Origin of the sequence: Algibacter luteus (genome assembly GCF_900141715.1) — a bacterium.
GTDB lineage: Bacteria > Bacteroidota > Bacteroidia > Flavobacteriales > Flavobacteriaceae > Arenitalea > Arenitalea lutea.
The window spans coordinates 399,523-457,193 of record NZ_FQYK01000002.1; the positions used below are offsets into that span (position 1 = coordinate 399,523).

62 protein-coding genes (2 of these 62 only partly in view) are annotated in these 57,671 nt (G+C 34.6%); 49 read left to right on the forward strand and 13 right to left on the reverse strand.

Annotated features, from left to right (window positions below):
• On the forward strand, nt 1-831 hold the 3' end of the coding sequence (locus BUA46_RS05305; RefSeq protein ID WP_019387260.1) for an SLC13 family permease. Its footprint begins 999 nt before the window's first position; the window shows 831 of its 1,830 coding nt (coding positions 1,000-1,830); its start codon lies beyond the left edge, outside the window; its stop codon occupies nt 829-831.
• A 28-nt stretch (nt 832-859) separates the two neighbouring features.
• Nucleotides 860-1,537, forward strand: coding sequence for a DUF2490 domain-containing protein (locus BUA46_RS05310; RefSeq protein WP_019387261.1), 678 nt, complete (start codon nt 860-862; stop codon nt 1,535-1,537).
• Nucleotides 1,538-1,607: 70 nt separating this feature from the next.
• Here BUA46_RS05310 and rlmF read toward each other — a convergent pair whose 3' ends face one another.
• A complete protein-coding gene (gene rlmF, locus BUA46_RS05315) occupies nt 1,608-2,492 on the reverse strand; it encodes a 23S rRNA (adenine(1618)-N(6))-methyltransferase RlmF (protein ID WP_349267053.1) in 885 nt (294 codons plus the stop codon).
• A gap of 11 nt (nt 2,493-2,503) precedes the next feature.
• Nucleotides 2,504-3,910: an MATE family efflux transporter gene (locus BUA46_RS05320; protein ID WP_019387263.1), complete on the reverse strand. Its 1,407-nt coding sequence runs from the start codon at nt 3,908-3,910 to the stop codon at nt 2,504-2,506.
• 199 nt (nt 3,911-4,109) lie between these two features.
• Between BUA46_RS05320 and BUA46_RS05325 the strand changes: the two genes are divergently transcribed.
• Nucleotides 4,110-4,769 (forward strand): HAD family hydrolase, encoded by a 660-nt coding sequence (locus tag BUA46_RS05325; protein WP_026010012.1) that lies wholly within the window; start codon nt 4,110-4,112, stop codon nt 4,767-4,769.
• 19 nt (nt 4,770-4,788) lie between these two features.
• On the opposite strand, the gene BUA46_RS15085 is transcribed toward BUA46_RS05325, so the two are convergent.
• Together BUA46_RS15085 and mscL are read right to left on the reverse strand one after the other, a co-directional pair.
• Entirely contained in the window at nt 4,789-4,944 is a 156-nt protein-coding gene (locus BUA46_RS15085; RefSeq protein WP_019387265.1) for a hypothetical protein, read from the reverse strand.
• A gap of 2 nt (nt 4,945-4,946) precedes the next feature.
• Nucleotides 4,947-5,390, reverse strand: coding sequence for a large conductance mechanosensitive channel protein MscL (mscL, locus tag BUA46_RS05330; RefSeq protein WP_019387266.1), 444 nt, complete (start codon nt 5,388-5,390; stop codon nt 4,947-4,949).
• A 248-nt stretch (nt 5,391-5,638) separates the two neighbouring features.
• On the opposite strand from mscL, the gene BUA46_RS05335 reads away from it, so the two are divergent.
• Complete coding sequence (locus BUA46_RS05335) at nt 5,639-6,241, forward strand: hypothetical protein (RefSeq protein ID WP_019387267.1); 603 nt, start codon at nt 5,639-5,641, stop codon at nt 6,239-6,241.
• A complete protein-coding gene (locus BUA46_RS05340) occupies nt 6,235-6,957 on the forward strand; it encodes a DUF3307 domain-containing protein (RefSeq protein WP_019387268.1) in 723 nt (240 codons plus the stop codon). The genes BUA46_RS05335 and BUA46_RS05340 overlap by 7 nt, the downstream gene beginning before the upstream one ends.
• A 380-nt stretch (nt 6,958-7,337) precedes the next feature.
• Here the strand turns inward: BUA46_RS05340 and BUA46_RS05345 are convergent, their stop codons facing one another.
• Nucleotides 7,338-10,523 carry a cytochrome c biogenesis protein CcsA gene (locus BUA46_RS05345; protein ID WP_019387269.1) on the reverse strand — a complete coding sequence of 1,062 codons (3,186 nt, stop codon included), beginning with the start codon at nt 10,521-10,523 and terminating at the stop codon, nt 7,338-7,340.
• Nucleotides 10,524-10,652: 129 nt separating this feature from the next.
• Nucleotides 10,653-11,057 carry a group III truncated hemoglobin gene (locus BUA46_RS05350; protein WP_019387270.1) on the reverse strand — a complete coding sequence of 135 codons (405 nt, stop codon included), beginning with the start codon at nt 11,055-11,057 and terminating at the stop codon, nt 10,653-10,655.
• A gap of 255 nt (nt 11,058-11,312) precedes the next feature.
• On the opposite strand from BUA46_RS05350, the gene BUA46_RS05355 reads away from it, so the two are divergent.
• The 14 genes from BUA46_RS05355 (at nt 11,313) to BUA46_RS05420 (ending at nt 25,349) form a co-directional block, all read left to right on the forward strand.
• Nucleotides 11,313-12,080, forward strand: a complete 768-nt coding sequence (locus BUA46_RS05355) for a Rossmann-like and DUF2520 domain-containing protein (RefSeq protein ID WP_019387271.1) — start codon at nt 11,313-11,315, stop codon at nt 12,078-12,080.
• A complete protein-coding gene (locus tag BUA46_RS05360) occupies nt 12,061-12,591 on the forward strand; it encodes a KdsC family phosphatase (RefSeq protein ID WP_019387272.1) in 531 nt (176 codons plus the stop codon). Before BUA46_RS05355 ends, BUA46_RS05360 begins: the two co-directional genes overlap by 20 nt.
• A gap of 8 nt (nt 12,592-12,599) precedes the next feature.
• Nucleotides 12,600-12,917 carry a hypothetical protein gene (locus tag BUA46_RS05365; RefSeq protein ID WP_019387273.1) on the forward strand — a complete coding sequence of 106 codons (318 nt, stop codon included), beginning with the start codon at nt 12,600-12,602 and terminating at the stop codon, nt 12,915-12,917.
• 3 nt (nt 12,918-12,920) lie between these two features.
• Entirely contained in the window at nt 12,921-13,829 is a 909-nt protein-coding gene (locus BUA46_RS05370; RefSeq protein ID WP_072794732.1) for a geranylgeranylglycerol-phosphate geranylgeranyltransferase, read from the forward strand.
• Between the two features lie 62 nt (nt 13,830-13,891).
• The gene (locus BUA46_RS05375; protein ID WP_019387275.1) at nt 13,892-14,485 is read left to right on the forward strand and encodes a Maf-like protein; all 594 of its coding nucleotides are present in this window, start codon (nt 13,892-13,894) and stop codon (nt 14,483-14,485) included.
• Nucleotides 14,486-14,502: 17 nt separating this feature from the next.
• Nucleotides 14,503-15,465, forward strand: coding sequence for a hypothetical protein (locus BUA46_RS05380; RefSeq protein ID WP_019387276.1), 963 nt, complete (start codon nt 14,503-14,505; stop codon nt 15,463-15,465).
• A gap of 69 nt (nt 15,466-15,534) precedes the next feature.
• Complete coding sequence (locus BUA46_RS05385) at nt 15,535-16,077, forward strand: mechanosensitive ion channel domain-containing protein (protein ID WP_019387277.1); 543 nt, start codon at nt 15,535-15,537, stop codon at nt 16,075-16,077.
• A 35-nt stretch (nt 16,078-16,112) separates the two neighbouring features.
• Nucleotides 16,113-17,180 (forward strand): magnesium/cobalt transporter CorA, encoded by a 1,068-nt coding sequence (gene corA / locus BUA46_RS05390; RefSeq protein WP_019387278.1) that lies wholly within the window; start codon nt 16,113-16,115, stop codon nt 17,178-17,180.
• Between the two features lie 392 nt (nt 17,181-17,572).
• Nucleotides 17,573-19,285 carry a DNA cytosine methyltransferase gene (locus BUA46_RS05395; protein WP_143148076.1) on the forward strand — a complete coding sequence of 571 codons (1,713 nt, stop codon included), beginning with the start codon at nt 17,573-17,575 and terminating at the stop codon, nt 19,283-19,285.
• Complete coding sequence (locus tag BUA46_RS05400; RefSeq protein WP_019387280.1) at nt 19,282-20,700, forward strand: hypothetical protein; 1,419 nt, start codon at nt 19,282-19,284, stop codon at nt 20,698-20,700. Before BUA46_RS05395 ends, BUA46_RS05400 begins: the two co-directional genes overlap by 4 nt.
• Nucleotides 20,700-22,682 carry a DEAD/DEAH box helicase gene (locus BUA46_RS05405; protein WP_019387281.1) on the forward strand — a complete coding sequence of 661 codons (1,983 nt, stop codon included), beginning with the start codon at nt 20,700-20,702 and terminating at the stop codon, nt 22,680-22,682. Before BUA46_RS05400 ends, BUA46_RS05405 begins: the two co-directional genes overlap by 1 nt.
• Nucleotides 22,666-23,646, forward strand: coding sequence for a protein NO VEIN domain-containing protein (locus BUA46_RS05410; RefSeq protein WP_019387282.1), 981 nt, complete (start codon nt 22,666-22,668; stop codon nt 23,644-23,646). Before BUA46_RS05405 ends, BUA46_RS05410 begins: the two co-directional genes overlap by 17 nt.
• A gap of 200 nt (nt 23,647-23,846) precedes the next feature.
• Complete coding sequence (locus BUA46_RS05415; RefSeq protein ID WP_019387283.1) at nt 23,847-24,584, forward strand: phospholipase D family protein; 738 nt, start codon at nt 23,847-23,849, stop codon at nt 24,582-24,584.
• 279 nt (nt 24,585-24,863) lie between these two features.
• Nucleotides 24,864-25,349, forward strand: coding sequence for a hypothetical protein (locus tag BUA46_RS05420; protein ID WP_019387284.1), 486 nt, complete (start codon nt 24,864-24,866; stop codon nt 25,347-25,349).
• A gap of 111 nt (nt 25,350-25,460) precedes the next feature.
• Here BUA46_RS05420 and BUA46_RS05425 read toward each other — a convergent pair whose 3' ends face one another.
• Entirely contained in the window at nt 25,461-26,528 is a 1,068-nt protein-coding gene (locus tag BUA46_RS05425) for a methyltransferase (protein WP_019387285.1), read from the reverse strand.
• Between the two features lie 145 nt (nt 26,529-26,673).
• Nucleotides 26,674-27,819, reverse strand: a complete 1,146-nt coding sequence (locus BUA46_RS05430; RefSeq protein ID WP_019387286.1) for a N(5)-(carboxyethyl)ornithine synthase — start codon at nt 27,817-27,819, stop codon at nt 26,674-26,676.
• A 440-nt stretch (nt 27,820-28,259) separates the two neighbouring features.
• Here BUA46_RS05430 and BUA46_RS05435 point away from each other — a divergent pair, with 440 nt between their 5' ends.
• From BUA46_RS05435 to BUA46_RS15090, 6 genes are all read left to right on the forward strand, one after another.
• On the forward strand, nt 28,260-30,785 hold the full coding sequence (locus BUA46_RS05435) for a PIG-L family deacetylase (RefSeq protein WP_019387287.1): 2,526 nt from the start codon (nt 28,260-28,262) through the stop codon (nt 30,783-30,785).
• A 117-nt stretch (nt 30,786-30,902) separates the two neighbouring features.
• Nucleotides 30,903-32,615 (forward strand): sodium:solute symporter family protein, encoded by a 1,713-nt coding sequence (locus tag BUA46_RS05440; protein ID WP_019387288.1) that lies wholly within the window; start codon nt 30,903-30,905, stop codon nt 32,613-32,615.
• Nucleotides 32,608-33,582, forward strand: a complete 975-nt coding sequence (locus tag BUA46_RS05445) for a Gfo/Idh/MocA family protein (RefSeq protein ID WP_019387289.1) — start codon at nt 32,608-32,610, stop codon at nt 33,580-33,582. Before BUA46_RS05440 ends, BUA46_RS05445 begins: the two co-directional genes overlap by 8 nt.
• Nucleotides 33,583-33,692: 110 nt before the next feature.
• A complete protein-coding gene (locus BUA46_RS05450; RefSeq protein ID WP_019387290.1) occupies nt 33,693-34,166 on the forward strand; it encodes a hypothetical protein in 474 nt (157 codons plus the stop codon).
• Nucleotides 34,156-34,356 (forward strand): helix-turn-helix transcriptional regulator, encoded by a 201-nt coding sequence (locus BUA46_RS05455; protein ID WP_019387291.1) that lies wholly within the window; start codon nt 34,156-34,158, stop codon nt 34,354-34,356. Before BUA46_RS05450 ends, BUA46_RS05455 begins: the two co-directional genes overlap by 11 nt.
• 83 nt (nt 34,357-34,439) lie before the next feature.
• A complete protein-coding gene (locus tag BUA46_RS15090; protein ID WP_019387292.1) occupies nt 34,440-34,577 on the forward strand; it encodes a hypothetical protein in 138 nt (45 codons plus the stop codon).
• Nucleotides 34,578-34,629: 52 nt separating this feature from the next.
• Here BUA46_RS15090 and BUA46_RS05460 read toward each other — a convergent pair whose 3' ends face one another.
• Entirely contained in the window at nt 34,630-35,484 is an 855-nt protein-coding gene (locus BUA46_RS05460; RefSeq protein WP_019387293.1) for a DUF2911 domain-containing protein, read from the reverse strand.
• A gap of 312 nt (nt 35,485-35,796) precedes the next feature.
• Between BUA46_RS05460 and BUA46_RS05465 the strand changes: the two genes are divergently transcribed.
• The 23 genes from BUA46_RS05465 (at nt 35,797) to BUA46_RS05570 (ending at nt 53,912) form a co-directional block, all read left to right on the forward strand.
• A complete protein-coding gene (locus BUA46_RS05465; protein ID WP_019387294.1) occupies nt 35,797-36,453 on the forward strand; it encodes a TetR family transcriptional regulator C-terminal domain-containing protein in 657 nt (218 codons plus the stop codon).
• A gap of 6 nt (nt 36,454-36,459) precedes the next feature.
• A complete protein-coding gene (locus BUA46_RS05470; RefSeq protein ID WP_019387295.1) occupies nt 36,460-37,773 on the forward strand; it encodes an ABC1 kinase family protein in 1,314 nt (437 codons plus the stop codon).
• Entirely contained in the window at nt 37,770-38,402 is a 633-nt protein-coding gene (locus BUA46_RS05475; RefSeq protein WP_019387296.1) for a flavin reductase family protein, read from the forward strand. The genes BUA46_RS05470 and BUA46_RS05475 overlap by 4 nt, the downstream gene beginning before the upstream one ends.
• Before the next feature lie 50 nt (nt 38,403-38,452).
• The gene (locus tag BUA46_RS05480) at nt 38,453-39,883 is read left to right on the forward strand and encodes an SDR family oxidoreductase (RefSeq protein WP_019387297.1); all 1,431 of its coding nucleotides are present in this window, start codon (nt 38,453-38,455) and stop codon (nt 39,881-39,883) included.
• Nucleotides 39,870-40,013, forward strand: a complete 144-nt coding sequence (locus BUA46_RS05485) for a DUF2256 domain-containing protein (protein WP_072794733.1) — start codon at nt 39,870-39,872, stop codon at nt 40,011-40,013. The genes BUA46_RS05480 and BUA46_RS05485 overlap by 14 nt, the downstream gene beginning before the upstream one ends.
• Entirely contained in the window at nt 39,989-41,299 is a 1,311-nt protein-coding gene (locus BUA46_RS05490) for a DASH family cryptochrome (RefSeq protein ID WP_019387298.1), read from the forward strand. Before BUA46_RS05485 ends, BUA46_RS05490 begins: the two co-directional genes overlap by 25 nt.
• Complete coding sequence (locus BUA46_RS05495; protein ID WP_019387299.1) at nt 41,300-42,832, forward strand: cryptochrome/photolyase family protein; 1,533 nt, start codon at nt 41,300-41,302, stop codon at nt 42,830-42,832.
• Nucleotides 42,822-44,294, forward strand: coding sequence for a cryptochrome/deoxyribodipyrimidine photo-lyase family protein (locus tag BUA46_RS05500; RefSeq protein WP_019387300.1), 1,473 nt, complete (start codon nt 42,822-42,824; stop codon nt 44,292-44,294). Before BUA46_RS05495 ends, BUA46_RS05500 begins: the two co-directional genes overlap by 11 nt.
• 132 nt (nt 44,295-44,426) lie before the next feature.
• Complete coding sequence (locus BUA46_RS05505; protein ID WP_019387301.1) at nt 44,427-44,855, forward strand: hypothetical protein; 429 nt, start codon at nt 44,427-44,429, stop codon at nt 44,853-44,855.
• Nucleotides 44,852-45,124 (forward strand): TIGR03643 family protein, encoded by a 273-nt coding sequence (locus tag BUA46_RS05510; protein WP_019387302.1) that lies wholly within the window; start codon nt 44,852-44,854, stop codon nt 45,122-45,124. The genes BUA46_RS05505 and BUA46_RS05510 overlap by 4 nt, the downstream gene beginning before the upstream one ends.
• Nucleotides 45,125-45,176: 52 nt before the next feature.
• Complete coding sequence (folE, locus tag BUA46_RS05515; RefSeq protein WP_019387303.1) at nt 45,177-45,872, forward strand: GTP cyclohydrolase I FolE; 696 nt, start codon at nt 45,177-45,179, stop codon at nt 45,870-45,872.
• A gap of 4 nt (nt 45,873-45,876) precedes the next feature.
• Entirely contained in the window at nt 45,877-46,101 is a 225-nt protein-coding gene (locus tag BUA46_RS05520; protein ID WP_019387304.1) for a hypothetical protein, read from the forward strand.
• A 142-nt stretch (nt 46,102-46,243) separates the two neighbouring features.
• On the forward strand, nt 46,244-46,459 hold the full coding sequence (locus BUA46_RS05525) for a hypothetical protein (protein WP_019387305.1): 216 nt from the start codon (nt 46,244-46,246) through the stop codon (nt 46,457-46,459).
• Nucleotides 46,460-46,481: 22 nt separating this feature from the next.
• Nucleotides 46,482-47,165 carry an SDR family NAD(P)-dependent oxidoreductase gene (locus BUA46_RS05530; protein WP_019387306.1) on the forward strand — a complete coding sequence of 228 codons (684 nt, stop codon included), beginning with the start codon at nt 46,482-46,484 and terminating at the stop codon, nt 47,163-47,165.
• A 2-nt stretch (nt 47,166-47,167) separates the two neighbouring features.
• A complete protein-coding gene (locus BUA46_RS05535; RefSeq protein WP_019387307.1) occupies nt 47,168-47,707 on the forward strand; it encodes a glutathione peroxidase in 540 nt (179 codons plus the stop codon).
• Nucleotides 47,708-47,712: 5 nt separating this feature from the next.
• Nucleotides 47,713-47,889, forward strand: a complete 177-nt coding sequence (locus tag BUA46_RS15035; protein WP_019387308.1) for a Lacal_2735 family protein — start codon at nt 47,713-47,715, stop codon at nt 47,887-47,889.
• The gene (locus BUA46_RS05540) at nt 47,876-48,337 is read left to right on the forward strand and encodes a TspO/MBR family protein (protein ID WP_019387309.1); all 462 of its coding nucleotides are present in this window, start codon (nt 47,876-47,878) and stop codon (nt 48,335-48,337) included. Before BUA46_RS15035 ends, BUA46_RS05540 begins: the two co-directional genes overlap by 14 nt.
• Nucleotide 48,338: 1 nt before the next feature.
• On the forward strand, nt 48,339-48,803 hold the full coding sequence (locus tag BUA46_RS05545) for an SRPBCC family protein (RefSeq protein WP_019387310.1): 465 nt from the start codon (nt 48,339-48,341) through the stop codon (nt 48,801-48,803).
• Entirely contained in the window at nt 48,803-50,107 is a 1,305-nt protein-coding gene (locus BUA46_RS05550; protein WP_019387311.1) for a cryptochrome/photolyase family protein, read from the forward strand. The genes BUA46_RS05545 and BUA46_RS05550 overlap by 1 nt, the downstream gene beginning before the upstream one ends.
• Nucleotides 50,108-50,377: 270 nt before the next feature.
• Nucleotides 50,378-50,740, forward strand: a complete 363-nt coding sequence (locus BUA46_RS05555; RefSeq protein WP_019387312.1) for a nuclear transport factor 2 family protein — start codon at nt 50,378-50,380, stop codon at nt 50,738-50,740.
• 154 nt (nt 50,741-50,894) lie between these two features.
• Nucleotides 50,895-52,562, forward strand: coding sequence for a formate--tetrahydrofolate ligase (locus BUA46_RS05560; RefSeq protein WP_019387313.1), 1,668 nt, complete (start codon nt 50,895-50,897; stop codon nt 52,560-52,562).
• A gap of 149 nt (nt 52,563-52,711) precedes the next feature.
• The gene (locus BUA46_RS05565) at nt 52,712-53,281 is read left to right on the forward strand and encodes a pentapeptide repeat-containing protein (RefSeq protein ID WP_019387314.1); all 570 of its coding nucleotides are present in this window, start codon (nt 52,712-52,714) and stop codon (nt 53,279-53,281) included.
• A gap of 31 nt (nt 53,282-53,312) precedes the next feature.
• On the forward strand, nt 53,313-53,912 hold the full coding sequence (locus BUA46_RS05570; protein WP_019387315.1) for a YdeI/OmpD-associated family protein: 600 nt from the start codon (nt 53,313-53,315) through the stop codon (nt 53,910-53,912).
• A 7-nt stretch (nt 53,913-53,919) separates the two neighbouring features.
• Here BUA46_RS05570 and BUA46_RS05575 read toward each other — a convergent pair whose 3' ends face one another.
• The 4 genes from BUA46_RS05575 to nusB all read right to left on the reverse strand — a co-directional run bounded on the left by BUA46_RS05575 (nt 53,920) and on the right by nusB (nt 56,474).
• Nucleotides 53,920-54,354 carry a hypothetical protein gene (locus BUA46_RS05575; RefSeq protein ID WP_143148077.1) on the reverse strand — a complete coding sequence of 145 codons (435 nt, stop codon included), beginning with the start codon at nt 54,352-54,354 and terminating at the stop codon, nt 53,920-53,922.
• Between the two features lie 285 nt (nt 54,355-54,639).
• Nucleotides 54,640-54,936: a preprotein translocase subunit YajC gene (yajC, locus tag BUA46_RS05580; RefSeq protein WP_026010015.1), complete on the reverse strand. Its 297-nt coding sequence runs from the start codon at nt 54,934-54,936 to the stop codon at nt 54,640-54,642.
• Between the two features lie 11 nt (nt 54,937-54,947).
• Nucleotides 54,948-55,421 (reverse strand): DUF1573 domain-containing protein, encoded by a 474-nt coding sequence (locus tag BUA46_RS05585; protein WP_019387318.1) that lies wholly within the window; start codon nt 55,419-55,421, stop codon nt 54,948-54,950.
• Nucleotides 55,422-55,526: 105 nt separating this feature from the next.
• A complete protein-coding gene (gene nusB / locus BUA46_RS05590; protein ID WP_019387319.1) occupies nt 55,527-56,474 on the reverse strand; it encodes a transcription antitermination factor NusB in 948 nt (315 codons plus the stop codon).
• A 203-nt stretch (nt 56,475-56,677) separates the two neighbouring features.
• Here nusB and BUA46_RS05595 point away from each other — a divergent pair, with 203 nt between their 5' ends.
• A protein-coding gene (locus tag BUA46_RS05595; protein WP_019387320.1) for an ABC transporter ATP-binding protein crosses the window boundary here: on the forward strand, nt 56,678-57,671 show its 5' portion. 770 nt of this gene lie beyond the right edge of the window; only the first 994 of its 1,764 coding nucleotides appear in the window; it begins with the start codon at nt 56,678-56,680; its stop codon lies beyond the right edge, outside the window.

Consider the following 57,671-nt stretch of genomic DNA (forward strand, 5'->3'; position numbering starts at 1 on the left):
AATTCAATTTTAGTAGGAAGACGTTATAAATTAGGAGACTACTTTAAAAGATTTGGTATCCAACTATTGGGTGCTTCTAGAAACCAAAAACCTTTATTAGATAAAGAAATTACTGTAAAAGCTGGAGATGCCTTTTTAATTAGAGGTACTTGGGAAGATATAGACGGTCTTAAAAAACAACATGAAAATTTAGTAATTATAGGTAGTCCAGAAGGTATGGCTAAAAATGTTGAAAAACTTAATAGCAAATCTTATATAGCTTTAGCAGCATTAATTCTCATGATCATATTCATGGTATTTAAAGTTGTACCTGGCTCTATCGCTGCCTTAATATCAGCTGGTGTTGTATTGTTAACAGGTTGTGTACCCATTTCTAAAGCTTATAAAGGCATTAGTTGGACCAGTGTTGTAATGATTGCTGCTATGATACCCATGGGCATCGCATTACAAAAAACAGGAACCGCTCAAATTATTGCAAACGGGTTAGTAGATTACTTAGGCTCAATACATCCTATAGCACTTTTAGGTGGTGTATTTTTATTAACTACCACATTTAGTCAAGTTATAAATAACTCCGCTACTGCAGTACTTATGGCACCAATTGCCATATTAGCCGCAAGTTCATTAAACCTAAATCCAGAACCATTTATGATAGTTGTGGCGATTAGTGCCTCAACAGCATTTTTAACACCAATAGGCACAACTACAAACGCTATGGTCATGACCGCTGGTGGATATAAATTTATGGATTACCTAAAAGTAGGTGCGCCATTACTCTTTATGTTTTTAATAGTAACTCTAATACTCGTGCCAGTAATTTGGCCATTTTAACACCATATTTCTTATTTAATTATATTAAATGAAATACCTACTAACCGCCATATTACTTACCATCTCAATTTCTAATAGTTATTCGCAAACTAGTCAAGAAGATATGCTAGGTTCTTGGTTCACGTACGCAGGAAACCATAAAATATCTGATAAATTTAGTGCGAGTACCTTGGCTCAATTATGGACCTTTGAAGTTGCAGAAAATTTCAATTTCATTTTAGTTTTTGGCGCTTTAAATTATCAACTAACTCCAAAATTGACTACAACAATAGGCTATGGTTATGGTGATATCGACGGCGGCTTTTATACTGATAAACCACATACTTATGAAAACAGAGTATTCGAGCAATTTGTCTATAAACACAAAATAGGTAATTTGCCTATAGACCACAGATTTAGAGTGGAACAACGCTTTTTCCATAAATTAGATTTTAAATCAACTTCACATCGTTTACGATATAGATTAGGAACAAAAATCAAATTAAATAAAACCTTATTTATAAGAGTTCACGATGAATTTTTAGCAACGATTGACGATGAAATTATAGATGAAAACAGATTGTATGGTGCATTGGGCATTAACTTATCTAAATCAGTAAATGTGCAATTCGGATATTTAAATAGAAAAATCAAAGGATTGAACTTACACCGCCTTCAAGCAGGTATTTTTATAAAAACCGATCATAGAAAGAAACAAGTAGATTAATAGCAAATCCCTTTAGAGTAAAGTTCAACACGCAAGTACCGAGAATTAAGTTTTGATTTTCGGTACTTTTTTATTGATACGTCCAAGCTACAATTCTCGAGATTTTATTCCCCTGCCCCATTGGAATGGTTTTAATATCAGTAGCCCCTAATTTCTTTAACGACACATGCATACCCTTCACTAAGTCTTTTTTAGAAACTAGACTTGTAAACCATTGGCATTTTGTTTTAAACAATGAACTTTCGTAAAGATAATTGTGCAAAAAAGCCTTTTCACCGCCTTTATACCAGAGCTCATTATGTGTCCCAGAAAAGTTTCTAACAACCTGTTCACTATCCCTATTTAAACCTTTTAACTTTCTTGAATTTGCCGCTATAGATTCCTCTTCAGACTTGTGAAACGGCGGATTGCAAATAGCAACCGAAAACGCATCATTCTCATTTAATACTCCTTGCAAAATTTGCGAAGCATCATTTTGCAGCCTAAGTTCAATGGCCTTATTCAATTTATTTTTATCTATAATTTTCTGAGCATTTTTAAGCGCTTGGTTATCAATTTCAGTTCCTACAAATTGCCATTGATATTCAGCATGTCCTAAAAGCGGGTAGATGCATGTAGCTCCTGTGCCAATGTCTAAAACTTTAATGTTATCATCAATTTTTGATGCTTTAAGCAAATCAGCAATATGATGGATATAATCTACTCGTCCTGGTATCGGCGGACATAAATTGGCATCAGGAAATTCCCAAAAGTCAATATTATAATACTTCATTAATAAAGCCGTATTGAGTGCCTTAACCGCTTTAGGATTAGAAAAATCAATTGTTTTGGTCTGATATTTATTGACAAAAACAAAAGGTAATAAAGGATTATATATTTTCGATAGTGCATCCAAATCATAACCAGATTGATGCTTGTTGTTCGGGTGTAAATGTTGTTTCGGTTTGATATTTATATAGTCTTAAATTAAACTTTTACGGTCTTCCAATGGCCTTTTTTAAACCATATAATAGCAATTATAGTCATTAATACTTCTCCTAAAGCTACTGCCCAAAATACACCACTAGGGCCACAATTAAAAGTAATAGCCGCAAAATATGCAAAAGGTAATTGCAGTAACCAATAACATACAAAATTGATATACGTTGGCGTTTTAGTATCTCCAGCCCCATTAAATGCATTGATTACAATCATACCGAAGCCATAAAAAATAAACGGTGCCGTCATAATACGTAAACACAAGCTACCATATTTCACAACATCAGGAGTATCATTAAAAATCTCAATAATTTGTGGTGCAAATAAAAGATATAATACAGAAACAGTACCCATAAAAATTGAGCAATACTTTGAAGTTAACCAAACAGATTGCTCTGCTCGTTCAGGTTTTTTAGCTCCTAAATTTTGACCAACTAATGAAGCCGCTGCACTGCTCATACCCCACGCGGGCATTAAAGAAAATAACATCACACGAATAGCAATGGTATAGCCAGCGAGTACTTCGCTTCCAAATTCACTAACAATTCTCATTAAAAACACCCAAGATGAGGTTCCTATCAAAAACTGACCAATACCTCCTATAGACACTTTAATTAAATTAAGCATAACACCCACACGGATTATCATGTCTTTAATACCAATTTTTATTTTACTGTAACTATAAAACAAAATTGCTAATTGAAATAATACTGCTATTCCACGCCCTATAGTAGTTGCAATTGCAGCTCCTTCAACACCATAAGCAGGAATGGGTCCAAAACCAAAAATAAACATCGGATCTAGGATTATATTTAACCCATTAGATAAAATTAAGACCCACATGGATATAGATGCTTCTCCTGTTCCTCTAAAAATGGCATTAATTAAAAACAACAACATTATAGTAATGTTACCGCCTAAAAGCACTTTAGTATAGCCATAACCCTCTTCTATTAAATCAGGTTCTCCTCCCATTAAACTTAAAAGCTCTTTAGGATAAATAATACCAATTATACTAACAATTGTAGCAACTAAAACACCTAAAAATATAACTTGAACTGCTGCATTTGATGCACCTTTTAAATCTTTTTGCCCTACACGTCTAGCAACAATAGCGGTTGCAGCAATACTTAAACCAATAGCTATGGCATAAATTAAAGTAATTATAGACTCTGTTAATCCAATTGTAGCTACAGCATTTACACTAACTCGAGAAACATACATGATGTCTACTAAAGCGAAAATGGATTCCATGATCATCTCAAGAATCATTGGAACTGCTAACATAAATATGGCGCGCCGAATACTTCCAGAAGTGAAGTCTTTTTGCTTACCTGTAACAGCAATTTTGAAATATTTAATAAATTGTTTTAAGGTGATTTTATTTGATTGCATTAAGAGGGTAATTAAATATAAATCATTACCAAATGCATATAACACTTAGCTTTTGTTTTTCTCGAGTGGAACCTCGATGCTTTAAGGAAGTCAAATTAAACAATCATAGGTAACAAATATTGTGAAAATAATTTAAAACAACAAAATAGATTTCTATGAGTTTCCTATCAATTCTCATATATTCGCAAAAAAATTGATGATGTTAAAAGCGGTTATTTTTGATATGGATGGTGTTATTATTGATAGTGAACCTATGCATAATAAAGCCTATCATGATATGTTTGAAGAAGTTGGAATTACAGTGTCTTCAGAGCTTTACGAATCGTTCACCGGTCAGTCTACCATCAATATTTGTAAACGCTTGTGCGACCATTTTAACTTACAACAATCGCCAGAAAGCTTAGTAGCCTTAAAACGAAAGCACTACAAACACTTCTTTTACAGTAATTCTGATTTAGGACTTATTGATGGTGTTTTTGAATTGATTCAGGATTATTACAATAACGGACTCACTTTAGTTTTAGCCTCTTCTGCTGCTATGACCAGCATCAATCAAATTTTTGACCGTTTTGAATTGAACCCTTACTTTAAAGCGAAATTTAGTGGTGGGGATTTAAAACAATCGAAACCACATCCAGAAATTTTCATCAAAGCAGCCGAGGCTACAGGTTTTAGAAGAGAAGAATGTATCGTTATTGAAGATTCAACTAATGGTGTTCATGCGGCTCATGCAGCAGGTATTTACTGTGTTGGGTATGATAGTTTTCATTCAAAAAACCAAGATTACTCGAAGGCCAACTTAGTGATAAACGATTTTAAGGATATTAGTTATAAAAATATAACTTCTGTTTTTAAATAACTTAGTTTAAATCTGCTTATTATGAGTCGCTATTTTCTTGAGCTTTTTTAATAATATTTTTAAGACGCTCCTTTCTAAGTAACGCTTCGCTTTTCTTTTTGTTTTTCTTTCGAGCCATTAATTTAGAATGCTTCGCTTTATTTTTGGTGTTCTTCTCTCTTCCTGTTTTAGCCATAACTATTGTTTTGTTTTCAACAACTTATTCTGCTCTTCCATCAAGTCGGTGAGCTTCGATAAAAGTTCAATATCCTTTGGAGTAACAACGGTTTTGTCTTTGGTATCTTGAGCTCTATTTTTTAATCGATTTAAAAATTTAACTACAATAAATACGGTAAAACCGATGATCATAAAATCTAACAGAGCTTCTCCTAATGCGCCGTAACCTATAGCAACCACATCGGTTAAAACATTACCTGAATCATCCAATACGGCTTCTTTCAAAATGATTTTTTTATTCTGAAAATTTACACCGTCGGTTAATAAGGATAACGGAGGTAACAATATTTTTTTTACCAAAACATCTATAACTTTATTAAAAGAAGCACCAATTATAATACCAATGGCCATATCCATCATGTTTCCCTTTACTGCAAACTCTTTAAATTCTTTGAATAGTTTCATATGCTTTACTTTTTTATTTATTGCAGTGCAAAGATATTAGTTTGTAATTGGCATTGTAAAATCCTAACATATAAAATTAGGTGTCATGTGTATTACTTCATAAGTTAATATTATAAATTATCATCATATTTACTAATAATTTTATTTATTAGCTTTTTAGATAATATTTACAATTATTAGTTTTTTAGCTAATATTTTTGGTGATTTAAATTATAATAGCTAATTTTGAAACTATCATATACCAAATCATGACCAGTATAATAACAGGCGATATCATCAATTCTAAAGAAAGTTCACCTAAACTTTGGCTAAATGCGCTTAAAACAATTTTAAATAGTTTTGGTAATACGCCACAAACTTGGGAAATTTATAGAGGCGATAGTTTTCAACTCGAAGTTCAACCCCAACACGCCTTAAAAGCCTGTATGCTTATAAAAGCCACCATAAAACAATTTGACAATATTGATGTTCGTCTCGCCATTGGCATCGGCGAAAAAACATACCAATCCAATAATATTACAGAATCTAACGGTAGTGCCTTTGTGTATTCTGGCGAGTGTTTTGAAAGTCTTAAAAAAACAACTTTAGCCATAAAATCAAATAACGAATTGTTTGATACCACCATAAACCTCATGCTCGATCTCGCTCAATTAACCATAAACAATTGGTCTAGCACCTCGGCAATTCTTGTAAAAACCACTTTAGAAAACCCCGATTTAAACCAAAATCAAATCGCCAACATTTTAGAAAAAACACAAGGCAATATTAGTCAAGGCCTTAAACGAGCAGGATTTGATGAGATTTCAAAACTCTTAAAGTATTACCAAAACCAAATACAAACCCTATGTTAACCTTAGCCATCAAACTAATTCTTGCCCACGTTATAGGCGATTTTGTGCTTCAACCCAACACATGGGTACTGCATAAAGAAACCCACAAACACAAATCGAAGTTTTTGTATTGGCATATTTTAATTCATGCCCTAACGCTCATTGTGGTGTTGCAATTTCAATTTAAATATTGGTTAGCCCTCATTATCATCCCTACTTCACATTACATTATCGATGTTATTAAACTCCACCTCAACCCCAAATTCAATAAAAGAATCTTGTTTGGTTTAGATCAACTCGCACACCTCATCATCATTGCGTTAGTCATTCAAATTTACGAATCGTACAACATCAATTTCAATCTACTATTCGCTCCAGAAACCCTATTGTTTCTCACCTGTATCATAGGTGTAACCAAAGTCTCATCAATCATCATGAAAACCATCATTTCCAAATGGGATTTAACCGAATATAACAAAGAAGCTACCCTCGAAGACGCCGGCGCATACATAGGCATCCTCGAGCGCCTTTTAGTCTTCATATTCATCATCACTAACCATTGGGAAGGTGTTGGCTTTCTCATCACCGCCAAATCCGTTTTCCGTTTCAGCGATTTATCAAAAGCCAAAGACCGCAAACTCACCGAGTACATCCTCATTGGCACCCTTATCAGTTTCGGTTTAGCCATCGCCTTCGGTTTGGGTTACGAATATGTTTTAGGAATAATAACAACGTAGATTTGGGCGCTACCGCAAGGGTCGGGCTTTCCGTTACAAGTCCTCGCTCGTACCTCGCTGTGGGCTTTCCTCTGCAATCCCTAACGCGATCTAGCCATTAGCCATAATTTAATTAATATTTATTGCAGCACAAAACATTAAATCCGTAAAAAGTCGACACCCATATCAATTCATAGAATTGAAAGTCAAGGCGCAGAATAGATGAAGAAAAGCTCCGAAAAAAGGAGAACGAACGTTCGACACGGAGTTTTCAAATCGGTTTTCAGTACTCACTGAAAAATTCCTTGGCTTGACCTTGATTTTTTGGTTCGTTTTGTATCAAGACAAAATGAACGCATAGAAGCGTTTATTCAAAATCTACGCGAAGAATTTATATTCTCTTATTTCCTATAAAATTTCGCATAGCCACGATACCCAAAGAATCCTAAAATAGCGACTAGCACACAAGCAATAGTAATAAATTTAACACTCACTATTTGGTCGCCACTCGCATAACTATGCAATCCGGCTAGGTAGAAATTCACACCAAAATAGGTCATTAAAATACTAGCAAACGCCACAATAGACATCAAGTTAAAAAACCATCGTCCGCGTAATCCAGGAACCAAACGCATATGTATAACAAAAGCATAAATCATAATGCTTATAAGTGCCCAAGTTTCTTTTGGATCCCAGCCCCAATAGCGTCCCCAACTTTCATTGGCCCACATACCGCCTAAAAAGTTTCCAATGGTAAGCATCACCAAACCAACCGTTAAAGCCATTTCGTTTATAATTGTTAATTCTTTAATGTTTAAATCCATTTTGGCTTTATTCTTTTTGGTAGTAAATATCATTAAGAATAAGGATACAATGCCTAAAATCATACCTAAGGTAAACGGACCGTAACTTGCAACAATCACCGCTACATGAATCATTAACCAATAACTATTTAAAACCGGTTGCAGATTTGCAATCGCAGGATCCATCCAATTCCAATGTGCAATCATTAAAATCATGGCGGTAACAAATGCGGTTGCGGCAATGGTTAAATCGCTTTTTCGCCCAAAGGCTAATCCAAAAAACATGGTAGCCCAAGCTACGTAAATCATGGACTCGTAGGCATCACTCCAAGGTGCATGTCCTGAAATGTACCAACGTGCAATTAACCCTGCTGTATGCAATACAAACAAGCCTAAAACCACAAATTTTAAAACAGTTACAGACACATTTACAAACTTGCGCTTGTCATTAAATATTTGCATAATTAATAATACAAACAGCAAAGTTCCAGCATATAAATACCAGCTAAAGAGCTTCTTGAAAATATCGTATTTATTATAAAGCACTTCGGCTTTAACTTTTTTGTCGCTCAGCATCACCTCGCTACCATAACGGTGTTGCGTTTTGGTGAAAGCTCCTAAAAGCTTTTCAGCTTCCGAAAAATCGCCCGTTTGTTTGGCCTGATTTAAGGTATATAAATACGCTCTAAAGCCATTTTTTATAAAATTAGAATACAACGAATCCGTAACTTTCGAGGCGTCTCTTTTAAAATCGAAGTTTGAAATCCACTTGTTATTTTCATCATCAGGAATTGGGAAAATCTTCAAGGACATCCCTTCTATCGTATTATATAACAAGTTAACTCGTTGGTCGGTTTCTTTAAATTCCTTTTGAAACCCATTTGGTATTTGCGCTTTATAAGCTTCATCTAAATAAGGCGCTAGTTTATACGCTCCTTGATTTGTAAAGAAATCGGCCAATGGCACATATTTCACTTCTTTATCAACACCAATAAGCTTTCTAATAGAATCACCTTTCTTAGGTTTTAAGTAAATAATAGGCACATTGTACCAAAGCATCGGACTTTCTTGAATGGATAAAAACACTTGGTTTGCATCAAAATCCTCATAAGTGTCATTCTTGCTTAATTTTCTAAGCATTTCTGAGGCGAAAGTATTTACAGGCATCATGCGCCCGCTTAAATCCTGAATCACCAAATGCCCAAATTTATCCGCATGTACTTTTGGTGTGATATTCGCTCTTAAAATAGAATCGATTTGCGCTTTTGTTGGCGCCGTATGGTCGTGACCATCGCCTTCATAATGTTCTTGAGCAAAAGCTCCTAAACTCGTACATAACAAAAAGATGCTCAGTACTTTTGCTTTTTTGTTTTTAACGCTTTCCAAATGACGCTTTAAATCGCCAAAACGTGAATGTTTAGAAAACAAAATAGCCATTAAACCAAAGTACAGCATCATATACCCAATGTAGGTAATTAAGGTACCCCAATAATCATGGTTTACAGAAAGAATAGTTCCTTTTTCATCTGGGTCGAAACTCGATTGAAAAAATCTGTAACCATCATGATCCAGAATATTATTCATATAAATTTTATAGTCGTAGTTTTCAGAGCGCTCATCTAAAACCGTGACTTCACTAGAATATGCCGAATAACCACGTTCGGTTCCTGGGTAACGTTCTGCTTCAAAATCGTTTAATTTTAACGCAAAGGGCAACTCTAAAATTTTCGAGCCATACTTAAATGCCAAATCAAGTCCGCCAACTTGTATCTGTTTAAAATTACCATTAATACCTTTACCTCCTAATAAGCCTACACGTTTGGTTTCACCACCAGTAGTAACGTTTAATACCACACCATCGGCATCGTTTTTAAGGAGTTGTGATTTTTGAACCACATCAAAAACACCTTTAACTACAGGTTTTGGAAACACCATTTGCATATTACCAATAACATATCTAGAACGCAGATAAAGCGGCTGTAAACTATCGGCAACCAATTTACCTTGAGCCCGAGTTGCCATGGTCATATATTCACCCTCGAATGGCGAATTAATACTCAACGAATCACCTTGAAACGTAATATTTATTGCCCCATCGGTTGGTTTGTTTAAAGCAAAAAGCACATTGTGAATACTTTGCACCTGCCCTACTTTTAAGAAGTGATTGTGCGGTCCGTTTTGTCCTGCCTCCACAACTTTTAGATATTCTTCGCCATTGTCGTCTGGGATAATATCTTCTTCAGCCCCAACAATAAATTTATCGAGTTCGATGGTTACGGGTTGCTGATCGTATTTGGTTTCTATTTTAAAATTGTTTTCTAAACGTCCTGAAAAATCAACTTCGCGCTCAATTGGTAAACGCTGCGGTACACCGTCTATCATATAATCGCCATCAATGAAAGCGGTGATGTATGTTTTTTGAGATAAGAACGTGTTTTCTGAAGCGCCCTCGCGAATGGCCATCATGCCTTCAAAACTCGCATAACGTGTAATAAAAGCCCCTAAGAGAATAAAAATAAAGGCTAAATGTAAAATAAAAGTAGCCCATTTTTCTTTTTTGTACAGCCTGAATCTGAAAATATTACCCGTAAAATTAATAACGAAAAACACCATGATAGCTTCGAACCACCACGCGTTATAGATTAAATTTCGAGTGTATGGCGTTGGCGATGTTTCTTGTCCTGCATCTAAAATGGTTCCTGTTGCCATAGCAGCAGCAAACACAATAAATAAAACGGCAGTAAGTTTGGTAGAAAAGAAAATATTGGCGAGCTTTTTTTGCATAATCAGTACCCTTTATTAAGGTTTTGCAAATTTAAGGATTAATGTTTATTAAGAAGTGTTAAAGTATTTAAAAAGTTGATTGAAATTTTGAAGTTTGAAGCCATCACTTGAAACAAAATGACCACTGTTTTACGATTGACTTGTTCTGGCTTCAAAAATTTTTAAATACAAAAAAGTGCCCATTTTTCTGGCGCGACGTTTGGCATTTTCGGCGTTCTCGCCTTCAAAAAGTTCATCGATGGTTTGAAACCATAAGTTTAACCACAAGCCAAAGTGTAATTCGGTGATGCTGTGGTTGTTTTCTTTATCGACTTTTACATGCACCTCTAAAGGGTCGCCTTTATAGCGTTGTTCTAATCTACGAGTCATAAATAAGCTGGATTCCCAAAAGGTGGTTAGTCGGTCTAGATGCGCATCCCAATCTTTGATGACGTCGTTAAAAAACGGACCTAAAACCTGATCTGCTCGCACTTTTACGTAAAAAGAGGAGACTAAAAGATAAACATCGTCGCGGGTTTTGAGATCGTTTTTCATGATACACAAAAGTACGCTATTTTAAAGATTTAAAGTATGAATTGATACGATAAAACTCAAAGTTTTAACCTGAGATAGAGACCAATCGCAGCTGCAAAAATGGCACGCTGCGAACGGTTGCGCAAGGGATAGCAACAAAAAGCCCACAGGGAGGCACGACCGAGGACTTGCAGTGAATAGCCCGACCCGATAGGGATGCGCCCAAAAATTAATAATTCTGCGTTTTATTTGATAATTCATTAGTATTTTAGCGCTATGATTTCAGTAGTAATTCTGGGTGCTGGAAATGTAGCGACCCATTTTTTTAAGGGCTTTGAAAAAGCAAAAGACATTAGCGTTATACAATGGTATAACCGCAGTTTGGCGGCCATAAAACCGTATGCTAACGCTGTAGAAATTACCGACGATATAAGTGCTTTGAAAGCGGCCGACGTTTATATTTTGGCGGTTAGTGATGATGTTATTGCCGAGGTTTCTCACCAAATTCCGTTTGATGATAAATTGGTGGTGCATACCTCTGGTAGTGTGAGTGTTTACGATTTGGATAAAAAACACAAACGCGGGGTGCTGTATCCGCTGCAGAGTTTAAGTAAAAATTCCGATGTCGATTTTGCCAATGTGCCTATTTGTATTGAAACGATTGATAAAAAAAGTTATCCGGTTTTAAAGCACCTGGCGCGGAGTTTAGGCAGCCCAACCAAGCGCATTAATAGCGACCAAAGGCGCGTGTTGCATCTGGCGGCTGTTTTTGTGAATAATTTTACCAATCAGCTTTACCGTATTGGGCACGAAATTACCGAACACGAAGGTGCCGAATTCGATTTATTGAAGCCACTAATTCTGGAAACTGCTAAAAAAGTGCAAGAGATGTCGCCTTACAAAGCACAAACCGGACCCGCAAAACGCAACGATAAAAAAACGATAAAAAAACACCTAAAACTTTTAGAAAACGAGCAACATAAAGCCATTTATAAATTGCTTACCGAATCTATTATACAAACCCATGGAAGAAAAAAGTTATAAAGAATATTTAGAGCACATTACCACATTTATATTTGACGTTGATGGCGTTTTAACCGACGGTTCGGTAACGGTAACTACCACTGGCGAGATGTTACGAACCATGAATATTAAAGATGGTTACGCGCTAAAAACAGCTGTAGATAAAGGTTATCATGTTTGTGTGATTTCTGGCGGCACCAACCCAGGTGTGAAAATCCGATTGCAAAATTTAGGTATTGAAGATATTTACCTCGGCGCTTCGAATAAAATAGAGCAGTTGGATGATTACTTTCAGAAAAAAGGCATCAAATCTGAAAACGTGTTGTATATGGGCGATGATATTCCTGATTATCCTGTAATGAAAGGCATAGGCCTACCCTGTTGCCCGCAAGATGCAGTACCTGAAATTAAAGAAATATCGAAATACATTTCGCATAAAAAAGGTGGTAAAGGTGCTGCCAGAGATGTGATTGAGCAGGTCCTTAAAGTGCAAGGAAAATGGAACGGTAATTATAGTGCAAATTACGATTAGAATTCAATTTGGCACGAAACAAACGCAGACATAGCACCGGATTTGGATACATTGGTTTTGGAAATAACCAACAGGTATTTAATCAGTCTACACGTAAAGCATTTTCGTCGCTAAAAGAAAAACTAAACCGAGAAACACATTACCAGCATCAAGTCGATTTCTTGCACAAAACACTTACCAAAGCAGAGAAACAAGCCATAAAAAATAACATTAAAAAGCAGGAACAATTAAGAACCCGAAAAACCATCATTGTTTTTGTGCTACTCGCCATTCCTGTGGTTTTTTTCTTTAAGTTTTTTATTGATAAACTGGCTTCTAATTTTTAAAGTTTGAATGTTTTAAACCTCATACGATGGAAAAATTTAATGATGATTGCCGTCGTGCAATTACTCATTAAATATGCTCTTTTAGAATCTTTTGGTGTACAAACAACTTTAGATGGTTTGGGGATTTCATTGTTAATTTTAGCCACGTTGTGTATTGCGGCTGCTGGATATATCATTAACGATATTTACGATGTCGAAACCGATACCATCAATAAACCCGACCGCGTAATTATTGGCAAATCGATTTCAGAAAAAACAGCCTTTAATGCTTTTATTGCATTGAATATCATTGGTGTTGGCATTGGGTTTTACTTATCACATCGGGTTGGTAGAGCCCCTTTCTTTTCCATATTCGTCATCATTTCCATATTGCTTTATGTGTATGCCTCGTATTTAAAACGGACTATTTTAATTGGCAATCTGGTGATTTCAGCATTGGTGGCTTTAAGTTTAATTATTGTTGGAGTTTTTGAGCTCATTCCAGCCATGACACCGACAAACCAAGAAACCCAAGTTGTGTTTTTTAAGGTGATTTTAGATTACGCCCTTTTTGCATTTGGTATAAACTTGCTACGTGAAATCGCCAAAGACATTGAAGATATTGATGGCGACTATAAAGCTGGCATGAATACCTTACCCATTGCTATTGGAAGAGAACGCGCTAAAAACATCCTTACGGTGCTCAATTTTATTCCGCTGGCAGCCCTTGTGTATTACGTAATTACAGACCTGTACAAACAACCTGTAGCCGTGATTTATTTTTTAGTTTTTATTGTGGGGCCGTTGCTTTACATCACCGTAAAAACGTTTGGTACCAAAACAAAAAAAGACTTTAGGCATTTAAGCCTCATGTACAAATTGGTGATGCTTTTCGGGATGTTGTCGTTGTTGTTTTATTTGTTTATTTTGTAGAAAATTAAATGTTGCCTTCGGGTGCAAATTAGCAAACACAAACAAAGTTTATAAACCCAAATATGCTCAAAGAAAAACTTAAAAACCACCGTATTATTCTCGCTTCAGGATCACCACGCAGGCAAGAGTTTTTCAAAAATTTAGGTCTCGATTTCGAAATTCAACTCAAACCTATCGTTGAAGAATATCCACCGCGACTAACCCATGCTGAAATTAGCGACTACCTCGCCCAACTCAAAGCCTTACCGTTTAAAGAAGCCTTACAACCCAAAGACATTCTAATTACCAGCGACACCATCGTATGGCACAACAACACCGCTTTAGGAAAACCACGAGAAGCGCAAGAAGCTTATGCCATTTTAAAATCCTTAAGCGATGCTACACACGAAGTAATTACTTCGGTTTGCTTTACCAGTTTGGGTTACGAAAAAACCCTGAACAATATCACTAAAGTCACCTTCAAAGCCTTAACCGACGATGAAATCTGGCATTACATTAAAACCTATAAACCCTTCGATAAAGCCGGAGCCTATGGCATTCAAGAATGGATAGGACAAATAGGCGTTACCAAAATTGAAGGCTCATACTTCAATGTGATGGGTTTACCCGTTCATCTTGTTTACAAAACGTTAAATGCCATTGCAGAAACAACTTAGGGTTGTAATTTTATAGCATGCAAATTATAAACAAATTAGTAAAAGTCTTAAAAGCCGAAATCATCCTTTGGGTTATTATTGGTGTGTTGTTGTTATTAGCTTCTTGCCAAAACAATTCCAAAGCCGCACCTGTTGTAATACACACCATGAGTAATATCGTAACGCCTAAAGCGGAAGCCAAACAAAAAACTTCTCCAGAGTTTAAAGCCTATTGGTATGCCGGAGAAGCCGAATTATCATCTTATAAATTAGAGCAAGCACGCTATGGCGAATTGCGCGAAGGCACTGCTGTTTTGGTGTATGTTACCGAAGATTTTCTTCCAGACGTGCAAGTTAAAGCCAATAACTCCAGTAAATCAAACATTCCTGTTTTAAAACTCAACGCCACAAAAAAGTTCAACACGGGTATTTATCCGTATAGCATCATGCAAAGTACCTTCTACCCTGTGGCTAATAATCAGCATGCGCTAAAAGTGTCAAGTTCTATACAAGAATGGTGCGGACATGTGTACACCCAACTCAATAACCGCAGCCAGTTCGAAATCATGTCGCATTCCTATTTCGAGGGAGAAGCCGACCAACATTTCAAACTCGATAAAACCATATTGGAAAACGAATTATGGACTCAACTGCGCATCAATCCGCAATCCTTACCCACTGGAAATTTAAAAATCATTCCCGCGTTAGAATTTCACCGGTTGCGTCATGTGCCTATAAAAGCCTATGAGGCTACCGCAACTTTACAAGCCAATATCTACACCATAAATTACCCAGAATTAAACCGTACGTTGGCTATCACCTTCAATCCTGAATTTCCTTATGAGATTTTAGGTTGGGAAGAAACCTCAAAAAGCGGTTTTGGAAATAGCGCGAAAGCATTAACCACCAAAGCTACCAAACTCAACACCATAAAATCGGCTTACTGGCAAAAAAACAGCAATAAAGATGAAGCTTTAAGAGACCTGCTTCAATTAAAATAATAAGTTTTCAAATTGCTTTTAAGTCTCAATTTAGCTTGTATCTTTGCATCGAAATTTAACAACATCCGCATGTTATTAGAAACTTACCAAACCGAGCTTATCATTACAGGCTTTGTATTACTCACCTTACTCATCATAAGGTTTATCACCAATTTTACCATAAGTAAGGTGGCCAGAAAAAATGGCATTAACGAGGCACGTATCCGTCTTATTCGCAGGTATGTAACCGTAACGCTTTTTATCATTGCTTTGGTTATCGAATCTTTTGTGTTTGGTGCCAATTTTAAAGATTTAGCGGTACTCTTTTCATCGGTATTCGCTATTATAGGTATTGCCATGTTTGCCATTTGGTCTATTTTAAGCAATGTTACTTCAGGTATCATCATGTTTTTCTCGTTTCCTTATAAAGTAGGCGATAAAATATGCATCCACGATAAAGATTTCCCGCTAGAAGCCATCATCGAAGATATTCGTGCCTTTCAATTGCATTTACGTCTCGAAAATGGCGATTTAGTAACCTATCCAAACAACCTTATTTTACAAAAAGCGGTAACGCTTGTAGAGAAAGATGCTATCGAAGAATTCATCGAAGATGATGGTGAAGCTGTATAAAATATTCCATATATTTAAGAGGTGAAACACACAGCATGAAAAAACCTAAGAAGCACAAATCTAAAAAACTTGTTGGTCAAATACCTGGAAGTGCCATCTATACAGGCGAAAAATCTACCCTAAAACTCTTCATCGAGTCTTTCGATTATAACAAGCAGCAATGCAAAGAAAAAGAACTTCGCGATGTCGAAGAAAGCTTCGGTTTTAAATTCTCAGACACCGTAACATGGCTTAATATTAACGGATTAAACCATGTGGCCGAAATAGAAAAACTAGGCAAACATTACGAGTTACACCCCTTGGTAATAGAAGATATTGTAAATATCTCCCAACGCCCAAAAATAGACGAATACGAAAACTACCTCTTTGTGGTTTTAAAAATGCTGTATTACGATACCGACGAAAAAATCGTCTCAGAGCAAGTCAGTTTTGTGTTGGGTAACAATTACGTGCTCTCGTTTCAAGAATCAGAAGGCGATGTCTTCGATGCTGTGCGCGACCGTATCCGCCAAGGTAAAGGGCGTGTGCGCGATATGGAATCCGATTATTTACTCTATGTATTAATCGATGCCATTGTCGATCATTATTACAGCGTAATCGATACCTTAAGCGATAAAATCGAAAATTTTGAAACCGCCATTTTCTCGGGCCATGTCGATGACGATATTAGCCAAAACATACAAAACCTAAAACGCGAAATCCTACGGGTGCGTAAAGCCATATTCCCGCTTCGCGAGGTGATTAACCGTATCGAAAAAAACGATAACAAACTCATTCAACCAAGCACCCTCACCTTTTACCGCGATGTGTACGACCACCTCATTCAAGTCTCAGAAAACATCGATATATACCGCGAAATGATTTGGAGTTTAATGGATATGTACATGACCACCATAAGCAATAAAATGAACGAAGTCATGAAGGTCCTCACCATTATGGCATCCATTTTTATCCCGCTCACCTTTATAGCAGGCATCTACGGCATGAATTTCGAGTACATCCCAGAACTCCAATACAGATACTCCTATTTCATACTTTGGGGCGTTATGGTGGTGCTGTTTATAAGCATGCTGTTTTATTTTAAACGCAAAAAGTGGCTATAAAGTTTTAGTTTTTGGGCGCTCCCGCAAGGGTCGGGCTTTCCGCTATATCTTTTTTATACGTCATAGCGAGGAGGAACGACGCGGCTATCTGCTAAGTTAGAGTTCTTAATAAGGTGTGTTTTTCATCTTTCAAAAAAAGGATGCCGCTACAATCCCTAGCGCGGGTTTACTACCCCAATTGAAGTTTAAAATTTTCATTTTATTTTTTATGTTTCACTTTGTGTTTGTGGGAAAATTATTTATTTTTGTTTAACTTGAGAAGTATATAACTTTATGTATTACATTTTAAAAGCATTAACTAAATAATCAAGTAAAACCGCTTAATAATTTGAGGCATTATGTTTCTTGATAATGCTAAAAAAAATAGAACAAACCTTAGAATTGACCTACATATGACCAAATTAACTGTAATAGATTTTTTTTGTGGAGCTGGAGGATTTTCTGAAGGTTTCAAACAACAAGATTATCAAATAGTTGCAGGTTTTGATCATTGGAAGCCAGCTGTTGAAACTTACAATCATAATTTTGGACTAAATTGCAGCCCCAAAAATATTCTTGATTTTGAAAATTCAATTGAGGAAATCGAAAAGATTCCGGATACTGACATAATACTTGGAAGCCCTCCTTGTGTAAGTTTTTCAAGTTCAAATAAATCTGGAAAAGCAGATAAATCTCTTGGAGTAAAACTTACAGAAACATTTTTAAGAATCGTTGCAGTAAAAAAACATAAGCCAAACTCTACCCTTAAAGCTTGGTTCATGGAAAATGTTGTAAACTCCAAACGCTATCTTCAAACTGAGTACACTTTTAAAGACTTGGGCTTGACGAATTGGGCCAATTCTCACAAGATTAGTCCTAATAAAATTGCAATTAATTTATATCAAAACACAACAATTGTAAATTCTGCTGATTACGGATCTATACAAGCTCGAAAAAGAGTTGTTTCTGGTGAAATTATAAAAAAGAAAAAACTTATAATTCCAAAAAAAACTCACAAGAGTTCTAAGGATAAAGGTAGTTTACCTATTTATCGATCTATAAGAGAAATTAAAGAAAATTTTCCAAATCCATTCGAGCAAAAATCAACAAAACAGATTAGTGATATAAATTACAATATTTCTATACCCAAAAATGAAATAACTGATCATTTCTATGATACTGGAATATATGAAGTTGAATGGAAATTTTCTAAATTTTGGAAACAGAATCATCCTTATATGGGGAGAATGTCATTCCCAGAAAACAATAATAATCCAAGCCGAACAATTACGGCAACAAAAATCGCGAATTCAAGAGAATCTATAATATATAAATCTGAGATAAGAAGAAAAGGTAATGGCGAGTATAGATTGCCAACAGTCAGAGAGGCAGCTCTTATTATGGGCTTCCCAATTACTTATCAATTTTTAGGTAGTGAAAACACAAAATGGAGATTAGTGGGTAATGCAGTATGCTGTCCAGTCAGCAGAGCTTTAGCTAAAACTGTTATTGAAACTCTGAAATTAGATAAACCTAAAGAATTAGTTGTAGGTACAATACCTAATCTTGAAGGTGTGAAGAATTTGAACAATTATAAAAGAAAGAAATTTGATAAGCCGCCTGTTAAGAAAAAAGGGGCGAGATTTAGGAGACACCCAATAAAAGACGGAAATCTTACTGTAACACTATCTAACTATGATATTGATCAAAATAGTAAAACTAAAAACAAGTGGTTTACTTCTATTCAATATGGTTCTGGGGAAGGCTTTCCGATACAAAAAGTAAAGGATGGATATTTTGAAGAAATAGAAGAGTTAATTACGAAATTTAAAAGTGGTAAAAAGTTTTTAAATATAATCAATAACGGCTTCACTGAAAAAATTGGAACTAAAAATCAACTTCAAGAAATGTATGAAAAGCAAGTTTCAATTAATAATTTAGAACAACCAACCGAACTAGTGGATCAAATTCAAGAAATATTAGACAAAGTAAAATGTCCTGATATACTTTTTGAACAAAACGGAACAGTTGTTTTTACCGAAAAGAATAAAGTCCCTTTAAAACAACTTTTCTCATTATACGCTATAAATAAAATATCTTCCATTGCCAATCAGAAATATACATGAATAAAGAAGTTAGAAAAGAAAAAATACAAGAAGTAATAAACAGTTGTAAAGACAGAACAGATTTATTGAACCACGAAATAATGTGGGAAGGAAGCTTAAAAACTGAAAAAGTTTATAATATTCCTCTTCCTTATCTTATTTACAATAAATACAATGGTAGAATTCTTAGTAGAACTAAATCCTTAGAAAAACAAAATCAAATTATTGATTTAGAAACAGAAGAAGGAAGAAATTTAATCGAAAAACTCCTTTGGGAATCTAAAATTGATCGGAACAAAAAAACATTACAAAGTTTACGTGATTTCAAACAACAAAAGGTTGGTATTATAACCAAAGATGGAGTTATTATAGATGGTAATCGAAGAGCAATGCTCTTAAACAAAATTGATCGACTAGGTACTTTTAAAGCCATAGTACTTCCTGTAACTTTAGAAGAAAACCCAATTGAAATAGAGAGGTTGGAAACAACTTATCAAATGGGTGAAGATGAAAAATTAGGTTACAACCCTATCGAAAAATACCTAAAAGCAAAACAAATATTTGATAAACTAACACCTAAAATTACGGAAACGGAAGCCATAAAAAGCATTTCCGATTGGATGGGTGAAAAAGAAAGTGAGGTAAAAAAGTATCTTGATACTATGGCTATTATGGATGAATATCTTGAATATTTGGAATATGATGGTATTTACACACAACTTGATAGTAGAGAAGATCAATTTTTATTCTTAACAAAATGGTTAAATAATTTTTACGGAGAGTCAAGCAAGAGAGCATTCGATGGATATTCAGACAGTGATGTTGATGACTTAAAATCTATAGCTTTTGACTATTTACGATTTAGGAATGAGTATGATGGTAAAGAATTTCGAAATTTAGCCGAAGGAAATCGAGATAAACATTTCTTTGGAGACAAAGAGATTTGGTCAAGTTTTAGTTCTAAACACCATGAAATAATTCAAAAAATACCTGAAGAACCACAAATTGATTTCAATTCTAAAAATCTTGAAAAACATTTAAACTCTAGAGACAAGTTATTCTTTGATAGTTCAAAGTTTGAAAATGATACAAGTGCGTTTATAGAAAACTTAAACGATCATAAATATAATATTGGTTATAATAAAGCTGCAGATGCTCCTGGTAAGTTAATAAAACGTGCTTCTCAAACCTTTGATGCTATTAGAACAGGCCATACTGCTTTTTCAGAACCTGAAATTCAAGATATGGTTAAAGAATTTGGAGATAAAGTATTCCATTCCTTAAACCAAAAATCACCTTTAAGAGTTTTATCTCATATTATTGAATTAATGGAGGCAATAGATATTGATAAAATTCCTGAAAATGAAGTCGAAGATGTTAAAAACAAAGCGAAACGAATTTCAAGTATTGGATATGAAATTAAGAGAAGTTTATAATGACTGCTTTCACAATTGACATAAATAATGAAATTAGTTCTTTTACCATTTCAGGTAACATTAATCAAATTGTCAAAAACAAAAGATTTCTTTTAACTTTAAAACGTTTAGGTTTTGGTATTAATAATGATACAATTTCAATTCCCTACGAAACAAAAACTCAAATAAAAATTCTTGATGAAATTCGTAACCTATTTGCGAAATTTGGTTTAGATTATTCATTATCTGAAAACATTGAAGCTGAATTAAAATCTTACCATAAGGAAGAAGAAAATTTCGAGTTGTTCACTGAAAACGCGAGAGCAATTAGAAACAATGAATTTAAGGGAAATGATAAACTAGTTAAGCAATTTGATGATTTTCAAAGTGTTTTAAAAATAAAAATGGATAGAGAGCTCTATAAGCTACAACTACTTTCTGCTTTTCACATGGCTTTCGCTCAAAACTCGTGTAATTTTGCTGTTCCTGGAGCAGGAAAAACCTCTATTGTTTATGGAGCTTATGCTTATTTAAAAAATTTGCCGAAAGAAGATTCTAAGCACGTTGATAAACTTATGATTATTGGACCTCTTTCCTCATTTGCTCCCTGGGAAAATGAATATTTTGAATGTTTTAGAGTTGAAGCTAAGTCTTTCAGAATGTCAGGTGACCCAAATGTTTCTATTGAAAAAAAACTAGAACACCTATATTCGCCAAATGCACCTGAATTATCATTAATTTTTCACGGAGGAGTAGATCGATTTCAAACTGACATTATAGACTTTTTGAAAAGAAATAAAACGATGGTTGTTGTTGACGAAGCTCACAGAATCAAAAACCCTGAAGGCGTTTGGGGAAGAAGTGTTACTGATATTTCTAAAGAAGCAGTCTCAAGAGTTATACTTACTGGGACACCAGTGCCAAATGGATATCAAGATATTTTTAATCTATATAAATTTATTTATCCATTCAAATTCAAAGAAATATTAAAGTTCCATTATCACAACCTAGAAGATATGACTTCTAACAGTTCATTAGATTCTAATCGTGTAAAAGAATTAAAGGAAAATATTTCTCCATATTTTATACGAATTAAGAAAGATGATTTGAATCTTCCACCAATAGAAGAAACTTATGTTCAAATTGAAATGGCTCCTTATCAAAGAGAAATTTATAACTTTATAGAATCTCAATATATCGAACATTTTAAAGAGGATAGTTCAGCAACAGTAAAAGATATATTAAACAAAGCAAAGTTAATTAGGCTAAGACAAGCGGCAACCAATCCTTCACTCCTTTCCAAAACACTAAAGGACTCATTAGAGAACAACGAATTAACAGGAGAGTTTGATCCTAATGCAATTTTCACAACGGATACTGATGAATTTATAAATGACTCTGAATTTTTTAATAAAATAACAAATTACTATAACCTTGAAGTTCCGAGAAAATTTAATACAATCTTACACACTTTACAAAATGATATTTTTGCTGAAAATGGAAAAGTTATTATCTGGACTATATTTATTCAAAATGCTCTTGAATTACAAGAGTATTTAAAGACTAACAATATTGATTCTAAACTTCTTATCGGTCAAATTCCACAAGAAGAAAGGGAAATAACTATAAAAGCATTTAACGACCCAAAAAATAATGAATTTAGTGTAGTTATTGCAAACCCGTTTTCTGTTGCAGAGTCTATTTCACTTCACAAAGGCTGTCATAATGCAATTTACCTTGAAAGAGATTACAATTGTTCTAATTTCTTGCAATCTAAAGATCGAATCCATAGGGTTGGATTGGACGATAATCAAATTACGAAATATTATTATTTCGTTTCGACCAATTCCATTGATGAAGTCATAAATTCAAGACTTCATTTGAAAATCCAACGAATGGAAGAAATAATAAATGATGACATTCCATTATTTAGACAAATTGACAATAATGACGAAACTGATATAATTAAAGAATTAATTGCTAATTATGCTCAAAGAACTTAGACATTATAGCAATTTTGGGACTCCAAATTATTTCTTTGAATTACTTACCACTCTAAAAAACAAACAAAACGTAAGTTATTTAAGAAGTGATATTGAAAAGTTATTTTATAACAAAATCATTGATGGTAGAAGTGTGTTTGATGGTTGTTTAGAATTAGCACTAAAAATAGATATACTTCAAACTTCAGATAATATTGTCACTATAAATGAAGGGATATCAAATTCTTTAAATAGTGTTAACCAAATGATAGACAAATTTAACGAGTTTCTATTCCTGGCGTTAAAAAAGGATGAAGAATTTCATAAAATATTTTGCTCCGAACATTTATCTCACGATATAATTTACAAATCACTTCAAATTAACAATGCGGCTTTTGGACTAAAACACTCAAATTTAAAACAATTATTAATTGATTTTAGAACAATAATGAATCATCCTACTCCTGAGATTAATTATTTTATTATTAATACTCGATACAAAAAACTATTTGACAAAACTGTTTTACCAGAAATAAAAAAGAGAAAAATTGGGATTGAAGAGTTTCGAAAATCTATGGAACTTCAACAAATTTATGGAGAAGAAGCTGAAAGATTTGTTATGGATTACGAAACAAAAAGACTTAATAATAAGAAAGAGATAGATTGGGTTGCTGAATATATAGTTAATGAAGGCTATGATGTTGCTTCTTATGATAATGAAAACGACGATATCCCAAATAGATTCATAGAAGTAAAATCTTATGATGGTGATACTCCTTATTTCTTTTGGTCAAGAAACGAATATCTTACAGCAAAAAGAAAGCAACAAGAATATTGGATATATCTTGTAAATCGAAAAGAAATGAACAATAAAAACTATGAACCAATAATGAAACAGAATCCATACGAATCAATATTAAAAGATGATATTTGGGAGAAACTAGTTGATAAATATAAAATTGAATTAATAAATGTCAACCCTTAAAACCATACACATTCGCAATTCGCGCCAGTCAACGCTGCAACCAAAAATTGCAAAAGGGTATTACTTTATCAGTAAAATAAACTAACTTCGTTCTACGTCGGATATAAAACATTAAAACGTTTTCATTTCCGCCTTAGTTGTAAACAATTAAAACAAAACCAAATTAAACAATATAAACCCCAATTTATTAATAAATTTTTATGGCAAAATATTTAAGAACTTCAAGTATAACTGCAGAATTAGAAAACTTAATCAGAGATGCAAGAAAGGAACTTTACATCATAAGCCCTTATCTAAAACTTTCTGACAATATGAAAGAATTATTAAATGACAAAGAAAGAGAAAAAGTAGATGTTAGAATCATTTTTGGAAAACAGGAACTTGCACCAACGGAAATGAGCTACTTGGAAAAGTTAAAATATGTAAGATTATATTTCTCTAAAAATCTTCACGCAAAATGTTACTTGAACGAAAACAAAATGATTATTGCATCAATGAACCTCTATGAATTTTCACAACAACATAACCGAGAAATGGGAATTTTAATTGACACCGCAAATGAGGAAGATAAAGAAGTTTATGAAGATGCGTCAAGTGACATAGAATCAATAATGCACAATAGTGAGGACTTTTCATATATACAAGCACCACAAAAAACCATAATTGAAGAAAATAAAACCGATAATTCTAATGGCAAAAGCAAAGTGCAAAATTATTCAAATTCAAAATTATTGACCACTAAAGAATTATCTCAAAAGACAGGATTGAGTAGCCGAAAAGTTAATTCTTGGTTTGTGGACAATAAATTCATGTACAAGAAGGATGATGACTGGTATGCTACAAAAAAAGGAAATGAAATGGGAGCAAAACAAATGGAAGGCTCTTATGGAAAGTTTATTCTTTGGCCAGAAGAATTGGCAACTGAAATAAAAGAATAAAAACTGTTTACAACACCGGCTATAGTTCATTGCTTCCGACTTTCCTCTCGGAAAGTCCTCGCAAATTTGCTATCTTCAGTTTAGGGCGGAAAATCCTCGCGGATTTTCACGCAACGAAACCATAGTCAAACGCGTTAAACGAACAAAATACGCATAGCACAAACTACCGCCCCTGTCAAAATGACACCGCAACCCATCCAAACTTTCCGTAAAACCCATTGGCATATTTTTTGAAAATATACAGTTGTTAACGATTGTGTCATTTTAAAATATAAACCAATGAAAACAGTGTATCTTATACCGTTATTTTGTTTGTTATGTTTTAATTGTTCAGGACAAGACAAACAAAAAAGCGAAGCCCAAGCGCTTAAACCCGACGCTAATATTACCGTAAATAAAGAGTACGACGAGCATGGTAACCTTACCCGTTATGATTCTATTTACTCTTACAGTTACTCCTCTAACGGTAAGCTAAACGACAGTTTAAAACTGCAATTTCAGCAGCATTTTAACAACCATAACTTTTTTAACGATTCGTTTTTTGATGACTTTTTCGGAAAAGATTCGATTTCTGGAGGCGGTTTTTATCCCGATAATTTCTTTCAGAAAGGGTTTATGAACCACAACCAACACCTCCAACACATGATGAAGCGTATGGATTCTATTCAAAACCTATTTTTCAATAATTTTGATAGACCCATCATTCCTGCAGAACCCGAAAAGGTAAAACCCGAAACCAAAAAAACGGAGTTCAAGCAAATTTAGTTGGCTACCAATATTAAACAAGCTGGTGTGAAAGGGTATGAAACCGTGTTTAACTGCGTATGACAGCCTTAAACTTAAGACCATAGCTCTGGTGGTTTTGAGACTTAAAATTTAGTTGAGCGTTAGTTCCCATAGCTCGACAGTCTCAGCAGAACGCCAGGGCTGTTGTCTTTTGGTTTTATCAGAAGCTGCTTTTACAGATTTTTTGTGATAGTTTGCCAATTGAAATCGCCCACCTTCCGCCAGTTCCTTAACTATAGGATGTGACGTGGTGAGACCCGAAATTTGCGCCAAATTTGAAAACAATAGCACCAACTTACCGTTGGGTAAAAGACGTTTTTGGGCTTCTACAAAAAATTCAGGAAATAGCTTGTCATTGTAATACATGGCTTCATCTATGTTATTTATAACCTGAGATGTTGGCAACCAAGGCGGGTTGAATACAATCAATTCGGTTTGATGTTCCCACTTGCCAAAAAATGCTGCGAAATCCAGTTCTATTTTTCTCGACAGTTTCGTGTCTTCGATAAACGATGTTAATCCAACAATAGCATTTGGATTGGTATCGGTTCCGAAAACCTTTTGAAAACCGTGTTTCAACATTTGAAAAGCCAATACACCAGAGCCAATACCAAGGTCGATGGCATTTTTTTTAGGGCCTTCATAACGTGACAACCATTGGTCGAAAAGTACCAAATGATCAAACCGCGTTGGAAAATACGTGCCGTAATATGGATGTATTTTATTGCGCAATACGGGAATAACAATGCCATTTTTGTACCATTGCCACGAACTGTTAAGCCCTTGTATTTGAACAAAAGACAGTAAAAAATTGGGCGTTTCTGAATACAACTTTTTTAACCAACCAATAGATGGTGCTTTTTTTACGGTTAATTGATGGTCTGTAATTTGAATTAAAATAAGCTTTGATAATTTGTGAAATTCTGACCGATACGCACGCTGTTCTTGAAAAGTAGTGTGAGCCCGTTTGCTTTTAAGATGTACCGCTATAGCCTTAAGCAGCAACAAACCGTTACTGTAAAACTCTGAAATTAATAAGGGTTTGCCTGCCTCTAAAGTTTTTATGGCTTGCTTAACATTGGTACTGCCGTTAAACACGCGCAAAGGTTGTTTAAAAACAAAGGGAACGGGTTTGTTAACTTCAATATCTAATTTCATAGTTTCTTTGTATTGCGTGAGGGATTGCAACAGAAATCCCACAGCCTGACTGGAAGGAAGTGCGAGGAATTGCCGTGTAAAGCCCGACCCAAAAGGGGCACGCCCAAACTTTTATTTATACTTTGAATATCTGGCTTTTTAGTCATCATGATCGCACTTTATGCGGATACTGTGCTTCGCGATTCTGGAATGTCAGAATATGGTCTTTCACAATAACGCCTTTATCAATATTTATGGCATTTTTAATGGTGGTGTTTTTTTGCCACTGCTCGCGACCAGAAACCACAGCTGGTAAGTGCACTAATAATGCAGCAGAAATGGATCTGGAGGCGCTTTCCCAATAATAACTTGGGGTATGATCTACGGCGTAGTAATCGATGTTATCTAATGCGATAATGGGTTCTTTAAAACTGGTTGGTTTGGCGAAGTAAAAGCCCATACCCTCGTCGCAACTAACATCGATAATGAGAGTTCCGGGTTTTAGTATTGATTTTTCTTCGGCAATAACGTAATTCATAGGATCGTTGGTATCTTGGTATGTGCCGTTTATGATAATTTCAGATTCGTGAATGAGGTCTTGCAGTGGGCGTTCGGTTCCGTCGTGTTCTACAACAATTAATCGCGCTTCGTGGTCTTGCCCTTTTCGTATTCTGTTATAATGCACATTGAGAACTTCTTCTCGAACTTCGTGGTCTGGTCTTTGAATGCAGATGGTAATATCTCTAAAACCATGCGCTTTTAAGGCATAAATAGCACCTCTGCTTACAGCTCCAAAACTAAATATGATGACTTTTCTTTGATTTCCGTAATGACCATCGATGCCTTTGAGTTGAAGCGCATGAATAACGGCACAATAGCCCGCCATTTCATTATTTTTGTAGAAGGTGTGTCTGCCCATTTGCCCATTGGGGTTCCAAACGTACATATCTTCGAAAGCAATAAGCGTTAATTTTTTATCGATTGCGGTTTGTGTGATATGGCTTTGCTGTGCACAATGTGGATAACCCCAAATGGTACCGCCATCTTTTACAGCTTCTAAATCGGATTGTAGAGGTTTGGCAATGATAACGTTTCCGATATCTGATAAAAGTGCATCTCTTGAGGCCACACCACCCGTTAAGGCTTCGATTTCTGAGTCTGAAACATGAAATGGTTTGCCATAACCCGTTTCAAAAATAAGTTGTTTGCGAATATGCTCGGGAAGTCTGTTTAAGTGTTCTGGATGAATTGGTACGCGCTTTTCGTCTTCTTTTTTTGAAGTACCAATGACGCCCATTTGTAATAAAGCCATGATTTTTTAAATTGAAACGAATGGCACAGTAATGACATGCGCAACACGTAAGATTACAATGAAATAGTTGTTATCTAGCAATCAGGCATTACATTGGCCACCAGAGTTTAATTAAAAAAACAAAGACTAAGGGTTAGTCTAAAACATTCGCAGAAGTATGGCGAAAGGATTATTAATTGTAACAAACAAATAATTCTATGCCAAAGATACTCTATTTAAAGCCAATAGCCTGACGATATGCAAGTAATCCCTTTAGGAGTTAAACAAAAAACATTGTTTTTTTTGATATTTAAATTTGTGCCGAATGTATTCTCAAGAAAGCCGCACCTTTATTTTATCCAGTTGAGTTAAGAATTGACCATTTTAAGCGTTAAATAAAAATTAAAACCAGCCTTAGCGCTGGTTTGTTTTTTATATTTGAACTTTAGCCAATCTAGATTATGCAAAAACAGTTACTTTACGTCTTATTATTTACTTTTTCGCTAGCGTTTACTCACGCTCAAAAACCCAAAACACCAGCATCTTCAGAGATTTACCAAGCCATACAAAAGCTTAACTTTTTAGGTTCGGTGTTATACGTGGCGGCGCACCCCGACGATGAAAACACCCGATTAATAGCTTACATGTCTAACCACGTGAAAGCACGAACCGCTTACCTATCGTTAACGCGTGGCGATGGCGGACAAAACCTAATCGGACCAGAAATAAGTGAGCTTTTAGGCGTGATTAGAACCCAAGAATTATTGGCAGCAAGAGGTGTTGATGGCGGCGAACAACGTTTTACCAGAGCCAACGATTTTGGCTACTCCAAACACCCCGACGAAACCTTACAAATTTGGAATAAAGACCAAGTGCTAAGCGATGTGGTTTTAGCCATTAGGCAGTTTAAACCCGATGTGATAATCAATAGATTCGATCACCGAAGAGCAGGAGAAACCCACGGGCATCACACCAGTTCTGCCCTATTGAGTCTCGAAGCTTTTGAACTTGCTAAAGATAAAACGGCGTATCCTGAGCAACTTCAACAAACCAGCTTGTGGCAACCCTATCGTTTGTTCTACAACACCAGTTGGTGGCGTTATGGCAGTCAAGAAGCCTTCGATAAACTAGATAAAAGCAATATGCTGAGTATCGATATTGGCACCTATTATCCGCTTAAAGGCGTGAGCAATAACGAAATGGCGGCATTAGCACGCAGCCAGCATTTAAGTCAAGGTTTCGGAACCTTAGCACAACGTGGCACACAACAAGAATACATCGAATTATTAAAAGGCGACCCACTTACCTATAAAACTGGCGTTTTTGAAGGTATTGATACCTCATGGAACCGTGTAAAAGGCGGAAAAGCGGTTGGCAATATTTTAAACAGTGTTGAAAAGAACTTCAATTTTAAAAATCCTGCTGCCCACCTTCCGCAGCTTGTTGAAGCTTACAAATGGCTGCAAAAAGTTGAAGACCAACACTGGAAAAACCAAAAAACCAAAGAACTGAAAGACATCATACAAATGTGTGCAGGCTTGTATTTAGAAGCTTCTGCCGAAACCAATTGGGCCACACAAAACGATATAATTAATTTGAATATTGAAGTGCTTAACCGTAGCGACTATCCTATGGTTTTGCAAAGCCTGAATAATGCCAAAGACCTGAATATCATAAAAAACATCACGCTAAAAAACAACGTGAAATACGATTTTAAAGAAGTGCTGAAAGTTGAAAGTGATGCGCAACCAACCACACCCTATTGGTTGAATACTAAGGGCACTTTAGGCATGTACCAAGTGGATGACGCCAATTTAATTGGCTTGCCAGAAACCCCACGAACCTACAACATCGATTTTAATTTGTTAATAGACAACACACCCATAACCTTTACCAAACCTATCATACAGAGGTATTCTAAACCCGATAAAGGTGAATTGTACCGTCCGTTTGAAATCATACCCGAAGCTTCCGCAAAAATTACCGAAAAGGTGATTATTTTAAATTCGGATGCGCAACGCGATATTATGGTAGTTGTCAAAGCCGGAAGAGACAACCTTGAAGGCGATGTTGAAGTTTGCCACCCTAACGACTGGAGCGTATTTCCTAAAAATCAAAAAGTGGCTATTTCGCATAAAGGCGAAGAGCAAACTTTGGTTTTTACGGTCATTCCACCCGAAAATCAAAGCGAAGGATTTATAAGTCCGATTGTGCATATTGGCGATGCCGCTTATACCAAAGAGTTGATTGAAATTAACTATGAACACATTCCGTTTCAAACGGTTTTACTGCCTAGTGAAAGTAAAATTGTGCGCTTAGATATTAAAAAACGTGGTGAAAACATTGGTTACATTCAAGGTGCTGGCGATGTGGTTCCTGAAAGTTTACAACAAATAGGTTACAATGTGCGTGTGATAAACCCAGAAGAGATAAATCCTGAAACCCTAAGCAGATTTGATGCTATAGTGGTTGGTATTCGTGCATACAATACCCTGGAAGATTTGAATTTCAAACAACAACAATTATTCGATTTTGTTGAAAATGGCGGTAATATGATTGTGCAATACAACACCGCGCATCGACTAAAAGTGGATGCATTAGCGCCTTACGATTTAAAATTATCGCGAGATCGTGTGACTGATGAACATGCCGAAGTACGTTTTTTAAATCCGAATCATGAAGTTTTAAACGCACCGAATAAAATCACAACTAACGATTTTGAAGGTTGGACCCAAGAACGTGGTTTATACTTTCCGGATTCTTGGAGTAGTGAATTTACACCTGTATTATCCATGAACGACCAAGGCGAAACTGCCAAAGATGGGAGTTTACTTATTGCCAAACATGGTAAAGGCCATTACATTTACACAGGTTTAAGCTTTTTTAGAGAGTTTCCCGCTGGTGTTTCTGGTGCCTATCGCCTATTTGCAAATATGTTGTCTTTAGGTAAAAACGACATCAAACCGAACACCAAACTAAACGATTAATTTATGGACGACGCACAAGAACCAAAACAAAAATGGCATAGGCTCTACTCTATTGTGCTTATTGCCAACGCCATTTATTTTATTGTGTTTTACCTCATCACCAAATCCTTTTAAAACATGCAAACTTTAAGTTGGATTGACTGGTCGGTTCTTGGTGCAACTTTAATTGCTATTGTGGCTTATGGCACGTGGCAAACCCGAGGTAGCCAAAATGTAAAAGATTATTTAAGAGGCGGAAACACCTCAAAATGGTGGACAATAGGTTTATCGGTTATGGCAACACAAGCCAGCGCCATCACCTTTCTTTCAACTCCTGGGCAAGCCTTTAACGATGGTATGGGCTTTGTGCAATTTTATTTCGGATTACCAATTGCCATGATCGTTATTTGCATGGTGTTTATTCCCTTGTATCATCGCCTCAAAGTTTATACCGCCTACGAGTTTCTGGAAAACCGTTTCGATTTAAAAACCAGAACCCTAGCGGCTATTCTGTTTTTAATCCAACGCGGATTAGCGGCAGGCATTACCATTTTTGCGCCCGCCATCATTTTATCTGTGGTATTAGGTTGGGATTTACTCACATTAAATATCGCCATTGGGCTTTTAGTGATTATTTATACCGTTTCTGGTGGAACCAGAGCTGTAAACGTGACTCAAAAGCATCAAATGGTTGTGATTTTTATTGGGATGCTTATCGCCTTCTTTTTAATTGTTGATAAACTACCTCAAGATATTACGTTTACGAAAGCTTTAGAAATTGCTGGTGCCAGTGGTAAAATGGAAGTTTTAGATTTTTCGTTTAGCTTAAATAACCGCTACACCTTTTGGAGTGGCATTATTGGCGGAACCTTTTTAATGTTGTCTTATTTCGGGACAGACCAAAGTCAGGTGCAACGTTACTTATCAGGGAAATCGGTTAAAGAAATGCAATTGGGTTTAATTTTCAACGGACTTTTAAAAGTGCCGATGCAATTCTTTATTCTATTGGTTGGGGTTATGGTTTTTGTGTTTTATCAGTTTAATGAAGCGCCTGTGAATTTTAATCCTACAGCAACGGAATTGGTTTTAAATTCGGAGTTTGCTGAAGAATACAAAGTCTTACAAAACGAGCAACAACAAATTTTTAGAGACAAGCAAAAAATAATTGAAGCTTACACCAGTTCCAATAATCCAGAGGTTGCCAAATTTATTGCAGCAGCTAATGCCGCCAATGAAGACATCAGACAAGAAGCCAGAACCCTCATTGATAAAGCTTCAGAAAAACAAGACCTAAAAGTAGAAAGCAACGATAAAGACTATGTGTTTATTCATTTTATTTTGAATAATCTCCCACGCGGATTAATAGGCTTATTGCTCGCGGTTATTTTAAGTGCTGCCATGTCGAGTACCGCCAGCGAATTAAACGCTTTAGGCTCTACAACAGCCATGGATTTATACAAACGAAATACCAGCGAAAAAACCGAATCCGAAATGGTTGCAGCTTCTCGTTGGTTTACCTTTTTATGGGGCATTATTGCCATTGGCGTTGCTTGTGTGGCGAATCTTGCTGAAAACTTAATACAGTTAGTCAACATTATTGGGTCTATTTTTTACGGGAATGTTTTAGGTATTTTTCTATTGGCTTTCTTTTTTAAATTTGTAAAAGGTAATGCGGTTTTTATCGCCGCTTTAATAACGCAAGTATTCGTGATTGTACTGTATTTTTTAAACGAATACGAATACATAAATCTGCCATTTTTATGGTTGAATTTTGTAGGCTGTATGATCGTTATTGCAATTGCCTGTTTATTACAAATAGTAACACCAAACAACAAAACAGCACATGGCTAAAACCATACATTGGGGCATTATAGGATTAGGTAATATCGCCCACAAATTCGCAACCGATTTACTAACCGTTGAAGGCGCTAAACTGTACGCCGTAGCCTCAAGAAATCAAGAAAAGGCTGATACGTTTGCAAACAAATACAAGGCTCCAAAAGCTTACGACACTTACGAAGCCTTAGCCAAAGACCCGAATATTGATGCCGTTTATATTGCAACACCACACGCATTACACCATGAAAACACCATACTATGTTTAGAGCATGGTATTGCCGTTTTATGCGAAAAACCTTTTGCGATGAATGCCGATGAAGTGGAAAAAATGATTGCAAAAGCCAAAGAAAAAAACGTGCTGCTTATGGAAGCACTTTGGACCTACTTTTTACCACATTACCAGTATGTTTTAAAAGCACTCAAGAGTGAAACTTACGGAAAGGTTTTAAAACTAGAAGCCGATTTTGGTTTTAACCGACCGTTTGATGATACCTCCCGACTATTTAATAAAGCATTAGGTGGCGGAAGTTTATTAGACATTGGCATCTACCCTATTTTTGCGGCGCTTTCCACTTTAGGGAAACCAAATACTATTGAAGCCGAAGCGACTTATTTTGAAAATGGTGCAGACTCGTCTTGCCATATGGTTTTTGATTATGGTAAAGACGTAAAAGCCAATTTAAAAAGTACCTTGATTGAAGACACCGCAACGGAAGCCATATTTTATTGCGAACGTGGTACCATTAAAATAAATACGATGTTTCATATGCCCACGACGGTAACGTTAATTCCGAAAACAGGTACAGCTGAAACTATAGATTTTAATTACAAGACTATTGGCTACAACTACGAAGCCATACATTTTACTAAACTCTTACAAGAACGAAAAACCGAAAGCGATGTGATGACTATTGAGTTTAGCCGACAACTTATCAAGACTTTAGACCAGGTTAGAAACCTCATCAATTTAGAATATTAGCCAACTAAAAGTGTAGTTTTTACGACTTTAAGTCATTTTTATTTGTCTAAATGTAAAGTTTGTTTTACTTTTGTTACATCAATCATTTTAATCATTTAAAAAACGAACACATGAAAACAAATTATTTATTACCACACAAGTATAAAATCTTTGGATGGGTTTTATTCATTCTGGGCATTATTTACGGTTTGATTATTGCCGCTTCAGGATACGACCACGAACCGCTGCGCATGAAGGTATTGGCCTTATTTTACGAAGGTATTTTAGAACCCTACAACGGTAACATTGCTAACATAATAGAAACGGGCGTATCAAACGAAATAGCCTCAATAGCCATAATTCTTGGCGGACTTATAGTAGGATTTTCAAAAGAAAAAATTGAAGATGAGTTTATTTATAAGCTGCGTAAAGATTCTTTAGTTTGGGCCATTATTTTCAACTACGCGGTATTAATTTTTACAATACTTTTTATTTACGACTTAACATTTTTTCATGTTTTGGTTTACAATATGTTTACGCCTTTGGTATTCTTTATCCTTCGTTTTAATTTTCTTAAACTAAAATCGAATAGTCATGAAGAATAGTATAAAAGTACAGCGGGCCATTCATGACATGACGCAAGCCGATTTAGCCGAAAAAATTGGTGTGAGCAGGCAAACCATAAATGCCATGGAGAAAAATAAATATGTGCCTTCTACGGTGCTTTCGCTAAAAATTGCTAAGCTTTTTAAGGTTCCTGTTGAGGACATTTTCTTTCTGGAGGACTCGGACTAAACGTAAAGCACATACATTAGCGGATACCCGCGCTAACGATTGCAGTGGTTAGCTTTTGAGGAGGCGTGCATCGAGCCAAAACTATGAACGAAAAGCGTGACCCTTGTGGTAGCTTGCCTGCCGGCAGGCAGGCGCCCAAAAACAAAAAGCGTAACCCAAAATTGGATTACGCTTTTTTAAATATCTATAAATCTGAAGATCTAAAAAGTCTAGAATTCTAACTAGTCTAACAATCTAACTAGTCTAAAAATCTAACCAGTCTAAAGATCTAATCTACATAGCTCCCCACTCTTTTAAAACATCTTCGTTCTTTTTAATGAAGGCTTCGTACTTGGCTTCTTTGGCTAGCTCTAACGACGCTTTAGCCGCAGCAATAGCATCTTTAGTATTGCCAGCTTTGGCATGAATTAAGGCTTGTTGATGAATGAACCAGAATTTAGGTTTATCTTTTGTCATGTCCACAGCTTTATCAATCCAAGTAACGGCTTTATTAATGTCGTGGTTTGCCTCGAGATAGTAAACGGCCGAATCAAAATAATCTTGTGCTTTAGGCGAATCGCTACTCATAACGGCTTTAATACTTGCCATAACCGCGGCATCTGTTGGCACCGTAAAATCAACTCCAACCCAAGTTTTTTCCCAAATAAACTCCAGTCTACCACCAGTGTTGGTAATGTTATTAATATCAATAGTAAACGTTTCTACATTAAATGGTATAGGATACGTTTTTGCAGTCGTTTTTGCAGCTACGTAATCCGGGTTGAATTCTTCTGGAGTTCCAGAATCTTTTCCATCGTTATAGAAAATGATATTCCAAGATTCTGCACTTGGAACCGTAAAAATCGAGTAAGATCCTGCTTTTAACGTTTGTCCGTCAAAAGTCGCATCGGTACTAAACGTAATTTTGGTTCTTGCATTTGCTCCGGTTCGCCATGGCTTGTCAAACGGTACTAAATCTCCAAAAATAACACGATCTTTCACGCCTGGTCTGGAGTATTCTATAGTAACATCGGTTAATCCCACCTTTTGTTCTAATTTAGAAAATGGGCTTGGTGCAGGTGTTTGCACTTGTGCGTTAACGGTGTACAATGTTGCACACGCCATAAATAATAAGAGTATTTTTTTCATGTTAGTAGTTATTAATAATTAAGTTTTAAACATCATAAAATTAATCAATATTAAATCGGTTAGTGTTAACAAAAGCTTAAAAAACAACTTAATACATTACAGAATAATTATTTGGGCATTCCCCAAGGGTCGGGCTTTTCGTTAAAGTTTTGGCTCGATGCACGCCTCGCCAAAAGCTACCACTACAATCCCTAATGCAATCCCGTAGTTTTAGGCAACTATAGGATTATCTTATCATGCTATCAAATATTTTGTTTAACTTTTTTCATTATTTGTTAAACATTTTATATCTTTACATCAAATTTAGAAGTTATGGCAAAGAAAAAAACAGTTTCAAAAAACGATATCATTACCAATTATATGGGTTATGTGTTAGAGCACGACCAAAATCCGAAAAGCGTTTACGCCTTCGCAAAAGCTAATAATTTTGACGAGGCTAAATTCTACGAACATTTTGCATCGTTCGAAGCTATAGAGAAAGGAATTTTCGAAGCCTTTTTTGTAAACTCTTTAGAAGCACTTGACAATAATGAGGATTACAACATTTTTGATGCTAGAAACAAACTATTAAGTTTCTATTACACCTTCTTTGAAAACCTGACTGCCAACCGCAGTTATGTAACACACGTTTTAGACAAATACAAAAGCGACTTAAAAGGGTTAAAAATGCTATCTGGTTTAAAGCAACACTTTACCGCATACATTGGTGCTTTGGGCATTCAAATGTTAGAGATTAAGCAAGAACAAATAGAAAAAATACAAGATAAAGCCCTTAAAGAATCGGCGTGGTTACAATTGTTGCTCACCATGAAATTTTGGCTTGATGATACTTCGGCATCTTTCGAGAAGACCGATATTTTTATCGAAAAATCAGTCAACACCACTTTTGATGTGCTAGATATTGCACCTTTAAAAAGCGTGTTAGATTTAGGAAAATTTCTGTTTAAAGAAAAATTTCAAATGAACTAAGACCTTATGAAAACTATAGATAGAATACCTACTTCAAAAATACAACGTGCCAGCAAATTGGTGTCTACGGGTGCTAAAGTTGGCGTAAATTACTTGAAATATTACGGCGACAAGATTGTAAGTACCGAAGAAGATGCCAAAGCACGTTTAAACAAAAATAATGCTACCGATATTTACGATGGGCTAAAACAACTCAAAGGAAGCGCGCTTAAAGTGGCACAAATGCTAAGCATGGAAAAAAGCATATTGCCTCAGGCTTATGTGGAAAAATTCTCGTTAGCACAATTTTCGGTTCCACCATTATCGCCACCATTAGTAATCAAAACATTTAAAAAATATTTTGGAAAACATCCAAATGATATATTCGATACTTTCAACGCAACTTCTGTAAACGCTGCCAGCATCGGTCAGGTGCACTTAGCAGAAAAGAATGGGAAAAAACTTGCTGTGAAAATCCAATACCCAGGAGTTGCGGAAAGTATTGCTTCAGATTTAGCTATGGTTAAACCTGTTGCTATGAGTATGTTTAATATTAAAGGAAAAGATTCTAATAAATACTTTAAGGAAGTTGAAAACAAACTGGTTGAAGAAACCAACTATATTTTAGAGATTGAACAAAGTAAGGAAATTGCCAAAGCATGTTCGCACATTTCTAATTTATCGTTTCCAAACTATTACGAAAATTTATCCTCAGAACGCATCATTACCATGGATTATATGGTTGGTGAGCACCTCTCTGAGTTTACCGCATACAATCAAAATCAAGAAAAAGCCAATAAATTAGGACAAGCCCTTTGGGATTTTTACATGTACCAGATTCATAATCTGAAAAAAGTACATGCAGATCCGCATCCGGGGAATTTCTTAGTTTCTGAAAAAGGAGAATTAATAGCACTAGACTTTGGGTGTATGAAAACCATACCTATGGCATTTTATACACCCTATTTTGAACTAGCCAAAAAAGAAAACATTAATAACAAAGCGTATTTTATTGATAAATTGTACGAACTTGAAATTCTAAGAAACGACGATAGCAAAGAAGAGTTAGAATTTTTTACAGACATGTTTCACGATATGTTGAGTTTGTTCACACAGCCTTTTCATCAAGATACTTTCGATTTTTCTGATGGCGAATTCTTTGGTAAAATTGCCGAATTAGGTGAACGTTATTCAAAAAGTACCGATTTAAAAAAGATGAATGGTAATCGAGGTTCGAAACACTTCATTTACATTAATCGTACATTTTTTGGACTTTATAACCTCATGTTCGATTTAAAAGCTCAAGATATTCAAATCAATAATTATCTGAAATTATCATGACTTATTTTAGTGAATCCGACATAGAGAATTTAGAGCATATCTACAAAATCAACTTAATAAATAGTTGTTCTGGATACAAATCGGCCAACCTTATCGGAACAAAATCTGTTGATGGTATTGAAAATGTAGCAGTTTTTAGTTCGGTGACGCATATAGGCTCAAGTCCTGCTATGCTTGGTTTCTTTTTAAGGCCAACAACAGTCATTAGAAACACCTATGAAAATTTAATATCCACAGGATTTTATACCATAAATCATATTCATCAAAACATAACAGAAGAAGCACATCATACCTCTGCGAAATATGATGCTTCAATCTCTGAATTTGATGCGACTCAATTAAAATCAGAATATAAATCTGAGTTTTTGGCGCCTTTTGTAAAAGAAGCACCTATTCAATTAGCAATGCAATTTGTTGAAGAGTATAACATTAAAGCCAACAATACCATTCTAGTTATTGGTAAAATTGTGGGTTTATATATTAATGGCGATTTGGTGGAGGACGATGGTTTCGTTAACTTAACAAAAGCCAAAGTAGCCGCGATAAACGGTTTAGACGGATACGTGATTCCAGAAACCAAAACACGCTATGGCTACCAACGCCCAAAAGAACTAAAAGTTAGTTTCTAAATTAATCTTCGAATTAGTAATAATTCGTGCAATGCGTATTAAACTAAGGCATGAAAATACTTGTAACTGGTGCAACAGGATATATTGGTAAACGCATTGTTCCCTTTTTAGTTAATGAAGGGCATCAAGTGGTTTGTGCCGTTAGAGACAAGTTACGAGCTGAAAAAAGTTATTTTGAAGAAGAACTCATTGATGTTGTTGAAGTCGATTTTTTAAAACCTGAAACACTACACAACATCCCGAAAGATATAGATATAGCTTATTATCTTATACATTCTATGTCTAACACCTCCAAAGATTTTAAATCTTTAGAAGAGCGATGCGCCGTTAATTTTAAAGAAGCTCTGGAATTTACAGATGTTAAGCAGGTTATTTATTTAAGCGGTATTACCAATGAAGATAAGCTTTCAAAACATTTACAATCTAGAAAAAACGTTGAAGAGCTGTTAGAATCTTCAAACTATGCCTTAACCATTTTTAAAGCTGGAATTATAGTGGGCTCTGGTAGTTCATCATTTGAAATCATAAGAGATCTTGTTGAAAAACTCCCAGTAATGATTGCGCCTAAATGGTTAAATACCAAAACGCAACCATTAGCGGTTCGCGATGTATTAGCATTTTTAACCAGAGCTGCAGGTAACGAAGCGGTTTACAATAAATCTTACGATGTTTTTGGTCCGGAAGTGTTAACCTACAAACAAATGCTGTTACAATTTGCTCAAGTCAGAGGCTTAAAGAGATACATTCTTACGGTGCCAGTTATGACCCCAAAATTGTCATCTTACTGGTTGTATTTTGTAACCTCAACGTCATACAAATTAGCAACTTCTTTGGTAGACAGTATGGGAGTTCAAATTATTGGAAAAGCCAGCGATATTAATACATTATTAGACGTTAACCCTTTAACTTACAAAGAAGCTGTTGCCTTAGCTTTTGAAAAAATAGAGCAAAATAGCATCATTTCAAGTTGGAAAGATTCTATGGTAAGTAGCGGCAGGTTGGGAAAGCAATTGCATAAATACGTTAATGTCCCCAAGTACGGATGCTTTACAGATTATAAAGAACGACCAATTACAGATGCGCAAAAAACTATCGATAAAATTTGGGCCATTGGTGGTACAACTGGATGGTATTATGGTACTTTTTTATGGCGTATTCGGGGTTATATCGATAAACTTGTTGGTGGTATTGGATTAAGACGCGGGCGCACAAGCCTTACAGAACTTGATGCAGGTGATGCTCTAGACTTTTGGCGTGTTATTTTTGCTGATAAAGACCAACAGAAACTACTACTATATGCTGAAATGCGATTGCCTGGTGAGGCGTGGTTAGAATTTAAAATTGAAGATAATTTACTAAAACAAACCGCAACTTTTAGACCTCGGGGACTTTGGGGAAGGCTTTATTGGTATACTGTGTTGCCTTTTCACGGATTAATTTTTAATGGCATGATTAATAAATTAGTTGATGTCCAATCATAAAAAAAACAACCTACCACAAAAAATATGTGTTGTTTGTGAAAAGCCATTCAGCTGGCGAAAAAAATGGGAAAAGAATTGGATTAATGTAAAATATTGCAGTGAACGATGCAGACGGAACAAAACAACATAGGATTAGTTTGGTTTAAAAACGATTTACGCGTTCATGACAATGCCGTATTAAATAAAGCTATTTCAGAAAACGATAAAACTATAGGCTTATTTTGTTTTGAACCTCAGCTTTTCGAGAAAGACCCATTCGGATTCAGAAAAACAGAAAAATACAGAGCTAAATTCCTTATTGAAACCATTATTGATTTAAAACAGCAACTTAAGTCTTTAAATATTGAGCTTTTTGTACACCACGCTCAACCTGAAAAAATCATACCTAATCTAGTTTCAGATTATCAAATACAGAACATTTATCTTCAAAACGAATGGACCAGTGAAGAACGTAAAATAATTAATAATGTAAAATCTTCACTTCCTGAAAGCGTGACATGGCATACGATTTACAATCAGTTTTTGTTTCATCCAGACGATATTAACTTAGAAATACCAGAGATTCCTCAAGTCTTTACCAACTTCAGAAAAAAAGTAGAAAAAGAAAGTCGAGTAAGACCTTCTTTAACCGAGCTTTCAATTCAACAAGCATTAGAAATTAATAACCAGACGGAAATCCCATCGCTTAGTAATTTGGGTTTTGACGAATTTGAAACACATGCGAACACCGCGTTTCCATTTCAAGGTGGAGAAACCGCTGCTTTAAAAAGACTAGACAACTATTTTTTTGAAACTAAAAAATTGGGCTTTTACAAGAAAACAAGAAACGGATTAATAGGGACAGATTTTAGTTCGAAATTTTCACCGTGGCTAGCAAACGGCAGTCTTTCACCTAGAACAATTTATTGGGAAGTTAAAAGATTTGAAAAAGAACGCGTCAAAAACGAATCGACCTATTGGCTCATTTTCGAATTAATTTGGCGCGATTATTTTAAATACATCTCATTAAAACACGGTAATGCCATTTTTAAAATTGGAGGTATTCTTGAAAAAAATTACGCCTGGAATACCAACCAAACTCTGGTCGAGCAGTGGATAAATGGAACAACAGCCTCACCTTTCGTTAATGCGAATATGCTAGAGCTTAAAAAAACAGGATGGATGAGTAATAGAGGTCGACAGAATGTCGCTTCATATTTTTCGAAAGAATTGATGTTAGACTGGAGAATTGGTGCAGCCTATTTTGAATCAATGCTCATAGATTATGATGTGCATAGCAACTATGGCAACTGGATGTATGTATCGGGTGTAGGCAACGATCTAAGAGATAGAAAATTTAATGTGCAATTACAAGCGGAACGATACGACCCAAATGGGAAATTTCAAAATTTATGGTTACAAGAAACCCTTTTCTAAATGAAAATACTTAGACTCATACTTGGTGATCAACTCAACATGAAACACTCGTGGTTTAATGAAACTAACGATAGTGTTTTGTATTGTATGTTTGAAATGCGTCAGGAAACAGATTATGTTACGCATCACATTCAAAAAGTTATTGGGTTTTTCGCAGCAATGCGTCAGTTTTCAGAAGATTTAAAAAGCAAAGGGCACGAAGTTGTTTATTATAAAATTAACGGTTCAAAAAACACCCAAAATTTAACGGATAACCTTTCACAATTAATAGAAAAAAACAACATTGAAACCTTTGAATATCTGGAACCCGACGAATATCGATTAGACCAGCAATTAGCGGAGTACTGTAATTCGCTCAGCATAAAATCTAGCGTTTTTTCTACCGAACATTTTTATACAAAGCGTTACGATTTGCAAACTTTCTTTAAAGGAAAGAAACAGTATCTCATGGAAAATTTTTATCGAGATATGCGTAAAAAACATGATATATTAATGCATGCAGGCCAACCTGAAGGTGGTAAATGGAATTTCGATAAAAGCAATAGAAATAAATGGAAAGGAGATGTTGAAATACCTGCTTATAAATTATTTAAAAACAAGGTTGATGATATTGTTTCTGATATTGAAAAATCTAAAATAAAAACCATAGGTGAATTTGATACCAAAACCTTCTCCTATCCTATTTCGAGAGCACAAGCTTTAGAGCAACTAAAATATTTTTGCGAACAGTTATTAATTCATTTTGGAGATTATCAAGATGCGATGCATACAGATGAAACATATCTCTTCCATTCCCGATTATCTTTTGCGATGAATTTAAAACTTATTTCTGCTAAGGATGTCGTGCAGAGTGTTTTGAATTACTATCGTAAACATGGTGAGGATATCGACATTTCTCAGGTTGAAGGTTTTATTAGGCAAGTTATTGGATGGCGCGAATACATGCGCGGTATGTATTGGGCTTTAATGCCAGAGTTTAAGAATCAAAACCAACTGAAAAATCAAAATAAGTTACCTGACTTTTTCTGGACAGGAAACACCAAGATGAATTGCTTGAAGCAGGCTATTGATAATTCATTAGAAAACGGGTATGCACATCACATTCAACGCTTAATGATTACTGGAAATTATGCGCTATTAACAGAAACACACCCAGATGAAGTGGACCATTGGTACTTGGGGATTTATGTAGATGCTGTAGAATGGGTGCAACTCCCCAATACGCGAGGCATGAGTCAATTTGCTGATGGTGGCAAAATAGCAACAAAACCCTATGTATCTTCCGCTTCATACATTAACAAAATGAGTAATTACTGTGACAGTTGCCACTACAATAAAAATAAAAAAATTGGAGAAGATGCCTGCCCATTCAATAGCCTATACTGGCATTTTCTTGATTCTAAAAGACCACAATTACAAGATAATTTTAGGATGAAAATGATGTACAGCGTTTTAGATAAAATGAAAACGCAAGATGTAGACGAAATCAAAAAAAGAGCTCAACATATTATAAATCATCAAGATGAATATTAAGCCACAAATACATGTTGTATGGTTGAAACGCGATTTGCGCTTGCACGATAATGAGGCTATTTTTAATGCTCTAGTTACTGGTAAAAAGGTGTTGTTTTTATATAGTTTTGAGCCTTTACTTATTAATGACTCACATTACAGCGAGCGTCATTGGAATTTTATAAAAGAATCATTGGTAGATTTAAATAACGAACTGAAACCTTTTGATTCAAAAGTATTGATTGTTCAATCTGATATAATCGCGGTATTCAATCAATTACTTACAAAATATCAAATAAACAAAATCTTTTCACATCAAGAAACAGGACTTTTGGTTACCTACAATCGCGATAAAAACTTTAAACGATTCTGTAAAAACAACCTAATTGATTGGATAGAAAACATAAATAATGGTGTACAGCGCGGATTAAAAAATCGGGAGCAATGGACGGCGCTGTGCAATGCATTTTTCGAAATTGACGCTTTACCTTTTCAACCAAAACCCAATCAATTATTGAGTATTAGCGACATTGAAATGCTTGAGGCAAATTTTAAAATCCCTAATTTAAATACACCTCAAACTACAGCATTCCAAAAAGGTGGACGAAGCATGGGTTTGAAATACTTAAATTCCTTCTTTGAAACACGCTACCCTAATTATATGCTTCATATTTCAAAACCAGAATTAGCTAGAAAGAGTTGCAGTAGAATTTCGCCTTATATAGCTTGGGGCAACTTATCAATAAGAGAAGTCTATCAACAAGCATATCATCTAAAAAAAACGGCAAAACATAAAAAAGCAATAGAAGCATTTATGTCTCGTTTACGATGGCAAGCCCATTTTATACAAAAATTTGAAATGGAACATACCATGGAAGAAGCCAGTATCAATAAAGGGTTTCATAAACTTAAAAAAAGTATTTCACAAGAGTATTTAGAGGCTTGGAAAACAGGTCAAACTGGATATCCGCTCATTGATGCTTGCATGCGATGTTTAAACGAAACAGGATATTTAAATTTTAGAATGCGAGCTTTAGTGGTATCCTTCTTAACGCACAATCTGTGGCAACCTTGGCAAGAAGCCACCACCCATTTATCACAAATGTTTCTTGATTTCGAACCGGGTATTCATTTTCCGCAATTACAAATGCAAGCCGGTGAAACGGGAATTAATATGCTTCGTATTTACAACCCCGTAAAGAATAGTTTAGAACACGATCCGAGTGCTACATTTATTAAAAAATGGGTTCCAGAACTAAAACTTTTAGATACGCCTTTAGCACATCAGCCTTATTTAATGACGCCTTTAGAAGAACAGTTATTCAATTTTAAACTAGGCGAAGATTATCCGTATCCTATTGTAGCGTTAGAATCTAGTCGTAAAAAAGCAGGTGACATTCTTTGGAATCTTCGAAAAAACAAGAAAGTAAAAGCAGAAAGCCAAAGAATTCTTAAAAAACATATTGTAAAAAATAGGTTTTAAGAATTTCAATCTCCTCATTTTCAATTATTTAATCTAAATAATAGAAAAAATCAATAGTGCTATGATAATTTTTGTTTAATTTATTTCGTAAAAAGTTAAACATTTTGTAAATTTGAGTAATAAGATTACAAAATGATACTAAACACAACACATTTTAATAAAGAACACAAGCAGTTACTAAGCGATTTGGTAGGTGTGCCTTTTTCATTTTTAGAAGCGTTTAAAATGAAAGGTGTTGGGTCAAAACGTATGATCATTGAAGATGTGAGTCCGAATTTACAGTTATATATGAATCTTGTTTCAGATATTAATTACGCCAACATCGAGTTGCGTAAAAACGGGGTTCTCATTTACATTAATAAAGGATTACAAAACTATACTTGGGCTATTCCATACTATCAATTGGTGATCTATAAAACAAACGGCGCAAGTATTCATGCTCAAGGAAGATACATTCACTTTAAAAATAACAAAACGTTTAGAGAGAACAAATCATTTTTCAGAAAAATGCTTGATGAAAAGATTAGGTACGATGAAAAATATAATTTTTTAGGCGTATGAATTTAACGATCAATGAAATTGATAGAATAATTGAAATGGCCTGGGAAGACCGAACCACATTTGAAGCCATTAAATATCAATTTAAACTCGATGAGCAACAAGTTATTGAGCTCATGAGAAAAGAAATGAAACCAAGTAGTTTCAGGCTTTGGCGAAAGCGAGTACAAGGAAGAAAAACCAAACATGAAAAATTGAGAGTTTTTGAAAAAGGACGATTTAAATGCAGCAGACAAAAGCAAATTACGCACAACAATATTTCAAAACGTTAATAACGTGCTTTGATTGAATTAAAACCTCAAGACAGCACATAAAAAAGAAGCTATGGAAATAGAAAAATTAATCACTAAAAAAAACGGTAATAAATTGAATGGTTTCACTTTGGAAGACATTGGAAACGATCATTTATTTACAGGTTTAGAAACACCAATGAAACCAGATGCTTTCAAACTTTCGGATTCTGAAAAGAAAGCGCGTATTGCAATTCTGTTTGAAGAAATTATGGATGTTATGGGTTTAGATTTGAATGATGATTCATTACAAGGAACACCCGAGCGTGTCGCTAAAATGTATATTGATGAGATTTTCTCTGGACTAAACCCTGCCAATAAACCAAAGGTTGCTTTGTTTGACAACAAGTACCAATACAACCAGATGTTGATTGAAAAAAATATTACGTTTTATTCAAACTGCGAGCATCATTTTGTACCCATAATAGGGAAAGCGCATGTGGCTTACATATCATCTGGAAAAGTTATTGGGCTTTCAAAACTAAATAGAATTGTTCAGTACTATGCCAAACGACCGCAGGTGCAAGAGCGCTTAACTAACCAGATTGCAAACGAGTTAAAATCTATTTTAGAAACCGATAATGTTGCAGTAATAATCGATGCGAAACATTTATGTGTATCATCTAGAGGTATAAAAGACGACACGTCCTCAACCGTTACGGCTTATTATGGCGGGCAATTTAATACTTCGGAAAAAATAACAGAATTACAGAACTATATAAACACTTAAAATTATGGATTTAATAAACAAAGCATTAGAATTTGAAAAAAGAAAAATGAGATCTTTATCTACTAGCGACCGTGTAAAAATCTCTAGAGAAGCCAAAGCCTTAATTTTGGATTTAAACCAAATTTACAAGGTTAAAAAAGACGAAAAAATCATGGATATCATGAAACGTTTAACCGTAATAAAAAGAAAGGTAGAAAAGCGATTAAAAGGTGCGCCTCTAACTGCTTAACTATTAAAAACAGACTATTCTTTTAAAGAAATATTAAAAATTTCCTAATAAATCTATAGAAAAATAGTTAATCTCGCATAATTTACTATATTGCCAAATTCGTGCACAAATCGCACAATTTTAGTAAGATTAAAAACAAATTATGGAGATTATTGAAAAAGCTTTAGAGTTCGAAAAACGCAAGCACACTTTCAAAACAACAAGTGAGCGCATCGAATCGTCTAGAGAAGTTAAAGATTTAATATTAAGCTTAAACACAATATACAAAAAAGACAAAGATCCTGAAATAATGGACTTGATGAAGCGCTTAACAGTCATTAAGCAAAAAATTGAAAAAAGGCTAAAGGGCAGGCCATAACATAAACTATGCCCTGAAACCTATGAAAACAATAATAGTAGTTGGTGGAAGTAAGGGCATTGGAAAAGCTTTAGTAGAAAAGCTTTTAGCTCATAGCAATGTTATAAACATTAGCAGAAGTACTCCCGAAATATCGCATCAAAATTTAACACACTACAGTTGCGATATTATACAGAACGATTTACCCGAAATTGAATCAGCAGATGGTTTAGTATACTGCCCAGGTAGTATTAACCTAAAACCTATTGCTCGCTTAAGTATAGACGATTTTAAAAATGATTTTGAAATTAATGTACTTGGTGCGGTTAAAGTGATACAGAAATACCTCCCGATTCTTAAAAACGGAGAGCACCCATCTGTGGTTCTTTTTAGTACGGTGGCGGCCAAATTAGGTATGCCCTATCATGCCAGCATAGCAGTTGCAAAATCTGGCGTTGAAGGTCTAGTAAAATCATTAGGAGCAGAATTAGCGCCGACTTTACGCATTAATGCCATAGCGCCAACCGTAACAGATACCGATCTTGCATCGAAATTGTTGAGAAACGAGAAAATGATTGAAAACATAACAGAACGTCATCCACTCAAAAAGTTCCTTTCTCCAGAAGAAGTGGCAGATATGGCTGTGTTTTTACTATCTGATGGCTCATCTTCAATATCCGGTCAAATATTCGAAATGGATTGTGGCATTGTAAGTTTTAAAATATAAGTATGAACCCTCTAAAAGCTTTTCTCGCAACATTATCATCAAATTCGAAACCACAAAAAAGTATGGAAATAGATAGTCTATATAGCATCAAAATAAATGCCTTAAATGGCGAACCTATCGACTTATCGAAATTTAAGGGTAAGCATATACTTTTTGTCAATGTAGCCTCTAAATGCGGTTTTACACCACAGTACAAAGCGCTTCAAGAATTACATGAAACTTACCAAGATAAATTACAAATTATTGGCGTGCCTTGTAATCAATTTGGTGGGCAAGAACCAGGTAATGCAGAAGACATATCATCATTTTGCGAATTAAATTATGGTGTAACTTTTTTAATCACTGAGAAGATTGACGTTAAAGGCAAAGACCAACATCCTTTATATTATTGGCTTACAACCAAAGAAAACAACGGTATAAAAAATTCGAAAGTCAAATGGAACTTTCAAAAATACTTAATAGACCCTTCAGGAAACTTCGTTGATTATTATTTTTCAACGACAAACCCATTGAGTTCAAAAATCACAAATCACATAAAATAATTGCTATGTTCTCATTATTTAAAAAGAAATCAAAAAAAGAAAAATTAGAAGCAAAATTTAAAAAACTTATGGCTGAATGGCATAAGTTATCATCGATAAACAGAGCTGCTAGCGACCAAAAATACGCTGAAGCTCAATTAATCGCTCAACAAATCAGTTCGTTAAAACATGAAACTTCTTAAATACATCGCTGTATTTCTAATACTCAATTTTGGAGCCCTAGCCATAGGCAGTTGGCTTATGGATAATGGCCCACAAACAGATTGGTATTTAAATCTTAATCAAGCCCCTTGGACACCTCCAGGTTGGGTTTTTGGTATGGCATGGACTACCATTATGTTTTGTTTTTCAATTTATATGGCCAACCTCTATAAAAGGTTACCCAAGAGTAATGTTCTAGTTTTATTTGCCATACAATTTGTACTTAACATTGTTTGGAATTATATCTTTTTTAATCAGCACCTTGTTGGTTTAGGCTTCACGGTCATATTATTATTAACCTTTGTGGTGGCCGTATTTGCCATAAAATATATTCAAAAAATGGGTTTGTTAACCCTCTTAATCCTACCCTATTTAATTTGGTTATGCATTGCTTCCTCTTTAAATGGCTACATTTTACTAAATAATTAGAATGAAAATTTACAGACTACATAAAAAGCAGAATTTACCCATTAGTATTGAGAAGGCTTGGGATTTTCTTTCCGACCCTAAGAATTTAAAAACCATTACACCAGATTATATGGGATTTCATATTTTATCTGGTGCAGACCGTCCTATGTTTGCTGGTCAAATAATTCAGTATATTGTAACACCGGTTTTAGGCATAAAAACCAAATGGGTTACCGAAATTACGCATAGTGTAGACAAACATTATTTTGTAGACGAACAGCGTTTTGGACCCTACGCGTTATGGCATCACAAGCATTTTATAAAAGCTATTGATGGTGGTGTTGAAATGGAAGATATTATTGACTACAAAGTACCATTTGGTTGGCTTGGGCAATTGGTTCATCCTATTCTAGTGAAACCTAAACTTGAAGAAATTTTTAATTACAGAACCACAAAATTAGAAGAACTATTTGGTAAATATAAATAATGAGCAAACCTATAAACATATTTTGGTTTAGAAGAGATTTAAGATTAGAAGATAATGTAGGATTATATAAAGCCTTACAATCTGAACATCCTGTTTTACCCATTTTCATTTTTGATTCTGAGATTTTAGAAAAATTACCCGAGGATGATGCTCGTGTTTCGTTTATACATGAAACATTACAAAATATGAGCAATTTGCTGCAGAAAGAGCACAATAGCAGCATTGCCATTTACCAAGGGAAACCTATTGAAGTTTATAAAAAACTGATTAAGGAATATAACATTCAAGAAGTTTACACCAACCATGACTACGAGCCTTATGCCAAAACGAGAGATAAAGCAATCGCATCATTATTAAAAGACAACGCTATTGCTTTTAAAACATTTAAAGACCAAGTTATTTTTGAAAAAGATGAGATTGTAAAAAGTGACGGGAAGCCTTATGTGGTTTACACACCTTACATGAAACTTTGGAAACAAACCTTTAGAAATCTCGATTTTAAACTATTCCCTTCGGAAAACATACTGGACAACTTAATATCGAAGACCGATTTACCAAATTTAAGCTTATCGGATATTGGTTTTAAAACGTCTGATCAACGAATAACACCCTATACGGTTACTCCAAGCTTAATAAAAAACTACGAAGCCACACGGAATTTTCCAGCTAAAGATGCAACGTCTAGATTAGGACCGCATTTGCGTTTTGGTACAGTGAGTGTTAGAAAAATGGTTGAAAAAGCCATTGCTGAAGACAATGAAATATTTTGGCAAGAGCTTATTTGGCGCGAATTTTTTATGAGTATTCTTTGGCATTTTCCACACACACAAAACGAAAGCTTTAAAGCTAAATACGATCGTATTGAATGGCGGAACAACGAAACTGAATTTAAAGCGTGGTGTGAAGGTAAAACAGGTTATCCGTTAGTGGATGCTGGTATGCGACAACTCAATGCCACAGGATTCATGCATAACCGTGTTCGCATGTTAGTGGGAAGCTTTTTGTGCAAGCATTTACTTATTGATTGGCGCTGGGGAGAGGCTTATTTTGCGGAAAAACTACACGATTATGAAATGGCCAGTAATGTTGGTAATTGGCAGTGGGTTGCTGGTAGCGGTGTTGATGCTGCACCCTATTTTAGAATTTTTAATCCGACCACGCAGATTGACAAATTTGATAAGAAATTAGAATACATAAAACAATGGGCTCCTGATTTTCAAGAATTGACTTATCCTGAACCCATTGTAGATCATAAATTTGCTAGAGAACGTTGTTTAGAAACCTATAAGGCGGCTTTAAATTAAATTTTATAAACAGCCCTTGTAAAAACATCCAATACCTACCCCAATTCCCCTTACCAATGTAAACACTTGCGTTAGCGATTGTAATGGTTAGCTCTTGCCGAGGCAAGCATCGAGGCAAAACTATAAATGTAAAGCGCGACCCTTGTGGTAACCTGCCTGCCGGCAGGCAGGCGCCCAAATAATTGAAGCTTAAAAAACATAACATTTTATTAAGAATACGTTGCTTATAATTTTGGTACCTTTATTAATGAACAAAAACAAACTAAAATTATGAATACAAAAGAGGTAGCAAATAAGTGGGTACAGATGTGTCGCGAGGGCAAAAATATGGAATGTATTGAAGCACTTTATGGCGATAATGTAACGAGCAAAGAAATGCCTGGGGTACCTTATGGCGAAGTTATAACAGGTAAACAAAATGTGTGGAACAAAAGTAAACAATGGCTGGATAATGTGGTTGAGTTTCATGGCGGCGAAATAACAGATCCCGTGGTGGCTGGTAACCATTTTACGAGTAAAATGAGTTATGACGTGACGTTTAAAGACCGTGGTCGCCAGCAATTGGATGAAGTATGCGTGTTTGAAGTTAACGATGGTAAAATTGTAAATGAGCAGTTTTTTTATACCATGTAAGTTCCTTTTTTTAAATTTTACAAAACCCCAATTTTTATTGGGGTTTTTGCTTTTTAATTGACAGGTTTGTACTATGATAAAAATCACGATTTTAATCTCCTAAATTTTATACTTTTAAAAGCGTTAATTTTTCTACAAACTAAATTCTTGCTTTATGACTGATTTACAAATTGCTAAAACAGTAACTCTGAAACCCATAATTGACATTGCCAAAAAATTTGGAGTTCCAGCTGATTCTATCGAAATGTATGGGAATTATAAAGCAAAAATTCCGTTGCGTTATATTGATAAAAAGAAGGCTGATAGGAGTCATCTTATATTAGTATCGGCTATTTCGCCAACACCAGCTGGAGAGGGTAAAACAACTATGTCTATTGGTTTATCCGAAGGTTTAAACCGTTTAAATAAAAAAACAACAGTGGTTTTAAGGGAACCCTCGTTAGGTCCTGTATTTGGAATTAAAGGTGGTGCTACTGGTGGCGGTTACTCGCAAGTTTTACCAATGGAAGATATTAACTTGCATTTTACAGGTGATTTTTCGGCAATTGAGAAAGCACATAACTTATTAGCTGCCCTTATTGATAATAATATACAAAGTAAAACCAACTCGTTACATATAGACCCCAGAACGATAAGTTGGAAACGTGTTGTAGATTTAAACGATAGAGCATTAAGACGTATAATTGTTGGTTTAGGTGGCACAACTTCTGGAGTGCCAAGAGAAACAGGGTTTGATATTACAGCGGCTTCTGAAATTATGGCAATTCTTTGTTTAGCTGAAAATTTAATGGATTTAAAAACTCGATTGGGTAATATTTTTATTGGGTATACTTTTAACAAAACACCCATTTACGCAAGAGATTTAAAAGCCGAAGGTGCCATGACCGTGCTTTTAAAGGATGCTATAAAACCAAATTTGGTGCAAACTATTGAGGGCAACCCAGCAATTATTCATGGTGGCCCATTTGCGAATATTGCGCAAGGTACCAACTCGGTTATTGCAACGTTAATGGGTATGTCGCATTCCGAATATACGGTTACCGAAGCTGGTTTTGGTTTTGATTTGGGTGCAGAGAAATTCTTTGATATTAAATGCCAAAGTGCGGGTTTAAAGCCTAAAGCAGTGGTATTAACCACCACTATACGCGCCTTAAAATATCATGGTGGTGCCAATTTAAAATCATTAACTGAAGAAAATTTAGAAGCTTTAGAAAAAGGAATTCCAAACCTTGAAAAGCATCTTGAAAACATTGGTAAGTTTGGTGTTGCGCCCGTGATTGCGATTAATAAATTTGAATCGGATACCGATGCTGAAATTGAATTCATCATGGCATTTGCTAAACGCAAAGGCATTCGAGTTGCCTTATCAAATGTTTGGAAAAAAGGTGGTGAAGGCGCTTTAGATTTAGCAAAACAGGTGATTGAAATTGTGGAAGAAAACAAATCGGATTTTAAGCCATTATACGACTGGAAGTCTGGTGTTAAAGAAAAAATAGCTACAATTGCCACCGAAATTTACGGTGCTGAACATGTGGATTATAACTATAAAGCAAAAGTGCAATTGGAAAAAATAGCCCATTTAGGTCTGAACCACTTACCTATTTGCATCGCCAAAACGCAAAAATCATTATCAGATAATCCTAAATTACTGGGCAGACCTAAAGACTTTATCATCACTGTGCGTGAAATTGAAATAGCTGCTGGTGCTGGTTTTTTAATTCCAATAACAGGTGATATTATGCGTATGCCTGGTCTACCAGCGCATCCATCATCAGAAGATATTGATATTAACGAAGCTGGTGAAATAAGTGGGTTATTTTAAATCTTCTATTGTTGAATGAAACTAATTAAGATTTCAACTTAAGTTTACAAAAAAGCAAAGTACGATTGATTCGGGTTTTAGACAGATTTTTAGATTCTTGTCTTAAGCTCATATTAATTATATTTACACTTAAACCCATTAATTGAAACATGCAGAATTTTATAGAAGAGCAAACTTTTGAAAACAAAATCTTTTCAAAATATGAATTTGAAAAAGGTGATTATGAGTTATGTAAATTTATAAATTGCGATTTTCAGAATAGCGACTTGTCGAATAGCCAATTTATTGATTGCGAATTTCACGATTGTAATTTGAGCTCGATTATAGTTTCAGACACAGGTTTACAAAATGTGCATTTTAAAGATTGTAAAATGCTGGGTATTGATTTTGAAAAATGTAGCGATTTTGCTCTTGAACTTAATTTTAAAAATTGCCAACTTAATCACGCGTCGTTTAATAACAAAAAATTAGCAAAAACAGTTTTTGAAAATTGTAAAATCCAAGGTGTAGATTTTAGAGATTGTCATTTGAATTCTGCTGTTTTTAATCATTGCGATTTACTTAACAGTACGTTCTTGAACGCAAATTTAAATAATGTAGATTTTAGGAGTGCTAAAAACTTTTCAATAGATCCTGAAAAAAACAATTTAAGTGGCGCTCGTTTTTCATTATTTACGGTTGAAGGGCTTTTACATAAATACAAAATTAAAATTGAGTGATTAATTTAATCCATGATAAAACTCTGAACAGATGAAAAAGATTTATTCGGTTGAAGAATACGTAGAAGAACATCCAAACTTTAGTGACGCATTAAGTAAGCTGAGAAATATTATTTTAACCACAGAAGTTGAAGAGACCGTTAAGTGGAGCGCACCTGTTTACACTGTAAATGGCAAAAATGTTCTAGGATTAGGCGCTTTTAAGAATCATTTCGGAATTTGGTTTTTTAATGGTGTATTTTTAAAAGACAAGCACAATTTACTAGTGAACGCCCAAGAAAATAAAACCAAAGCGTTACGACAAATGCGTTTTGAAACGATAGAGCAAATAGACAAAACTATTGTTTTACAATATGTAAAAGAAGCAATTGAAAACCAGAAACTAGGTAAAGAAATTAAACCGGAAAGAGGCAAAAAAGAAACTGTTATTCCCAAGGAACTTAACTTGATATTAAACTCTAATAAAGACTTAAAATCAGCATTTAAAAATTTGTCGCCCTACAAGCAGCGCGAGTATTGCGAATATATTGACTCTGCAAAACGGGAAGCCACAAAACAAACAAGACTAGAAAAAATTACTCCAATGATTATGCAAGGCATTGGTTTAAATGATAAATATAAAAACTGCTAGATTTATTTTATTCGTTGACACATAATCCAGAGATACGTTCTGTAGATTCTAATATACTTCTTTGCGTAGAAACCTTTAAATCTAAAAATGCTCTCATTTTATTAAACTTACTTTTATCAATCTTATTTTGATCTAAATACATTTCAAAATCTGAAATATAGTTTAACATTCTAAGTTTATTTTCTAATTGAATTCTTTCAAGATTTAAATCTTGTCGACGTTTATACTCGATAAACTTTCTTTTTTCTTTAAAATTCATTCTTTTTTTAAAAGGTAACATAAAGCATCTTGTGTATTTATACTGACCATTAAAAGCAGTTCTATCATTATATAATTCAAATAAAATATTAGAATCATCTTCTGCGATACTCTTTTCTTGAAACAAAAACAATACCAAACAATTAAGAACCAAAAATCCGACTATAAAGAGGAACAAATTCATAATGAATTAATTTTAAATTACTTACAATACACTAGTAAGACAATTTAAAAACCTTTTACCCTAACTTAACACTCATATATTATACGATTTTGATAAAATAGTACCAATCCAATTATGAAGAATAAATAGCTGTATGCCTTTTAAAAATGGCAGTTTTACATTTTTTTATAATATTTAGCTGAAACCTTAAAAAAATTTGAAATTTAAGTTTTAAGAGCTGGGTAAAGTGCAAAAAAAAAAGCTCCCTATCAGGAGCTTTTTTAATTTATAGTATAAAACTATGATTTACTTTACTGTAGCAGGTGTATTAAGTTTTGTACTCATTTCCATGGAAATAGCAGATCTATCAAACTTTAATTTTCCAGCCATAGTTTCTATAATACAACTGTTGTCTTTATCATTTAAATCTGCAATTTTACCGTGTAATCCGCTTTTTGTAATCACGCGATCACCACGTTTTAATTCGGCTGCAAATTTCTTTTCTTTTTTTGCACGTTTCATTTGTGGTGCAATCATAAAGAAATACACGACCACAAACATTAATACAAATGGTAATAAACTACTAATTCCTCCTTCTCCCATGTTTTCTATATTTAGCTTTTAGCTGGAACCACTTTGTTAGGATCTGGTTTTACAAACGCTGTAATTTTTACAACCTCAGAACCTTTTTCTGTATTTGCAGTTACTGTTATAGTTTTAGATATTTTATTAGAACCACTGCCATTAAAGTTTACAGTAAATTCTCCTGAATCTCCAGGCATCAACGGTTCTCTACTCCAGTTTTGTGGCACTGTACATCCGCAAGAACTTTTAATATCTGTAATAACTAAAGGTGCATCACCAGTGTTTTTATATTTAAAAGTAGTTTCTACTTTAGATTTAGCTTCAATTTCACCAAAATCGTGCTCGGTTTTATCGAATTCAATTACTGGAAACTTAGATGCAACAGCATCTCTTTCTGCAGCAACTGCAATATTAGTTTCATCAATTTTTTTTGTAGCATCCTCTTTACAAGATGTAAATGCTATTAAACACATGGCGCTAAGACCTAATATTATTTTTTTCATAATAGAAAATTTTTAATTTTTTTAAGATGCACAAAAATAGTAATTATTTAAACGATTAAAAATTTTTTACATCCTTCTTAACACTTCTAACAATAAGAATGTGGCTTACATTAAACCTCGTCCTACTTTTTTTAATTCGCCAGACGCTTCATATTCTTTTACAAGCTTGTCTAAAATACCATTTATAAATATGCTGCTTTTTGGTGTTGAATACTCCTTTGATATTTCAAGATACTCGTTAATAGTCACTTTAACTGGTATAGATGAAAAACTTTTAATCTCGCAAATCGCCATTTGAAGTAACACATAATCAACTGTTGCAATTCTATCAGCATCCCAGTTTTTTGTTTTCTGACTTATTTCTTCGTTAATCGCAGTTTGATTTAAAAGTGTTTTCTTAAACAAATCAATTGCATACTCCTTGTCTTCTGCATCTTTATACAATTTTGGAGTAAAATATTGCTCTGGCGAAGCTTCCTTAACTTTTCTAAGCAATTTTAAAATAGTCGTATTTACGGTTGGAAGATCATCTAACCACGTCAGATTTTTATCCTCCATATACTCGTAAAGCTTTTCGTTTGGCGCAATAATATCTTTAAATACATCAACTATAAAGTCTTTGTCTTCTTTAAAATCAGACACTCTAGTTTTCATATAGTCCTTATATAAATCGCTAGCTAAAATGTCTTTAAAAATAATATCGATGTATTCACCATCTAATTCCCAATTGGTAATTTTATTCGCTTCAAATTGAGATTGTAATGTTTTATTTTCCCTTAAAAGTTTTAATAATTGGTTATTAACAAACTTTCTGTTTGGATCTTTATCTTCTTTAGTGGCAAGGTGTTTTTTTTGTTTCTTTTGTAAATCGCTTTCTGCTCTTTTTTGAACTTCAATTAATAAGGACAATAATAATAAGTACAAGTTGTACATATTATCTATACTGAAAAGTAAAAATTTTTGGTCTTTACTAAAGTCATCACTTTCACTACCCTTAAAGGCATACATGGTTTGCATAACTTTTACACGTATATGTCTTCTATTTAGCATCATTACAAAGAACTTTTATTAAAAAGATGAAGTGTTTTCATTGTTTTTAGTGCCGCAAAAATAACACTATATTTAAAATAAACACGCTAATTTTATAAATATTACACTGAAACACTTTAAGCTAGATTTAACAAATAGCTTGGTGCATAAACTCTAGAATTTGGCATTTATACTTTATATTTGTTAACCTATTCGGAAGACTTCAAATGAAAGAATTAAAGCATTTAAATAAATACTTTTACAAATACAGAACGCATCTTATCATTGGTTCTATCATTACTGTTGTAGCGCGTTTATTTTTACTTTACACACCTCGTTATGTCAAAAAAATATTTGTAGCTATTGAAAGGTATTTTGATGAGACTATAACTAAAGATGTTTTTAAAGCAGAAATAGCAGAAGCTATAATGTATATTATTGGTGCCGCTTTAATTGCTGCAATTCTTACCTTTTTTATGAGGCAAACCATTATTAATGTGTCCCGTTATATTGAGTACGATTTAAAGAATGAAATTTATGCCCAATACCAGAAGCTGTCGTTAAACTTTTATAAAAAAAACAGAACAGGCGATTTAATGAACCGCATTACCGAAGATGTTTCAAGAGTAAGAATGTATGCTGGTCCTGCGCTTATGTATAGTATTAATACGATTGCATTATTTGTGGTTGTTATTATTTACATGATTAATGCCTCTCCCAAATTAACCTTATATACCATAGTTCCGTTACCAATTTTATCGGTTATCATTTATAAATTGAGTAAAGAAATTCACAAACGAAGCACCATAGTACAAGAATATTTATCGAAGCTTTCAACATTTACACAAGAATCTTTTAGTGGTATTTCAGTTATAAAGGCCTATGGCATTGAACCACAAACATCGGTAAATTTTAAGGTGCTAGCAGCAGAAAGTAAAGCAAAACACATCAATTTAACTAAAGTTCAGGCTTGGTTTTTTCCCATGATGATTTTACTTATTGGCACAAGTAACTTATTGGTTATTTACATTGGTGGTTTACAATATATTAATGGCGAAATTGAAAGTATTGGTACCATTGCGGAGTTTATTATTTACGTTAATATGCTCACGTGGCCTGTAGCAACTGTGGGTTGGGTAACTTCTATTGTGCAGCAAGCTGAAGCATCACAAAAACGAATTAATGAGTTTTTAAAGATTAGTCCAGAAGTTAAAAATTCTA

Bases quoted from the DNA above. Each gene is read 5' to 3' on its own strand.
- BUA46_RS05310 (WP_019387261.1), top strand. From the start codon at position 860: ATGAAATACCTACTAACCGCCATATTACTTACCATCTCAATTTCTAAT.
- BUA46_RS05320 (WP_019387263.1), bottom strand. From the start codon at position 3,910: ATGCAATCAAATAAAATCACCTTAAAACAATTTATTAAATATTTCAAA.
- BUA46_RS05325 (WP_026010012.1), top strand. From the start codon at position 4,110: ATGTTAAAAGCGGTTATTTTTGATATGGATGGTGTTATTATTGATAGT.
- BUA46_RS15085 (WP_019387265.1), bottom strand. From the start codon at position 4,944: ATGGCTAAAACAGGAAGAGAGAAGAACACCAAAAATAAAGCGAAGCAT.
- mscL (WP_019387266.1), bottom strand. From the start codon at position 5,390: ATGAAACTATTCAAAGAATTTAAAGAGTTTGCAGTAAAGGGAAACATG.
- BUA46_RS05335 (WP_019387267.1), top strand. From the start codon at position 5,639: ATGACCAGTATAATAACAGGCGATATCATCAATTCTAAAGAAAGTTCA.
- BUA46_RS05340 (WP_019387268.1), top strand. From the start codon at position 6,235: ATGTTAACCTTAGCCATCAAACTAATTCTTGCCCACGTTATAGGCGAT.
- BUA46_RS05345 (WP_019387269.1), bottom strand. From the start codon at position 10,523: ATGCAAAAAAAGCTCGCCAATATTTTCTTTTCTACCAAACTTACTGCC.
- BUA46_RS05350 (WP_019387270.1), bottom strand. From the start codon at position 11,057: ATGAAAAACGATCTCAAAACCCGCGACGATGTTTATCTTTTAGTCTCC.
- BUA46_RS05355 (WP_019387271.1), top strand. From the start codon at position 11,313: ATGATTTCAGTAGTAATTCTGGGTGCTGGAAATGTAGCGACCCATTTT.
- BUA46_RS05360 (WP_019387272.1), top strand. From the start codon at position 12,061: ATGGAAGAAAAAAGTTATAAAGAATATTTAGAGCACATTACCACATTT.
- BUA46_RS05375 (WP_019387275.1), top strand. From the start codon at position 13,892: ATGCTCAAAGAAAAACTTAAAAACCACCGTATTATTCTCGCTTCAGGA.
- BUA46_RS05380 (WP_019387276.1), top strand. From the start codon at position 14,503: ATGCAAATTATAAACAAATTAGTAAAAGTCTTAAAAGCCGAAATCATC.
- BUA46_RS05385 (WP_019387277.1), top strand. From the start codon at position 15,535: ATGTTATTAGAAACTTACCAAACCGAGCTTATCATTACAGGCTTTGTA.
- corA (WP_019387278.1), top strand. From the start codon at position 16,113: ATGAAAAAACCTAAGAAGCACAAATCTAAAAAACTTGTTGGTCAAATA.
- BUA46_RS05395 (WP_143148076.1), top strand. From the start codon at position 17,573: ATGACCAAATTAACTGTAATAGATTTTTTTTGTGGAGCTGGAGGATTT.
- BUA46_RS05400 (WP_019387280.1), top strand. From the start codon at position 19,282: ATGAATAAAGAAGTTAGAAAAGAAAAAATACAAGAAGTAATAAACAGT.
- BUA46_RS05405 (WP_019387281.1), top strand. From the start codon at position 20,700: ATGACTGCTTTCACAATTGACATAAATAATGAAATTAGTTCTTTTACC.
- BUA46_RS05410 (WP_019387282.1), top strand. From the start codon at position 22,666: ATGCTCAAAGAACTTAGACATTATAGCAATTTTGGGACTCCAAATTAT.
- BUA46_RS05415 (WP_019387283.1), top strand. From the start codon at position 23,847: ATGGCAAAATATTTAAGAACTTCAAGTATAACTGCAGAATTAGAAAAC.
- BUA46_RS05420 (WP_019387284.1), top strand. From the start codon at position 24,864: ATGAAAACAGTGTATCTTATACCGTTATTTTGTTTGTTATGTTTTAAT.
- BUA46_RS05425 (WP_019387285.1), bottom strand. From the start codon at position 26,528: ATGAAATTAGATATTGAAGTTAACAAACCCGTTCCCTTTGTTTTTAAA.
- BUA46_RS05430 (WP_019387286.1), bottom strand. From the start codon at position 27,819: ATGGCTTTATTACAAATGGGCGTCATTGGTACTTCAAAAAAAGAAGAC.
- BUA46_RS05435 (WP_019387287.1), top strand. From the start codon at position 28,260: ATGCAAAAACAGTTACTTTACGTCTTATTATTTACTTTTTCGCTAGCG.
- BUA46_RS05440 (WP_019387288.1), top strand. From the start codon at position 30,903: ATGCAAACTTTAAGTTGGATTGACTGGTCGGTTCTTGGTGCAACTTTA.
- BUA46_RS05445 (WP_019387289.1), top strand. From the start codon at position 32,608: ATGGCTAAAACCATACATTGGGGCATTATAGGATTAGGTAATATCGCC.
- BUA46_RS05450 (WP_019387290.1), top strand. From the start codon at position 33,693: ATGAAAACAAATTATTTATTACCACACAAGTATAAAATCTTTGGATGG.
- BUA46_RS05455 (WP_019387291.1), top strand. From the start codon at position 34,156: ATGAAGAATAGTATAAAAGTACAGCGGGCCATTCATGACATGACGCAA.
- BUA46_RS15090 (WP_019387292.1), top strand. From the start codon at position 34,440: ATGAACGAAAAGCGTGACCCTTGTGGTAGCTTGCCTGCCGGCAGGCAG.
- BUA46_RS05460 (WP_019387293.1), bottom strand. From the start codon at position 35,484: ATGAAAAAAATACTCTTATTATTTATGGCGTGTGCAACATTGTACACC.
- BUA46_RS05465 (WP_019387294.1), top strand. From the start codon at position 35,797: ATGGCAAAGAAAAAAACAGTTTCAAAAAACGATATCATTACCAATTAT.
- BUA46_RS05470 (WP_019387295.1), top strand. From the start codon at position 36,460: ATGAAAACTATAGATAGAATACCTACTTCAAAAATACAACGTGCCAGC.
- BUA46_RS05475 (WP_019387296.1), top strand. From the start codon at position 37,770: ATGACTTATTTTAGTGAATCCGACATAGAGAATTTAGAGCATATCTAC.
- BUA46_RS05480 (WP_019387297.1), top strand. From the start codon at position 38,453: ATGAAAATACTTGTAACTGGTGCAACAGGATATATTGGTAAACGCATT.
- BUA46_RS05485 (WP_072794733.1), top strand. From the start codon at position 39,870: ATGTCCAATCATAAAAAAAACAACCTACCACAAAAAATATGTGTTGTT.
- BUA46_RS05490 (WP_019387298.1), top strand. From the start codon at position 39,989: ATGCAGACGGAACAAAACAACATAGGATTAGTTTGGTTTAAAAACGAT.
- BUA46_RS05495 (WP_019387299.1), top strand. From the start codon at position 41,300: ATGAAAATACTTAGACTCATACTTGGTGATCAACTCAACATGAAACAC.
- BUA46_RS05500 (WP_019387300.1), top strand. From the start codon at position 42,822: ATGAATATTAAGCCACAAATACATGTTGTATGGTTGAAACGCGATTTG.
- BUA46_RS05505 (WP_019387301.1), top strand. From the start codon at position 44,427: ATGATACTAAACACAACACATTTTAATAAAGAACACAAGCAGTTACTA.
- BUA46_RS05510 (WP_019387302.1), top strand. From the start codon at position 44,852: ATGAATTTAACGATCAATGAAATTGATAGAATAATTGAAATGGCCTGG.
- folE (WP_019387303.1), top strand. From the start codon at position 45,177: ATGGAAATAGAAAAATTAATCACTAAAAAAAACGGTAATAAATTGAAT.
- BUA46_RS05520 (WP_019387304.1), top strand. From the start codon at position 45,877: ATGGATTTAATAAACAAAGCATTAGAATTTGAAAAAAGAAAAATGAGA.
- BUA46_RS05525 (WP_019387305.1), top strand. From the start codon at position 46,244: ATGGAGATTATTGAAAAAGCTTTAGAGTTCGAAAAACGCAAGCACACT.
- BUA46_RS05530 (WP_019387306.1), top strand. From the start codon at position 46,482: ATGAAAACAATAATAGTAGTTGGTGGAAGTAAGGGCATTGGAAAAGCT.
- BUA46_RS05535 (WP_019387307.1), top strand. From the start codon at position 47,168: ATGAACCCTCTAAAAGCTTTTCTCGCAACATTATCATCAAATTCGAAA.
- BUA46_RS15035 (WP_019387308.1), top strand. From the start codon at position 47,713: ATGTTCTCATTATTTAAAAAGAAATCAAAAAAAGAAAAATTAGAAGCA.
- BUA46_RS05540 (WP_019387309.1), top strand. From the start codon at position 47,876: ATGAAACTTCTTAAATACATCGCTGTATTTCTAATACTCAATTTTGGA.
- BUA46_RS05545 (WP_019387310.1), top strand. From the start codon at position 48,339: ATGAAAATTTACAGACTACATAAAAAGCAGAATTTACCCATTAGTATT.
- BUA46_RS05550 (WP_019387311.1), top strand. From the start codon at position 48,803: ATGAGCAAACCTATAAACATATTTTGGTTTAGAAGAGATTTAAGATTA.
- BUA46_RS05555 (WP_019387312.1), top strand. From the start codon at position 50,378: ATGAATACAAAAGAGGTAGCAAATAAGTGGGTACAGATGTGTCGCGAG.
- BUA46_RS05560 (WP_019387313.1), top strand. From the start codon at position 50,895: ATGACTGATTTACAAATTGCTAAAACAGTAACTCTGAAACCCATAATT.
- BUA46_RS05565 (WP_019387314.1), top strand. From the start codon at position 52,712: ATGCAGAATTTTATAGAAGAGCAAACTTTTGAAAACAAAATCTTTTCA.
- BUA46_RS05570 (WP_019387315.1), top strand. From the start codon at position 53,313: ATGAAAAAGATTTATTCGGTTGAAGAATACGTAGAAGAACATCCAAAC.
- BUA46_RS05575 (WP_143148077.1), bottom strand. From the start codon at position 54,354: ATGAATTTGTTCCTCTTTATAGTCGGATTTTTGGTTCTTAATTGTTTG.
- yajC (WP_026010015.1), bottom strand. From the start codon at position 54,936: ATGGGAGAAGGAGGAATTAGTAGTTTATTACCATTTGTATTAATGTTT.
- BUA46_RS05585 (WP_019387318.1), bottom strand. From the start codon at position 55,421: ATGAAAAAAATAATATTAGGTCTTAGCGCCATGTGTTTAATAGCATTT.
- nusB (WP_019387319.1), bottom strand. From the start codon at position 56,474: ATGATGCTAAATAGAAGACATATACGTGTAAAAGTTATGCAAACCATG.